Below are 57,671 nucleotides of genomic sequence, written 5' to 3'. Positions count from 1 at the left end.
ATTTCAAATAAGCCCTGCCGTTAAAAGAATATCCAGCATGATAACCAACAACTCCTGCTTCGTCCATTGGCAGCAGATGGATGCCAAATATATTATCTAAATCGTCAAGCACCCCGGATTCTACAATACTCTTTGCCCCGCCAGGCGGAACCTCCTCCGCATGCTGATGAATAATTTTGATTGTACCTGGAATTTCATCTTTTAATTGAATGAGGCAATCGGCTAAGACTAATAAGTAGGCAGTATGTCCATCATGACCACACGCATGCATAACGCCTTCATTTTTTGATTTAAAGGCTATATTCGTTTCTTCAACGATTGGAAGTGCATCAAAATCAGCTCGAAGACCGATGTTTTTTCCAGGCTTTCCACCTTTAATGGTCACGATAACTCCGTATCCATTACCTACATTAGATTGAACTTCTACGTCCTTTTCTTTATAAAAATCAATAATATATTGAGCTGTCTTTTCTTCTTTAAAAGAAAGCTCAGGATTTTCGTGTAGGTGCCTGCGAATTTTAATCATTTCCTCTTTACGGGATTCCAGAATTTCCATTAATTCACTTCTCATAATCTCTTCATTCCTTCATTTTTTTTTGAAAACGCCACTATATGTAGCGTTTTACATTTCCAACTGCTAATTATTCTGCAATAGGGTTCCGGTTACTACCAGCGGTGATTTTTTAGAAGCATTAGATGTTTTACCGGCATCTTTTGGACCCAAAAAGATAATAGATAATATTAAATTCCAAGTCCAAATAGCGCATATCCAATGAACGCGACAATTGTATGGGTAAGATCATGTATGAAGGTTAAGCTCATCACCGCCACACCTACTGTCGTAATCAAGATACTACAAATCATTAGTGATTTGGCCATACCTTTTGTAATTTTTACTCTCCAACACGAATCATCGCAAGCACGGCTACTAATAACCAAGTGATAACATACCTGATTGAAATGAATAAAATCCACGACCAACTTGTCTTTTTTTCAGGATAAGATCATATGTCAAGAATAAATGTTTTAGATAATTTAACCTTTAATTGATAATAGTTTTTTTAAAAGCATCTGAAATATCTCTAAGGTAAATTTTATTATTCCAGTGTTCTTCTTCCAAATAAATAAAAGTGAAGATGATTTATCCCTGCTCTCCATAATGAGTAAACTTTAGTTTCAAATGTGTTTTAAGTTTATCAATTACTCAGGGAAGTTTCACTAACCTGCCTTTTTATAAGCTTTCCCCTTATAAAGAAAAGCTACCGCTAGTTTAGTACATTTGTCCAAAATACCTTATAGGTCAAATTTCTCACCTGATACCAATCTTACTTCTAATGTCTTTTAAGAATGGTACACTAATTTCTTTTGCTTTATCTGATCATTCTTTTAAATTTTTATCCAGAGTTTTTGGAGAAGACATTAATTCATTATATTTCTCGCGCGATACTTCAATAAATCTATTCATTACATTAAACAATTCCTTTTTGGCTACCTCAGCCAATTCCTTGTAAATATTGCTCTTTCTTCTTTTCAGTTTCAGTATAAGATGTGAATATAATAGATGTATCGGGATCTTTTGGTGTTTCTGGTGTAATGAATCAGTTTTGATTTTATTTATGAGTTTTTGTAACTTTTTGGCTCTTCAATGGATGGAATTATATTATAATAACTTTTACTCATTTTCCGACCATCTAATCCAGGTAATACAGCAGTCTCTTCTTGTATTTTGTACTCTAGTAATAAGAATGTTCCCCCATAGTTATGATGGAAACTTTCAGCAATATCTCTAGCAATTTCTATATGCTGAACTTGGTCTTTCCCTTTATATTTAGAAATTTATCACCTCCAGAAACAAAAAAAGACCTTATGAGAATAAACTCATAAAGTCTTATAAAAAAGACGGAGCTTTTTGCTCCGCCTGGGATATCAGAATATTTTTTTCTCATTCAACTCGAGAGCTAATTCTTTAAAAAACTGAAGCGATTCTGGATTTCCCATGGAGTCTGCATTCACCACTTTATCAAACTCGAAACCTAGCAACACTTTGCGTATCGGTACTTCCATTTTCTTTCCGTTCAAGGTTTTAGGTATTTGATCAACGACATGGATCTGGTCTGGGATAAAACGAGGGGACACATGTCCTCGGATTTGTTCATTGATTTTCCCTGTCAATGCTGCATCCAGGATTTTACCAGGCTTAAGGACGACGAACAGCAGCAAGGAAGAACCGCGGCCAAGCACTTCTCTATCAATGACAAGGCTTTCCATAACTTCATCGATCGCTTCGACGACGCGGTAGATATCGCTAGTCCCCATCCGTACACCAGCACGGTTAATGGTTGAGTCGGAACGTCCATAAATGACGCAGCTGCCCTTGTCGTCGATTTTTATCCAATCTCCATGTTTCCATATTCCAGGATACGTATCGAAATAACTCTCGTAATATCTTGACCCGTCTTGATCATTCCAGAAGTAAAGCGGCATGGACGGCATCGGTTTAGTAATGACCAATTCACCGACTACATTAATCAATGATTGACCTTGTTCATCAAAGGCTTCTGCACGAACACCTAATGCCCTTCCTTGTATCTCCCCGATTCTTACAGGTAATGTTGGAACACCACCTACAAATCCGGCACAAACATCGGTTCCGCCACTAGATGAACTGAGCCATATATCTTTCTTGACATTCTCATACACCCATTTGTATCCGTCACCTGACAATGGAGCCCCAGTTGAAAAAAGAGCCTTCAATTTTGTTAAATCATATCTTCCCATTGGCTTGATTCCTAACTTCATGGAATTCGTAAGGAAAGGTGCACTTGTTCCAAAGAAAGTCATGCCTGTGTCTTCAGCCAATTCCCAAAGGGCATCCATATTCGGAAAGGCAGGGCTGCCGTCATAAAGAACAATCGTCCCTTCATTAAGCAAACCTCCCATTAGTAGATTCCACATCATCCAGCCTGTCGTCGTAAACCAGAATACCGTATCCTCGGAAGTCATGCCTTGATGCAATCTTGTTGATTTAAAATGCTCCAATAATATACCGCCATGCCCTTGTACAATTGGTTTTGGCATTCCGGTTGTACCTGATGAATAGAGAATCCAAAGCGGATGATCGAACGGAACACTTTCAAAAGATAATTCCGCCGTTTCTTTTAATAGGTCATCCCAAGGGATTGTATTTGCCAGATTCACTTCCACAACCTTTTTTTCTATGTAAGGAACCAACACGGTATGCTTAACAGTGCCCAATTCCTGTTTAAGCTGTGAAACAACGGATGTTTTATCATATACTTTTCCGTTGTACTGATACCCATCAACCGCCAGTAATAAAACCGGTTCAATCTGTTTGAAACGATCAATGACGCTTCTTGCACCAAAGTCAGGAGAACAACTGGACCAAATGGCACCTATACTTACTGTTGCCAAGAAAGCTATGACCGCTTCAGGTATATTTGGCATATAGGCAACAACACGGTCACCCGGTTTCACACCAAGTTCCCTTAATGAATGGGCGACAGAAGCCACTTTTTCTTTCAGCTCTTTCCAGCTAATCCCTTGCTGCCTGATATGTTCGGAACGAAAAAAAATCGCCGTTTTTTCTTCTTGAGCATTCAATAATGCATTTTCAGCATAATTAAGCCTTGCCCCTTCGAACCATTTCGCACCTGGCATTGCTTGCTCCGCTAAAACCCTGTCATATTTCCTGGCGGCTTTTACATCACAATAATCCCAAATTGAAGCCCAAAATTCCTCCAGTTCATCAACCGACCATTTCCATAATTCATGATAATCATGAAATGATAAACCTTTCTTTTCTTTTAACCATTTCACATATTGAGTCAATACCGTGTGCTCGATTTGTTCTTTTGTCGGTTCCCAAATGATTTGTCCGTCTGTAAGCGATTTCATTTAATCATCTCCCTTAGGTATCAAATGCATCATTGAATATTTCATAATAATTGGCAATTAAATAAATTGTAATGTATGAGAATTAAACCGTCAATTTACACTATACTCAAATAGGCTCATATCTATGAATGGGCAGATTAATGGAGAAACATGTACCTTTCCCTTGAACACTTGACACATGTATCGTTCCATCCATGCTTTTGATGACGCTATATGAAACCATTAGGCCTAATCCCGTTCCTTTATTTTTTGTCGTAAAATAAGGCTCACCTAGACGGTATATTTGTTCCTGTGTCATTCCAATTCCTTGATCTTGAATCATAATTTGGATGTTGGTTGCGTCGGGAATTAAATGTATGTATATTTCGCCATCATCTTGCATCGATTCTAAGCCATTCTTTAATATATTGAACAGGCACTGTTGAAATTTCTTCTTTTCCCCCATTATATAATATGCTTCTTCTTCAAATAAGGACAACTTCAATCCAGTTCCATTATCGTTAGCCAAGGGTTTTATACGGTTGACGACATGCTGAATTTCCTCGGATACCCTTAATCGTTCCTTGTTTTCAGGGCTTACGGCAGCAAATGTCAAATAATCATTAATGACATCCGTGGCCCGATCTAATTCATTCAGCGCAATATTTACATACTGGACCTTTGTATGTGAAGAAACGTCTTCGCTTAACATTTGTATATATCCCCTAGTAACTGTAAGGGGGTTTCTGACTTCATGAGATATGCTTGCAGCCAGATGACTAACGATTTCCAATTTTTCCGCTTTCACTAATTTCTCGAGAACCTGAAAATTAGTCAGGATGACTTCCCATAATAAAATTACAACAACGATTCCTATGACTTGGATGGTGAAATATTGTTTCCAAAGACTAATGCCAATAGTAAGTTCAAATATTTGTGTTGAAATAAACTGTGTGAGAATGTGAACAATAAAGATTAAGGATATGCCGATGAGGATTTTTTTACTGACAGACATTTTTAAATAGTATTTAGATATAAAAAACAGGGAAACTCCCATTAGCGGAAAAGAGATGCATGATACATAAAATCCATTTCCCCCCCCTGTTATATAACGGATAAAAAGAGTGATGACTATTAATATGATACCTAACCTATAGCCTCCATATAAACCGCCTAAAAGAAAAGGGATCCATCGAAGATCCCAAACAAAATCCTCTTCTATGACCACTGGGAATAGCATGCATAGAACAAGTGAAAGAATAGGAAAAATGGTTAAGAACGATCCTTTTAATGCATCTAAACGGTACACGTACTTTACTAGATAGCTCATTTGCAATAAAAAGAGCGGAAAAAGGATAATTAAAAAGTTAATCAGTAAATCTTTTGTTATCAAATTCATTTTCACACCGAACTTTCGATATTTTCCGAAGATTTAAAAAGGTATATAAATCATAACAAGATAGAGAATGATAAGCTAGTAAAAATTTCAGGTTGAAATTAAAAAGAGATAGCTAAAGCATGGAGGTACCAGAACAAATAAACGGTTGATTAAGAGTTAGTAAATAAACAGGAAAAAACTGAAACGACGAAGTCATTTCAGTGCAAATAAGAAATATCCGAATACTCACTTAATAAAGAGCGGATTTTGCGAGCATCGTAATTGTCGCATCATCCATCGGAGGATTATGAAGGCCTGCACGTACATCCCTATAGTAGCGTTGCAAGGGATTTTTCCGTTGTAAACTTTTGGCTCCGACTACTCGCATCGCTTTATCGACAATCGAAATCGATTTGTTGACTACCGATAGCTTGACAGCACCCAATTGTTTCGATAATTCATCACGATCTTCAGGGTGCTGCTCCCATTTCTCTGCGACAGAGTAAAGGAAATGGTGTGCTTCGCTCAATTCCAGTTCCATCTCTCCAATTGTCCGTTGAACATTCGGAAGGTCCCTGATTGGTCCTGGTAAGCTATTGGGAGAATAGGTTTTAGCAAATTCAACTGCATAATTTCTGGCTGCCACTGCAATTCCCAAGTAGCAAGCCGGTATATGTAAAAGCCACGCTTCAGGTTTCCTTTTTTCACCAGGATTACTTTTCATGACATAATACTTTTCAGGAAGGCTGACATCATTTAACACCAAATCATGGCTACCTGTCCCCTGCATGGACATCATATCCCAAGTTTCTTCTATGCTTACTCCCATTAAATCACGATGAACTAAAAATGTGCCTAGCCGCTCATCCTCGGGTACCCATGCCGTTACAAGAAAAATATTAAGGACGGGAGAGAGTGTAGTAAAAGTCTTTCTGCCATTCAAATTCCATTGTTCACCCTTTTTGATAGCGAGCGTTTCCGGACGGCCTCCGCGCGTCGGGCTTCCTGTTCCAGCCTCCGATGCTGCCGTGTTGATGAGAGCGCCTTTCGACACCTCATCAAACAATTCATTCATGACTCCTTTTTCCCATGGTCTTTTCTCAGTTAAGGATAGGACCGTTCCGACATGCCAGCCTATTCCTAAGGCTGTTGGGCCACAATACTGAGCTATTTTTTCTTGGCATAGGAGAAAATCATATAATGAACCGCCATTTCCCCCATCCGCTTTTGCTAACGTTAATTTAGGATATCCGAATTCCTTTAACTCCTGGATGTTTTCAAATGGAAAACCCTTTGAATCATCCAGTGCTTCAGATCGGCTGGAAAAGGGCTGAATCGCTTCCTCTAATTTTTGAATATATTCTTTTTGCTTTTGTGATTGAAAAAACGACATGAAGACCATCCCTCCTGTAGTAAAGAAATCCTGAACCATTCAGCCACAGAAACAGTAACCGCCAAAACACCACTTTATCATATCACCTTAGTTTAGTTAATGGTTTGAATCTGCCCGTTAAGAGTCAATGTCTTCATTTTTATATTCTTTGTTAGCATTCTTATAAGCTTTCTTCGCCTGGTCAATATCTTTGTTTTCGATAAAGTAAGCTATCGCAGCTTGCCCGATTCCATACGTGACTGCGCCGGCTACCGCACCTGAGACTGCTAGACCGGCCCCTGGTATGAAACGTACTGCAGCCCTGACGCCTTCCCTGACAAGAAGACCGATTCCAACATTGATCCCTAATGCTGTAATGAATTCACTTGCCGTTTTGGTATTGATGTCTTTATCCGCGATAAAACCAATTACCACAATCATCAACCCTTGAATGCCGGTCAATATGGGAAAATCGGCAAAAGGTATTGGCTCTGCACCTATTAATCCGGTGATTGCCGTAAACGTTCCCACAATCGTCCGCGCGAACTTCTTCTTAACGAATTGGCTCTGAATCGCTTTGGCCGTCTTTAGCTTCGCTTCGCTGGGTAAGGCCTCGATTAAGTAATCTGAAAGCAAATCGATGTTCCAACGCATATCATAATCAATATTTCCACCTTCATCAAAGTCAATATATGAGCAAATCGGGATGATGTTCAATAGTGGGATTTCACTTTCGTTAAATCGCTTGGACATCAAAGCAATGGCTTCATCAATATTCTTTTTTTTCTTAGGGTTGGCATCAAAAGGTGCTTGTTTATAATGTGGTGGATCTAGTTCATCCACTTGGGTGACCACACAGATGACGGGTACATCATAATGGTGGATCTCTTTTACGACCTTGCGCAGCTTGTTCAACTCTAGCAGATCTTCTTCAATCCGTGAATCCGTTTCTTTTGCTTTAATCAAGAAAAGAAAAACATCGGGCTGTTCTTCGGTTACCGCTTTTATCAATTCGTCCATTGGTGTTTCTTCTTCAAATTCTTCCGTAGGAGCTTCACTCTCACCCAACCCACGGGAATCCAGCAAACGAATTTTGGGCTCAGCATCACTCGGGTACCAAAGCCATTTTCCCTTACCCGTTCCAGATTTAACAGAACTGACATATTGCCTTTCCTGACCAAACATCGCATTGATCAGTGATGATTTTCCAGATCCGCGCCTTCCTACAAGGGCAATTCGCGGTTCCCTTGCATCAACTGTCATTGTTTTAAGCTTTAAGAGTTGGTCGAGCATTTTGTTCTTTTTCGATTGTGAAATGGGAAGCTTATCTACTTGGCCTTTAATGAAACTGAATATGCTTCCTATTTCATCGTGTTTTTCTCCCATTACGCATTCCCCCTTGTTAAGAAGTGTTTTTAAGTAACATTTACCCTTGATCGAGTCAATTTAAGCATGTAACTTGAATCTCCTTACAAACTTAAGGGCCCCATTTCTAATAATCCTTTAAGACTTTTCTTTTAAGAACATAACGACACTAGCCATGTATTTTTGGATTTCCTGGACTTGAAAAGCGGCCGAATCCGCAATCTGTTTGTAATGATGCTGCCCTTCATCGGTGATTCGTAAATATCGTTTTGTTCGTTTTTCACTTTCCCACCTGCCGACAAGAAGGCCGTTCTCTTCCATTTCATGAGATAAATCATATAAATAGCCGTTTGATGCTATCCAACCGAACTGATTTTTAAGCAGATCGCCAATTTCCCCCATGTAAATGGGCTTCTTAGTGAAAGCGGCTTTTAAAGTAACATAGCGTACAAGATCCTTTACCGATATTATTTTCGAGAAATATGACCTGTATTCTTCAGGAAGTTCATTGAGAACCGAGGGATTTTCACCAGATCCCCTTAAATCGTACATGAACCGGTCAATGACCTTTTTCACCTCGGAAAACCGTTCCAGGAAATTCTCTTGGTACCATATGTAAAGTTCTTTTCCTTTTTCAGTTATCTGATAATAATTCCTTCCCTTATTCGTATATAGTGATAAATGGTTGGATTCGACAAGCGTATTGGATATTTTACATAAATAGTCATAGCTATGCACTTTTCCAGTAAACGTATTTTTTAGGTCCTGATGAATCGCCCTTGGATAATTCGCTTTAATTCTCAAAGAATGAAGTAAAAAAATCGTTAAAAATTCCCGCTGGCTCAACCCGACCGATTCAGCCGTTGTAGACAGTTTTTCCCCTTTCTTCACTGTCAAAACCCCCTTTATATCCAGTTTTATGAACTCATCAAAAAACATTTCTTCCTTCTCCCTTATTATCCTGTGCTGCCACATAATAGTAAAGTTTTTAATGCCTAATTACCTAGTACTAATTTTACGTATTTGATCTATTGTATGGTGAAGTTATTCAGAATATTCTGTCGAGGTTCATTATGAAATTGTTAAAACAAAAAGAAACGGCCCACGATTATGAAGTGCACCCAAAAAGTTAGACACTTTATTTAATTAAGCAGCCTTGAGGGCATGAACCCGGTAATCTACCGGGCTCATGCCTTTTAATTTTACCTTGATTCGTTGAGAATTGTAGTAATGGATATATTCTTCTAGTTCTTGTTTGAAAAATTGCGATATTCCGGGCATAAATAGCCCATTCCCTGCTTGCGTTGGCCAGGCGTTCAATTGGTACGAAACAAGCCCTTGATACGTATAAACTTCTCTTGGCACAGTTATTAAAGGAATATGATCTCGCTTCATCCCAACTCGAAAATTAAAGAATTGCACCCGATTGTGAAAGATTAAAAGCTGTTTAAGGGTTGCCCACTTATTGAAACATTAACACTTCATAGGTGGCTAACGGAGAAGCTTAATAAGAACATTAAAAACTATGTTATAATTAACAATGTTGGGTAAAAATGCTAATATTTTAGGGGATGATTTTTTGAAAAAAGTATCCATGTTATTCATTTTATTCGGTATGTTATTTTTTGTAGTAGCATGTACATCAAATAAAACCAATAAGGAAATGGAAAGCTCTGATAATAATGTCACATCTAAAGATAGTCCAAATAATTTAATTTCCTACTATGAAACAATCAAATTAGAAAATGCCATTGAATCTTCTTTTAACAAAAATGTATTTAAGAAAAAAGGGCATCCAGATGGCTATGATTTAACCCTTTCTCGGGCAAAAAAAGAAGTCGTTCTTGTGATTAGGCCTTATTCCAAGAAAAATTTTAATTATTTAAAAGACGATCTTCAAAGTAATATTGAAGAAGTATTGCAATCAAAAAAGCATAGGGATTATAAAGTAAAAGTTCTTGCTTATTGGAATGATACCAATCAGACAGAAAGACAAAAACGAGAGGAAAAAATTATTCAGGAAGTAGCAAATGAAATGAAGAAGATTGATAAAATTGATGTTTTGACAGGAACTTCATATTCAGCCACTGACGGACGCATTGTACAATTGGACTTAATGTTCTATAGAAACGATAAAAAAGTGATTGAGCCCAATGAGGTTAACAATTTTCATAAAGAATTTCTTAAGTTAGCTCAAGAAAAAGGATTCAATGTTAAGGATATTCCAATACGTTTTAAATCAAATTTAAAACGAGATTGGGAAATGAAAGTTATGCCATCAATAGATCAAGGGTTGAAAGAAATAAAGGATCTCAAAGTTACATCTACAACTATAATAGATGGTCAGAATCCCATTATTATTAATACTTCCATAGACAATACAGATAAAAAAGCTAAAGAAATAGGAAAACGTATTGACGAACTCACAAATGAATTTTTTCAATATAAACAAATAAAAAAATCATTTCCTGGCCCTTATGAAATTCATGTTCTAAGTAAAGACGATAAGAAAATAAATTAAGCAATAAAAAAAGGATCTTCCAATTGAAGTGCACCCAAATTGTTAGACACTTTATTTAATTAAGCAGCCTTGAGGGCATGAACCCGGTAATACCGGGCTCATGCCTTTTAATTTTACCTTGATTCGTTGAGAATTGTAGAAATGGATATATTCTTCTAGTTCTTGTTTGAAATGTTCCATGTTTTCAAATTCTTGAAGAAAAGTAACCGAATTTTAATAGCCCAAAGAAGTTTCCAATGACCGCATTATCGAGATTTTCCCTTTGTACGAACGGTATTTCTTCATGCGAACCAATGACTTCACTCCTAGTTCATTCATCAATCGGAGAACTGTTTTATGATTGATGTGAGTACCTCGGTTACGTAACTCTAGGGGATGCGTCGATACCCATAACGTCCTTTATGCGTATGGAAATCCTCTTCGATAAGGGATTTAATTTGTGTATTTTTCCTCACGCCCGAAAGCGTTTATCACATAATAGTACGTACTCCGTGCCCTGTCGATGTTTTCTTGGTTTCTTTTTTCATGGATAGACACCCTTTTTCTTTGGTTTAAGAGCGTCTATACCTCCTTCCTTTAACTGATTTGCCCCATTCAAAAGTGTAAAATCGGTAGGAAGGTTATAGTGTACAGCCGTCGCGCTGATTGATGCCCCATTTTCGTTCATATAATAAGGGCAAGTGTATTTTGTATAGGATGAAGCAAGTTCTTCCATCCCATGTTCAAGATAGCAATCGGCCCATATTTTCAGAGGGGATAAACCTACATTTCTTTCTTCTGCAATGGATTTATAGGATTTTTCCCTTCCAAGTACTCTGTCCATCGTATATTTAGTCAAAAAAACTGCACCTCCAATTATTAGATGTTGTCTAACAATTGGGGTGCAGTTCATTTGGCCGTTTCATTTTTATTGTTCCGTTAAAATGATCGCATCTTCTTTTGTAATGACAAGGGTATGTTCATATTGAGCAGAAAGCTTTCCATCTGCCGTTCTCGCCGTCCAGCCGTCTTGATCCATTTTCATATGCCATGTTCCTGCATTCAACATAGGCTCGATCGTGATGACCATGCCTTCTTTTAGACGGGCGCCTTTACCTGGTTTACCATAATGTAAAACGGTTGGGTCTTCGTGCATGGTTTTACCGATACCGTGTCCTGTAAAATCGCGGACAACAGAAAACTTTTCACCTTCTGCATATGACTGAATGGCATGACCAATATCCCCAAGACGATTTCCTGCCCGTGCAGCCTCGATGCCTTTATATAGTGCAGCCTTGGTTACATCCATCAAACGCTGAACCTCTTCTTCAACTTTCCCGACTGCATATGTCCAAGCTGAATCGGCCAGACCGCCGTTAAGGTTTACCACCATATCAATCGTTACGATGTCTCCCTCTTTCAAGGCTTTCTTTTGCGGGAAGCCGTGACAAATTACATCATTCACAGATGCGCACGTTGCATATTTGTAGCCGTTATAGCCCTTTTGTTCAGGTGTCGCACCATGCTCTGCCAAGTATTTATCGACAAACTCTTCAATTTCCCAAGTCGTGATGCCCGGTTTTATCATTTTAGCGATTTCTCTATGTGTCGCAGCAAGAAGTTTACCTGCTTCATGCATCAAATGTATTTCTCGTTCACTTTTAATAGTTATCATTTATAAATCCTCTTTCGTTTTATATCTTTTCTGATTTAATCTCCTGTTTTATCATATGCCTTTTTTTATATAAAAAGCAACCAAAAACCCGGTAAAAATCACCGGGTTTAATAAATCCATGACCATTTCCGGAACTGTATTCACGGAAGTAAACTTTTGGAGTAAAAAACGATCCAAAATTTTAGAGGGGAGAAGTAAATCCATGTTCTTTAACCACCACTTGCCAATAGCTCAATCGTTTTTCGTTTTAATACGAATTTCTTAATGATGACTCGTTCAAATTCCAATGCAGAATTACCACGGACATCATAATCGGCCAGGATATTGCCTGCCTCGACTATAATTCGAATTCTATAGAGGCCCATGGGTATTAATTGGGTACAGATTCCCGTTTAAGGCAAATGAAACTCTGCCTGTTTCCTCTGATACTACCAATACAAGGGCATCACTTCGTTCTGTTAAACCTAAAGCAGCGCGATGGCGGGTTCCAAGTTTTTTCCCACCTGTTGATCTGCCAGAAAGTGGAAGGACATTTGCTGCGGATTCAATATGATTATGACTTACCAATACAGCACCATCATGTAGTGGATTTCCAGGAAAAAAAATTGATTCCAATAATGAATGGGTTAATTCTGCACCTATGGGAATACCGGGTTGAATCAAAGAATCAACTGAATCCTCCCGCTGAATCACAATTAATCCCCCATGTCTAAGATTTGACATATTTTGTACACAAATAGATAATTCCGGATATTTGTCCGTAAACGGAGACAAATAACAGTTTAAATAAAAAGTTGCAGCTTTCATATCAATGTATACAAACTTTTCTTTAATTTTTTCAAAATTTCCAAGAAGGCAATAATTTTCATCACCCATTGCTTCTAAGTTATCCTGTAATGCCGTTATTACTTGGCGAATATCCTCTTTTAATACTTGTTTCATTGGTGAAAAATCACAATTACCATTATTCACAGACAGGCGCCTCCCCTTTATTTTTCACTCTTTTTTTAAGTAAACCATACTTATTTTCGTATTTGGACCTATTTGAAGCTTGTTAAATCTATAATTTTCAATCTACTTAAAGTTTGTCTTCAAGATAATTAATTATTCATCTAATGAGATAGGCACTTTGTTTAACGAATGGGGTTTAACAATCAGTAATGATTTTTTTACATTTTTTTCTGTCATATGGACAAGGTAAGAGAATAAATATGTTAATGACCCGTTGGAAGATATCCTATAATTAATATGAGGTGGTATAAAATGCCTTACGTAACTGTATTTGACCAAGGAACTTTTGAAGTTGAAATGGGAAAAAAGTTAGTATTAGCGATGGAAGATAACGGTATAAATATTCTCCACAGATGTGGAGGGAAGGCAAAATGTACAACTTGCAGAGTGGAAATATTGGCAGGTGATTTTTTGGAAGTCACAAATAAAGAAAAAAAGGTCTTTGAGGAAAAAGGAATGGAGGATCATTTGCGTTTATCCTGTCAAATTTACGTGAATGGAGATATAACCATTCGACCGATCATGACTGTTGAAAACTCTGGAATTGCCGCTGGACCACGGCCTGCTGACTAAATAGGACCAATACTGTATTAAGCGATATAACATGATGTCATGACATATCAAAACGACTAAAAAAGTTTCCATAGTCGTTTTGATGTTTTTAATCATTTGCTATGTGAGTACTTTTTTTCCATGACCGCAAAGTAATTTTCTTCGTTATCAGCAAAATTAAATACTCTTCCAGAAGGCATCTTTACAAGTTCCCCCAGTTTGATATTCTTCTCCGAAAAGTCTTTATATAATTCATCAAGGTTCTCCGAGTAAAACATTAACGAGGGTGTATTAAGATTTAATTCAGGCTGCATTTTAGCAATGAATTCCTTGTTATGCAGGATGATACTAGTTTGTGCTTCCTTTGTTGGGGCAATTTCAATCCATCTCAAGCCTTGGCCGTTATCTTCTTCAGAAACTACGCTAAACCCCAATTTTTCTGTCCAAAATTTCAATGACTCATCCTGGTTATTTACATATAACATAATTTGACCGACATTATCAATCATTTGCTACTCTCCCTTTCTGATGGTTCCATTATTATTGATACTCTTTCCTTTTTAGCATATTTTGCGATGGAAACATATGACTACTTGAATCCTATAATAAATGTAAGATTTAAGCAATATCCACCAAACTTCTCTCCGCTTATTAAGAAGTAAAATAATGTTAAAAACAATCATTTTCTGTTTTTGAAACCTGTACACCTTAAGAAAAAAAAGGATAAATTGATTATGCTCCATTAGTCAAATATTTTACGAATTTTGCTTAGTTTTATCTCCTACATATTTCAAATGACCTTCCAGAAATTGCGCTTCAACAGTTAATGTAACATAACTTTATCTTTCTTTTTCGAATAAAGAATCGTCTCTTTTTTATGTCACTAGCACTCCATCAAGTGTAGAAGAAAAATGATATACAGAATCATACTCATACCATTAATAATCTTGAATCTGCCCAAGTAGTTACATTAAAAAAACTGATCAATCTTTATATACTGGAATTTTGCAGGACTTTTTGATTTTTCACAGAACTTCTATAGAGTATCTATCAAAGGAGGTAAATAATGTTTCTATCGAAAGAAGGATTGTTAAATATATTAGAAGACAACAGGAGATTGACAATGCGGGTACTTGAAGCCTTTCCTGAAGAAGAATTATTTCACTATACACCGGCCGAGAAGCTTCGCCCTTTCGCCGAGATGGTTAAAGAAATCATGAACATTGAAACTGGATATATGCGTGGAATTGCACTTAGTGTATGGGAGTTTCCAGATTCGTTTGCTGCACTTTCTACAAAAGAGGCACTAATATCTGCATGCGAAGCAGTAAGGCAAGATACTAGAAAACTGTGGGAGGAAATTACCGAGGAAACACTTGAAGCGGTTGAAAAGGATCCCTTTTTCGGACCCTCACAAAGCCACTTTGAGAGACTTCAATATGCCCTCGAAAATGAAATCCATCACAGAGGACAGGGATATATTTATCTCAGAACACTCGGGATTGAGCCACCGGAATTTTTCGTCCGGTAAAGAAAATTTAACAACACTTAATACAATAGGTGTATGAATCTTGTGGCAAAAAAATATAAAATAATAGGAGTGAAACAAATGTCAGTTAATGCATATCTTAATTTTAATGGGAATTGTAGAGAGGCAGTAGAGTTTTACGCAGAAGTTTTTGGAACGGCATCACCTAATATCATGACCTTTGGGGAAACACCGCCTAATCCGGAATTTACTCTTCCAGAAGAAGCAAAAGATTTAGTCATGCATACAAGGCTAAGTATTAATGGAAGCAATGTCATGTTTTCCGATGCTTTTCCTGGCATGCCTTTTGTCGAAGGAAATAATATCAGCTTGGCATTTGTTAGTAAGGATTTGGATGAAATTAAATCGATCTTTAATAAACTTAGTCAAGGCGGTAAGGTTGGGATGGAGCTTCAAGAAACATTTTGGAGTAAAATTTACGGTCAATTGACGGATAAATTCGGAATCCAATGGCAATTTAACTTCGAGAGCTGAGAAATGAAATTTGGATATAGGACTTTTCACAAATGAAAAGTTTCTATATCCTTTTGTATTTCCATCACCAAGGATTAAAGGGATTAGTTAAATGATCGGTTGGATACATACCCTAACCTTATATCATTTTCTTGGTTCATGATAAATGGTGTATAGTAAAACGGTAATTTCAAGGTTTTAATCTTTCGCATTTCCATGATCATAATAACAAATTTAATTATCCTGGCTATACATGAAAACAATAAAGGAGAAAAATCATGAAAAACAAAATTCAAAAAATCACAACTAACCTTTGGTTTGATTCACAAGCCGAAGAGGCGGCGAAGTTTTACACTTCCATCTTCGAAAATTCTAGGATCGGAAGAATCACTAGCTATGGAAATGAAGGAAATCAAATCCATGGAAAGACAATGGGTTCTGTGATGACCGTGGAATTTGAATTGGAAGGACAAACATTCGTAGCATTAAATGGCGGTCCGCAATTCAAATTCACAGAGGCAATATCATTTATCATCCATTGCGAGGATCAAAAAGAATTGGACTATTATTGGGGGAAACTCTCCGAAGCGGGAGATGAAAAGGCGCAAGTGTGCGGTTGGCTGAAAGATCAATTTGGCGTGTCATGGCAAATCATCCCAGAAAATCTAACCGAGATGGTAAACGACTCCAATCCTGAAAAATCGGAAAGAATGATGAAAGCGCTGCTCCAAATGAAGAAAATTGACATTAAAACTTTAAAGCAGGCGTATCATGGATAAGTTTCAATAAACACCTTTCTGGTAAGATGTTTATTTCAGAAGAGTGAACGATTTTGAAGTAGTTAACACCTAATTTCTCGGTACTTGTGAAATTGGGTTTTGATATTTACCAAAATAGAAAAGAAACAAAGGCTGATCTAGATGGTTTTTAAGGGAGAAATAAAATGATGGACAAAATATTTACAACAACACTTCAACGTGGCGATGAAATAATTGAAAGAAAAACCCGCTATGACTCTTTTGTTGTAGAACATACCTGTTTGCTGTTAAAAGCACAAAATCATCATGTCGTGCTTTTTCATGAAATCATGGATGCGTTCACGATGAAAGCGGGTCCTATAGAATTAAATATACCCACTGGAAGTTATACGATTGCTTATTATTGGAAAGACCGCCCTTATAATTTATACATTTGGAGAGATAATGAAGGTAATTATTTAGGTTCCTATTTTAATATTGTAAAAAATACATATATGGCTGATAAGTTGTTATCTTTTGAAGATTTGATCATTGATATCATGGTGCTTCCGGATGGGTCACATTTTATTTTGGACGAGGAAGAGTTACCTGTGCCCTTAGAGCAATTTGAAAGTGGTTCTGTTAAACAAGCCTTAAACTCTTTACTTGATTCCATTGATATCCTTCTTTCACAAACCATTTCAGAATCCGAGAAATCCTATAAACATAAAGACCTTCTACCATGGTTGAACAATACATGACAATGGTTTTTTATGAACTCCACAAAAGAGGTAGACCATGAACAAAAAGCCTGCTTCATTCAGTAGGCTTTTTGTTCCCCCTCACTCCCCATCGGCTTGTGCCGATATACTGTCAAGTTCATCGATATTCTTCGTTACCTTTGCACTGTATGAGTAGTCACCGTAGCAATATGGATATCGGAAATTCTCTTTGTCTCCGCCGCAATCATAGAGGGTGGGGTTTTTTTCGACCTGAAGCAGGGAGAACTTCTTCGCAAGCTCTTCAGTATGCTTGCCCCCTTTATTTGCAACGAAATCAATATAACCAATTCCCATGTTATAAGCTTGAATGATCGTAGCAAAATCCACGTCCTTTTCATTGCCATATTCATTGATCCTATTGAAATGTTTCACTCCATACTTAATGCTTTCCGTTGGATCTGTGATTGTATTCGGGTCAAGCCCCGCCGACTCAGATGCCTGCATTGGATCACCGCCCCGTCCTCGGCTTTCCTGCTGCATCAAGGCAATCAATGTCGAAGTATGCTCCTCAAGTCCGTATTTAGACAGCTCGTCGCGGAGAAGTGTACTATACTTTTTCACGTTCGCAAAAGAATCAAGCGAATTTACTGATGTGGAAACATTTTCGGAATATGGGCTTTTCATGATCTCCTTTATAAGCAAAAATGCAAAAATCAGGATGAAAATGACAAAAACATTCTTAGATCTCTTTCGTTTCTTCTTCACATTCTCTCTCCGTTATCACTAGGTTATATATTTATATCTTAACAAATAGTAAGAGTAATAACTATTTAGAATATCATTAAATGTTCAGGATAATGAAATTGGTATTCTATCTATAATCTCTGAACTTAGCCGCAAGAAATCCTAAAAGTACCTGAGTCACTTTAGTATATTTATTTGGACAATGAGACATCCTGATAGTTGGAGGTGTTATGTATGGATAAGAAGAATGATAAAGAAGAAATCCTTGACGACAAAAAGAAAAAATCCACGAACGACTTTGGAGCAGATCCAGATGAACAAGAGATGAATGGTCTGTATGGTATGTTGGAAACTGAATATGAAGATAAGCTTCACGATAAAGAAGAGTAACGATTGGTTTCTTTAATGTTTGTTAAGCGCCTTAATATGGCGTTTTTTTATGAGTTCCGTTACTATTCTAATGGTTCGTATTTCGTTTCTGATTTTTAAAATTTGAATTCATTTGGTCATAAAATAAAAGGATACGATTAAAAAGGGAGTGACCTAATACTGTCACTCCCTTTACACGTTTAGTATTGTGAAGATTGTCCGCCATCAATCGGAATGACAGCCCCGTTGATGAACTCCGATTCCCCTGATAATAGGAAGGCGACTAAACGGCCGACCTCTTCAGGTTTACCAAAGCGTTTCTTAGGATTCACACTGATGAAATCCGCCATTGCTTCTTCCCAATTTTCCCCGCCTATTTGCCTGAATGAACCTTCTACCATTGCCGTTAAGATAACTCCTGGTGCAATGGCATTTATGCTGATTCCATATTGACCATATTCTATGGCAGCTGTTTTCGTTAAGCCTGCAACAGCATGCTTACTCGCAACGTAAGCACTTTGGTTAAGCACAGCACGAATTCCACCTACGGAAGCCACGTTCACAACTGCCCCTGATCCTTGTTCTTTCATGATTGGCAGAATGTATTTCATACCATAGAACACACCATTGATATTGATGTCCGTCACTTTTTTGAAAACTTTGCTATCGTATTCAGCCATAGGGGCTTGTTTACCTTCGATACCCGCATTATTATAAAATGCATCGATTCTTCCATACTTGCTGACTGTGTGGTCTACATAGTTCTTTACTGCTTCTTCATCCGATACATCTGCAGTGACCAGAAGCACGTCCGATTTTGGTGCAATTTCCAAGATTAATTTTTTTGTCACTTCCAAAGATGCATCGTTTAAATCAACTAATGAAAGTTTAGCCCCTTCTTTAGCCAATTCCAATGCGGCTGCTTGTCCTAACCCTGATCCTGCCCCAGTAATGATTACAACTTTGTCATCGAATCGTTCGCTCATTTGTCAAAACTCCCTTTTTAAGTTATCTCGAAAATCCTTTGATTATAATTATCCTTTAAAGCTTAAGAATCCATCATCAACAGGGATGACTTGTCCATTAATGGCGTCCGCTTTTTCAGAGAACAAGAACGTTACAACTTCAGCAACTTTTTCTGGCTGAATCAATTTTTTCCTCATATGAAGTTGTGCCAAACTGTCCAGGAATTCTGGATCTTCACCAATGATCGGCGTTTCGATGAAACCTGGTGCAACGCCGACGACACGAATCCCATATTGCGCAAGTTCAATGGCACCGGATTTAGTCATGGCGATGACTGCAGCTTTTGCGGCATGGTAATTAAAGCTTCCAATTGAAACCAATGTCCCATATATAGAAGCGGTATTAACGATCGTTGCCCCAGTTACACCAAGCTCCACCATCTTCCTTGCTGCATAATACATGCCATAATATACGCCGTGTTGGTCAACATCAACGACTCTGTGGTATGATTCTGGATCCATTTCCAAAAATGGTTTTACTAGTCCAATTCCAGCGTTGTTGAATATGCCATTGATGGTGCCATGATTGGCAATTGCTGCTTCGACCATCGCTTCCACTTCTTCCGCTTTAGCTACGTCCACTTTCACAAAAGATGCCGTGCCTCCCTTTTGTTGAATAGATTCAGCCGTTTCCTTAGCGGCAACATCATTATAATCAGCCGCTACGACAATAGCTCCCTGTTCAGCTAATTTATATGCCGTTTCCTTACCAATTCCGCTGCCCGCTCCTGTAATTATTATGACTTTTCCTTTTAAACTCATCTATGGGTCCCCCTTTAATAAAGTTTTTTGCTTATCAGATTAAAATGGCCCCTCCGTCGATTACAAGTTCTTGACCCGTAATGTGGCTGGAAAGATCGGATACTAGATACATCATTAGATTTGCGATTTCCTGAGGCTCAGCATACCGGCCATCCGGAGTCGTTGCTTCCAACTGTTTTCTAGCCGTTTCTGCTGCCGCGGAATCACCTTGGCCAAATCCGCTTTCAATAGACCGCATCATAGCCGTGTTGACGACACCTGGGCAGACCGCATTCACCCTGACACAATGTGGAGCAACTTCGGCACCAGCTGTTTTCGTCATTCCAAGAACCGCATGTTTACTTGCGCCATACGCCACCATGTTTGGCGTTGCCAGTAAACCCGCTCCGGAAGCTGTATTCACGACTGCCCCGCTTTTTTGTTCAATCATATGGGGCAATACATGTTTTAAGCCCAAGAAAACGCCGCGTACATTTATTGACATTAATTGATCGAAAACCTCAGTAGGATAATCGATAAGAGGCATTATTTTGCCTTCCCACCCGGCATTATTCAAGAAAATATCGATTTTGCCATAGGAGCCTATCGTTTTTTGAACATAATTTTTAATGTCGTCTTCCTTTGTAACATCGGCCTTTACAAATTTCGCTTCGCCGCCGTTTTCTTTGATTTTATTTACCGTTAGCAGGCCAGCCTCTTCGGAAAGGTCTACAACAACCACTTTGGCTCCATTTTCTGAAAGTGTAATAGACGCTGCCCGGCCGATACCCCCGCCGCCGGTAACAATTGCTACTTTTTCTGTAAAATCGAATGCTTGCATAATATCCCCCCTTCTCCCTTTAATCTTGGTGATGATATTCTTGTTTGAATACGATTACATCATAACATTATTTTTGTCGATTGTCGACAATTTGGTTTTAGAGTCAAAGACTCTACATCACTCCACGACTCAAGGCTTCATGAATTTCATTTTTTGCTTTAACGAAATCATTTTCTAGAATGGCCTCAACGGACATTTTTAATCTGTAATGGAAGTTTTCCATCGTTTCCGTATTCCATTGACTTTGGGCAAAAACCATGAGAATATGACTGGCTTCTTCAAAAAATCTTGATAATGCTTTATTATTAGCGATTGAAAAAATATAGCGAAATATCTGTGTTGCCCTTTTTTGATACTCGATTACATTCCTATTTTCACACTCATCGGTTGCACTTTCCAAATGCCTTTGTAATGATTGCTTATTTTCTGCATGCCACTTCCCTTGGGAAAAATCAATGCCCATCTGGATCAACCCGATCGTAACATCATTATATTCAATGATTTCCTTTTGTGAAAATGGCTTGACGATCGTTCCCCGCCGCGGCATCCTCTCAACAATACCGTCGACCTGCAATAGATATAGGGCTTCCCGTACGGGTGCACGGCTAGTGTTCAATTCTTTGGAAATGTCTTCTTCGACGATTTTCTCTCCAGCTTCTATTTCACCTTCAATGATTTTTTTTAAAATGTGTTTAGCGATTTGTTGTGGTAAAGATTCTCCAAAATAAATGCCATCTGTCAAATTGGAAGAATTTCCAAACATCTTTCAGCACTCCTATACTTCTATAATTAATTTTAGTTCTTCTAGTATAACATAAGGATAGGAATTAACTTCCTTTATAAATCACATCCATTAAGGAAAGCACATATAAAGAGCCCGTTTAAAGAAAGGGCTCCATGAGGTACTTTTTTATTCGACTAGCCTCGGTTTCGCTGGATCGCAGTTTGGCTTTTCTGTGTTTGTCGATTCTGCCAGTTTCGTTAAATAATAACATTCTTCACGCCACATATGATCTGCCATTAATGGGGAAAACGTTCCAAGAGCCTGCGCACTAAGCTCAAGTTCCTCCAATTCAAGCAGAAAGTGCTGAAAGAGTTTCATTTCCAATTTGACGTCCGCATTCATTTTTTCCAATGCCGGGAATGTTGACAGATTTGTTCGTAAATATCCAGCCAATTCAACTGCTTTTAAATAATAATCATTAAAATGTTTTTTATATTGGTCACTTTTCTCTTTTAATCTTTTTTCAACATCGTCCATGTTGGATGATATTGCCCCTGCATGTCCTGCTGCATCTAACAGCCAAACCAAATGATGATGGAGTTCATGAAAAACCGGCGGCATTTGATTTGCATTGAAGTATTTCAATAATCTTAAATATTCTTCCAATTCGTTCACCATATGATTAATGAAAGTAGGTGAAAGATGTATTTTAATTTTCCCTACCAGATGTTCTTTTAAAAGGCTTAGCTTAAACTCCCGAAGTCTTAAAACCTCCTCTTCTGCCATGACAGTAAGTTGAGAAATCTCTTCAGAATTGGCTTTACCAAGGAGAGTATCAAATACTTGAATGAATTCTGAAGCAATTTCAATGTTTTCCACTTCAACCGGAGCTAAAGATTCATGGATGAATCTGGAATGGTCTCCTAAGATTTGCAGCCAAAATCGGTGCTCGAACCTTGCTGTTTTCTCCAAAAACTCGTTCATTTGCTCTCCCCCATATTTTAAAAGTATCGAAACTTCACTTATAATTTGTATTCCATGAACTACATACTTATTAATATAAATTGAATGAGGGCGAAATTTAAGTGGCATACACCAAGAAAATTAATGTTCTTCAATCCCAATTGATTCAAAAATCCCGTCTACTAAAGAAGGTGAGTTAGTCAAACGAGTGAAAAACCCCCCTTTTTTTTGCCTTCAGTTACCAAAAAGTGTTGTTATTCAAAATATTTTGAACCGTCTTTGCTTTATTTTAATTGGTTTTGAATCTAGATATACGCTGTTTATTGTAAAAACAAATGTAATTTTTATATTGAATTAATGGGTTTTATCGTGGTAAAATTTTCAAAATCATGGTTATTAGGAGGAAGGATTATTGTCAAATGAAATAAAGAATTACTTTGACTATCCAATGGTGAAAATTCCAGGGGGAGAAATAGAATTAAGAGACGATAGAATAAAAAGCAAATGGAAAGCTGATATAAGACCGTTTCTTCTTGCCCGGTATCCTGTAACTATAGATCTCTATAATGCTACTTCAAATAAACCACCTAATCCTATTGACGGAGTTCTAAAACCTGTTGTCGGTATTTCTTGGAATGATGCAATTTCTTTTTGCAATCTACTTTCACATAAAGCTGGACTTAGAGAGTGTTATTCTATAAGTAAAAATGGTGAAAACATAAATTGTGATTGGGAATCAGACGGTTATCGACTCCCTTCAGAAGCAGAGTGGCAATATGCATGTAAAGCGGGGACTACTGGATATAGATATGGAGAGATTGATAAGATTGCCTGGTATAACGGAAATTCAGGGGGCAAAATCCATGAAGTGGGAAGAAAGGAACCGAATTCATGGGGACTGCATGATATGTTAGGGAATGTTTGGGAGTGGTGTTGGGATTTATATGATGAACAAGTATACGGCGCTTATCGAATTTTCCGAGGAGGAAGCTGGGCTGAAGATGCCAGGGGTTGTGGAGCTTCATGTCGTCGTCGTAGCCATCCGACATTTTGCATAGACGACCTTGGATTTCGTCTTGCCCGGTCTTTATAACTTCTACAAAAACTGCTTTCACCGATATACAAAAAACGCTCCGTGAATTTTAAAGGCTCCTTAAACCTGTCTAATCTTTGTTATCCATTAATATGACAGCAGAAACCATCCTTATTTTGCCTCCAAAAGAAATCATGAACTTTGAATGTTCAATCGTTTAATGAAGGATTGACACACCCGAATGGTTGCAGATCTTCAAACAAATCGGAATGACATATCTATAAATCTTGAAGTCAAGTAGGGTTTATTTGAAAAGAACTTCCAGTTTTCAACATGAAAAACCCTGCCTCATCACTCTGAAAGTAAATGGCAGGGTTATGCAATCCAATTGTAAATCTCCAGAATATTCGTTGCAGTTTATACCTTCTCTGTTACTCCTGCGAATCGATTCAAGAATGAGAGTATTTTTCGATAGACGGCAATTTCATTTTCTTTTTTGGAAAATCCATGGCCTTCATCTTCTAGAAGCATATACTCGACATCTCTTCCTCTGTCTTTCAAAGCTCGAACGATTTGATCTGATTCCTCTTTTACGACACGGGGATCGTTTGCCCCTTGAATGACAAGCATTGGCTTTGTCATGGATTCTAAATAGGTGATAGGTGAATACTCGATTAATTTTTCCTTATCTTTTTCCGGATTTCCTACCCATTGATCCATAACCGGCTTCCAGTCTTCTGGAACGGAATTGATAAATGAGAAAAGGTTAGATGGTCCAAAAATATCGACAACTGCCTTAAAGTAATCCGCATGGCGTCCGTGTAGCAGAAGTGCCATATACCCTCCGAAGCTGCCACCCATCAATAAAATGTTACCTTTTTGTGCATGCCCTTGTTCAATCAGCCAATCAAGACCGGTTACATTATCAAGGCGTGGTCCATTTCCCCAATCACCTTCTACCATTTTCATGAATTCCAAACCATAGCCAGTAGAACCGCGGAAGTTTGGCGCAAAAATACTGTAACCATGATTCAGAAAAAATTGAAAGGAAGCCCTGAAGAATTTCCGTTCGGCCGCCTGAGGTCCTCCATGAGGCCAAAAAATGATTTCACCATTATCATTTTCCTTGCTTGCCCTAAAAAATAACGATTCGATCTCCAGGCCATCATAGGAAGGGTATGTAATGATGTCCGGTTCAACTAATTCGTTAGAATCGACGCCAGGGACAGTATATTTGGTTAATGATACCCAATTTTCACCGGATTTTTTATAAATATTATGTGGCTTGGTTGCGCTCATGCCCAATAAATAAAGCGTGCCTGATGCAGCAACCTCAAGTTTTCCGATGACGCTGCACGGGACATTGATATTTCTCCAATTTTCATTTTGCAGATTGAATTCATATAATTGATCCTCTGCACCCTTTTGACTGGTTATATATAATAATTGGTTCTCTTTACTATATTTCATGGCACTAAAACTCTCATTATACAATTCTTTAACTTTACTGAATCGGTTTGTTTCAAGGTTGTATGAAGCCAAATAAGTAAAGTCCGAATCATAATCAGTCAATAAATATATCATCGAATCTGAAACAAAAGCACCATCATTCACTGTGTGTTGTTTCTCAGTAGGCGGCGTAAGCAGGATATTTTCGTTCCCCCTTTTTGCATAGAGAAGGGTATTTGTATTAGCAAAGTCTTTATAGTAAAGTAGGGCTTCTTCATCAGGGCTAAAGCCAAACAGATAGGTCGCTGCATCCTTCCCCTCCAGGACCAGTGTTTCCTGTCCTGATTCTAAATCTAAACAATAGGAATTTAGATAGGAAGGGTTTCCTCTTGATGTTGTGTAAAAGAGCTTTTTACTGTCATTGGATAAAATCGGCATGAAATTACGTGTGTTTTCATGATGGACGATTTCCTTCATTGTCCCGCCTTTTAAGGGAATTCCATAAAACTGGGTATTTTCATTGCCGTCTTGATCGAAACCAGCAATTATAAACCGGCTCTGTTTATCAAATACCAGCTCTTGACAGCTTTGATCAATGGATGTAAGCGGATAAGGAAAGCAGTTTGGCAGATCCATTCCCCATAAATTATACTTGCCACTCAAATTCGTACTGAACACCAGTTGTTTCTCATCCGGACTAACTGCAAAATCAGCAATGGAAAAAGTTCGTAAATATTGCTCAACATCAGGTTTGGGAAAAGTGATCATCATTTGCAACCCCTTATATTATAATATAATGAAAAGTCTGTAATTAATTATACCATATTTTACCTTATTGATATATGTAATTCGAAAACCTAAGGTAGTAGCCAATTCAAGTTATTTTGTTGAAAAAAAAACACAGCTGTGATCATTGCTAATTCTAACGCTTGAAAAATCTTGTTTTAAATCCGAAAAAGCCTAAGAGCTCGGTGCTCTTAGGCTTTTCTAAAATTAATCGATATATCTTCTTGCTCCGGCATATTCCTCTCCGTATCCCGATGTTTTTATTTCATCTATCCTTACATGTGTAGAGCTGTTTGGAGAATGAATCATTTTCCCGTCACCAATATACATTCCAACATGATGCACCTTACCTTTTCCTTTATCATAGGCAAAAAATAGTAAATCGCCTTGTTGAAGATTTTCCTGTTCCACCTTTTTACCATGAAGCGCCTGAATGGAAGAGTCCCTTGGGATCGTTATTCCGTTAGCATGGTACATGGTATAGGTAAAGCCAGAGCAGTCAAATCCAAAACCGGACATTCCAGCCCATAGGTAAGGAAGTCCTAAAAAATCTTTTCCTGATTCTACAATGTCCTTACCGGTTGGAACTGGAATTTGACTTTCGTCTTGATAAACGGACACGTCATTCGTTTCTATCCATTTTGTTCCATTACTTGGTGTCATCACCTTCACTTTATCTTTTTTCACCTGTAATAGCGGAAGGCGTGTATCGAAGCTGACCTCCATGAATTTTGACCGATGTTTCGAATCCGAATAAAGCCAAGTCTTTGGAGCAGTTACAAGGGCAAACCCTCTATTAAACTGCTTCTCTAAGGATTTTCCTGATTTCAATTGCCCTTTTGGCATCCATCCAGGATAACCTGCATCATTACGGGGTGTCAGCTGATTGGCAACAGCAACTTTCACCCATTCACCCCGCTCTTCAAGAATGGTCACTTTAGAACCATATAATGCTTGGGTTTCCAGGTTACCCACAAGCCACAGTTTGTCTTCATAATTCATGGAGCGTATCCATGCATTCAAATCGACGGGATTCGATGCAGAAGGGGCATCGATGTCCCTTAATAATCCCGGCTCCGTCCAAAGAGTGGCCACAGCTACATCTACATAGGCAATTCTCTCCTTCTCTCTTGAACTAGCTTCATTGGGACTGAATACTAAAATACCGATAGTAAATAAAGATATCACTACAACTGTTAACCTTTTCAAAATAATCACCCTTTCGAAATAGTTTTTATTGAGTAAATGAGGATTTCCTCTTGACTCCTAGTCCAGGTTTCTCGGAAATGAGAAGTTGATCTTTCGCAAATTGAATGCCCTCAAAAGGTTCATCCTTAATCCATAATGGTGCATCTAAATCAATCTTCGTTATATTTGGATGGGCGGTTGCTAGATGACCCGCGGCTGCTACGCTCACGGATGATTCCATCATACTGCCGATCATGCATTCCACCCCGGCTGCTTCTGCCAAATCCGCGATTTGAAGTGCGCGTCGGATGCCTCCTGTTTTCATTAATTTAATATTAAGGAAATCAACAGCATGTTCATTCAGGAGCCTCATGGCATCACGAGGGGAAAACAAACTTTCATCGGCCATGATGGGCACTTGGACGCACCTCTTTATTTCTTTTAAACCTTCGATATCATGGGCTTGCACAGGTTGCTCCACCAAATCAACGTTCAGCTTCCTTTCCTCGAATTCATGAATGATTGAAATTGCTTGTTTTGTTGTCCACCCTTGATTTGCGTCAATCCTGATAATAACTTGATCGCCAACAGCAGCACGAATGCAGGCAACCCGCTCTACGTCACTCTTCCAGTCTTTCCCCAGCTTTATCTTCATTGTTGAGAATCCGCAATCGATGAGGGACAATGCCGCCTTTGCCATTACTTCGGGTTCATCAACGCTGATTGTCATATCATTTTTCAGGACATTTGATTTACCACCCAGATATTGATATAAAGGGAGCCGCCATCGTTTGCTGACTGCGTCATATAAGGCGATTTCAACAGCAGCTTTTGCACTTGTGTTTCCTACACAGGATAATTGGATTAGCTGAGACAATGCGTTGATATTCTCGATGTCGCGGCCAATTAGATGTGGCGTGATCACTTCTTCAATGATGGTCATGATTCCATTTGCAGAATCACCTGTTATGGCAACTGTAGGGGCTGCAGCCCCCAAACCTTCCGTTCCATCTTCCAACTTCACCGAAACCATGATATTTTCAATTTCCATTGCTGTACGTAATGCAGTTTTGAATGGCTTGACAAGCGGCAAGGTTTCCACTGATACTTGTAAACTTTCAATCTTCATATTAACAACCCTTCCTTAAAAGCTTGAGAGTATATATGATGTTAGAATTCCAAAATAGGTACCCAGAAGACTGCCGAGTACAGCCATCAAAATCCCGACCGGTATTAGTGCACGGTTGAATGCACCTGCCAATATAGGGGCTGATGCCACACCCCCTATATTGGCCAATGAGGCAACTCCCATTGTAAATAGATCCAACTTAAAGATTTTGGCCAAAATGACCATGATCAATCCATGAAAGAATAGAATCATAAATCCGGATAAAATATACACAGGTGCTTGAAACAGCTGTGAAAAATCGGCATGGGAAGCAATTAAACCAATGACTATATAAAGCATGACTTTTGAAATTTCCATGGAACCGGCAATACGTCCAACCTTTGTGACTGCCAGAATTAAACCGACGGTCGAAGCGATGATGATCGTCCAAGTCGTTCCATTCACAGCGGCACCCAGTACTGGCAGGCTTTCCCCAATTTTGGTTGCCCCTGCTGATACAATTAAAGCAAGTGCCAAGAAACCAATCAATTCCACGAATCCAAATTCCGTCTTGGCGGTTTCCCCTGCTTCAAGCTCGGATGTCATTTGATCAATGAAAGATGTATCCGCTTTCGTCCAAATATTGAATTTTCCTGCAAGAGGCACCAGCCAAAACAAGAACATGACCCAAATGGAATAATTGATTGTATCCATGATTAACGCATAGCCAAAAATATTTTCAGGTACATCGAGTATGCCTTGCAAGATCACCATATTGGCAGATCCCCCAGTCCAGCTTGCGCTTAAAGCAGAAAATGCCTTCCATGTTCCTTCCGCATAAAAACCATTCATTAAAACGTAAGTAAGAGTGAACCCGCCGATGATACTGAATGAAGCGGCAAAAAAAGTTAAAAGCATCTTTGGTCCAAGTCTGATTATTTTTCGCATATCGCATTGCAAAAGCATGAGCATCAACATGGCGGGCAGCAGGAGGCCACGTATGGTGCTATATGCACTTTCGACTGATTCACTATCTGAAAATACCCCAAATGTTTTCATCAGAGCAGCTCCAATATAAATAAGGACAATACCAGGAACATACTTGAAGAACTTTCCTCCTATCTTTTTTTCCGCTACCGCAATCACGGCAGTAAATGCCAATAAAAAACAGACAAACATCACACCATCTTGAATCATTTCCCATACCTCCTTATATTTAAGGAATTCTGTTAAACTAAAATGTCATTTTCATCTTCGGTAAAAAGACAATAAGCAGAAGAAATCAAATTCGACAGTGAAGCCTAACGAAGCCCTACATAAAAAAATCCAGCTGCCAAAGAGCGCCTACACACTCTTTAACAGCTGGATTTCAATTGCGAATAACAAATGAAGCAGCTATAACTTATAAAGTTGATGATATTTAATGCTCGCATTTCTTAGAGCGACGGCCAGTGCTTTCTGAGATGACCCAAAGTAACGTTTCTCAATTTCTTTCTCCAATTCATCGGGTCGAAGAATGGATTTGCCCACTAACATGGATTGAATGAACCTTGATGTAAGCGATATCGTTGTCGAGCATTCCACATCCACTATTTCATGTGTATCACTATCAATGACGAACCCGATAAAAAAGCAGTTGAATTGCTGTGTAATAGGGTTATTAGAAGCTGCCTTCGATTCGCCGACTATATATACTGTATTCTGATGAAACATACTTTTGTGCCTCCTGCCATTACAGACATCGTAACAGGTATAAATAGGGTGTCTATCTATATTATTACAATATGAAATGGTTACATATATTCTATTATATGCAATATGCATTTGACAATATATTTCGTATATTAAGTTAATTCTCGATTCCTCCGGCCAGAGAATAGATAAGTTCTATAACTAATACGCCAATCAAACTGAAGAATCACGAAGAATAACCAGGTATTGTTAAAGAACTCGTTTCAGGGGTCATTTTTTGACCTACCACCGCACTTTATTGGACCTTCATTCGGACGACAATGGTTCGGGATCAAACACATCATTTCAGCCCTTCGTATGGTTCATACTTCGCATACATATCTTTTCTGCGATTACGATCATTGAAAGTGGTTGCTGCACCACTTTTTCGATTCTCATAAAGTTCGTCCATATCGACCGTACCGGTAATAATGGTATGTTCATTCATTTCAGCCTCAACTACTATACCATTTGCTGGCCAAGCACTGTCACAGGGGCTAAGTATACTGGCACGACCGTATCCGTCCGGCAGGGGTGCCCCTGGTTCACCAACTGTGGGGCAATGAACAAAATATACCTGATTCTCGATTGCACGTGCATGTGCACAATGGCGAACTCGCCAAAAACCAGCCTCTGTAAACGTGTATGATGGACAAAAAATGATGTCGGCCCCGTTCACTGATAATATTCTTGAAATTTCAGGTATCTCCGCTTCATAACATATTGCTATTCCAATCTTAACCGGACCAATGGAATAAACCTCCAGATCATCGCCTTCAGAGGTACACCAATTTGCTTCAGCAGGAAAGATATGAGTTTTTTTATGCTCAACGTATGATCCGTTTCTATCAAAAATGTATGCAATATTGAAGTATTCATTATCGCGGCGTTCCAGATGCGTGCCCGCAATAATGATCTGCTTTCTTTTTCTTGAAATTGACCTGAAAAGTTCTTTATATTGATTGGTATATTCATCAATCCTCATAACGGATGAAGCTTCCTGTATTCCAAAGGTCGCTGATAACCCGATAGTTAACAATTCAGGAAAAATGATATAATCCGAGTCTTCGGGAACTTGGTTGATCAATTCTTCCACCTGTTTCTGAAATTCATTGAAAGTTGACACATTTTCAACACGGAATTGGCAAGCCGTTATGTTAATTTTCACAAAATCCCTCCCAAATCATGCCCTACCAGTTCATCCTGTCAGTAATCCCCATGGAAAACTTGATTAAACGCAATCAGGATATCTTATTCAAATCATTCATTTCATTCTCTTGCATAGCGATATGTTTAGTCAGTGCACTTACAATGAATGTTACTAGTATATTAATTAACAAAGCTATGACACCTGTACTGATATCATTAATTACATGCGGTATACCCGGCAGGAATGTCGCAACCTTAACATCTGCAATTGTCGCATATAAAACGATTAGGACGCCTGCCAAGATTCCTGTCATCGCACCATACTTATTAATTATATTATTTTTTGGTAAACTGCAAAACAAGGCAGGTGCCAGTTGGGTTATTAAACTATATGACATGATATTCAAGATGGCCAAAGCCTCGCCGCCTGTTACCGTAACAATTAAAGCGATTATTGAGATACCAATAATAATTAATCTTGAGACGATTAATTGATGTGTTTCACTCGCAGAAGGTACCAGAACTTTGAAAAAGCTATTTGTCAGACCTACCGATGCAGCCATTAGCATGACTGAAGCCGGTACAAGGGCAGTCAATAAACCTGCAGCTCCGATAAACCCTATCACCCATGGATCGAATGTTTGAATCGCCAGCCTTAACAGTGATAGATCTCCATCTGCTCCTTGTAAGCCCGGGATTTCCATGATAGCTGCATATCCTATGAAAAAGACGAAAAGCAGTAACAGTGTGTATAAGGGTAAAGCAATGGCATTTTTGCGAAGGGTTCTTTCACCATTCGACGATAAAACAACCATGAAAGTTTGTGGCAGTAAATAAAATCCCAGTGCATTCAGCAAAACGGTGGACACAAACCAGGACTGACTCAATCCGTGATCCGCCAAAACTAACATTTCCGGTTTTGCCGCTTGGACTGTCTCGAACATTGGCTGTATGCCCCCGAAGTAATGAAATGGGATGTAAATCCCCAAAAAGATAACGACAACCAAAATCATGAAATCTTTTAGTATGGCTGTCCATGCTGACCCATGAATGCCTGAAATCATTACATAAGTAGTTACGACTACAGCACCGATCACACTTGCAGCAACTGGTGAAATCGCTCCATAAGATGCTTCTGAAACAATGATGCCTAATCCTTTGAGCTGTATGACTATGTACGGAACGAGAGCTAGGCTTCCCAATACGGCCACGATCATCCCCATTGATCGGCTCTTGTATTTAGATGCAAAATATTCCGGCTGAGAGATAATGGAATGACGTTTGGAGTATCTCCATATTTTAGGAACAAGCCAATACGATAGGACGTAGGCTAAGAATATATAGGCGGGAACATAATAAGCAGCCGCACCTTTTGAGTAAGCCCACCCACTTCCGCCTAGAAATGTGAAAGTTGTATAAATTTCACCTGCTATCAGCAGAAAAATGAAGAATGTACCGAAGCCCCTGCCCCCTACGGCAAATTGCTCCATATCCATATCCTTCCCTTTTCTTGCTTTGATCCCTAAATAAAGTGCGAGCACCAAGAAGATGGAAATGATGAGTAATGAGATATTCATTCAGGATCACTCCCTTTATTATCAGGATCGAACTTATAGACAATCATTAAAATTACTGAAGCCATCACCATCCAAAATGCAACCCAAAATAACAAAAAAGGCATTCCCAATATGTACGGTTCTATTTTATTTGCATAGGGCAATAAACCCAAGAACCCTATGAATGGAACAAAAAGCAATAGCTTAATAGCATTCAAATTATACCCTCCCCTTGTTAGGTTCTTAACATGGAATCACCATCAGTCAAGTCGACTTACATACAAAACTGATGGTTTGATAGCATAAACGTTAGTTACGGATATTTCCTTCTTTCAACAAAACATATATTCGCCTTAATTGGACTGGATGGCAAGGACCGTTTCCAATATTACATTGACGCCTTTTTCACAATCTTCCCAAGTAGTAAGTTCCTCTTCACAATGGCTTTTTCCGTTGATGCTTGGGACGAAAACCATGGCAGTAGGTATATAACTGGCTATAAACTGTGCATCATGTCCTGCACCGCTTACCATTCTTTTATATGGTAGTCCTAATGAATTGCTCGATTGCTCGAGCAAATTGCAAATGGATTTGTCGAACCACACGGTATCCCTATCCCACAATTTTTTCGCTTGGATGTCGCAGCCGCCTTCTGAACCTCTAGTTGTAAGGCCTTTTATGACTTCCTCCACCTTTTCGATGACTTTGGAATCCTTATGTCTCGCTTCAAGCGAAAAAACCACTTTATTAGGGATGACCGTATGGATATTCGGAAACACATTCACCCTTCCCATCGTAAAAACCAAATCGTCATCAAGCATGCCTAGCTTCTGACGGGCCTCCATAATCAAGCTATTCGCGGTAAAGAAAGCATCTTTTCTCATATTCATCGGGGTGGTTCCTGCATGATCGGATTCTCCTGTAATTTCGATCTCATAGCAAACCATACCAAGGACACATTCAACGACACCGATCGTTAGTGATTCCCGTTCAAGAATGGGCCCTTGTTCAATATGCAACTCTAGAAATGCAGTCGCTTCTTTTAAACGAGACTCTTGATCCCCTGCATATCCAATGGCACTCAAGGCACTTTCGAAAGTGGTTCCTTCACTATCCGTTTTTTGCAGCATGACGGATTTTTCGAATTTACCCGAAAGAACTCCCGAAGACATCATGGAAGGTTCGAATCTGGCTCCCTCTTCGTTCGTAAAATTGACGATCATTACCGGAATTTTAGGCTGGATATTGTTTTCGACCAGAGTACGCACGACTTCCAAGCCGGCAGCTACACCCAAGATACCATCAAACCGCCCGCCCTTTTTTACGGTATCCATATGTGACCCCATTACAATAGGTGGTTTGTTTTCAAGTCCCGCTAAAGTCGCGTAAATATTCCCCATGTCATCAACCTTAATGGTCATCCCCAATTCTTTACAACAAGAGCAAAAGTAATCACGGACTAATCGATCTTCCTCGGACAGGGATAACCGTGTGACTCCGTTGTTTTCTGTCCGTCCAAAATCCGCAAATTTCTCGAGCGTATGACTCAGTCTCTCACCATTAATTAATAATTTTTGCTTTTTCATTATGAATATCCCCCTTTTAGATAACCTGCTAAATTCTACATAGGCTTAAGCAACAAATTGAAGTTTAAGGTCTTTGTCGTTTAATAGTTCCTATAGATTATATTTCCACCAATGTTTCCCTATGATAGAGAATCTCTCCGTTTAGAATCGTTGATTCAACTTTTAAATCCTTGATATTTTGAGGATCTACTTTCAATATACTATCATTCAATACTACTAGATCGGCCAGCTTCCCTACCTCTATGCTGCCTTTGACATCCTCATCGAAACTCGCAAAGGCGCCATTCCATGTGTATAGTTTAATGGCTTCCATTACGCTAATCGATTGAACCGTACCTATTTTCATACCGGACCTGCTTCTTCTATTAACTGCAACATGTATGCCTAATAAAGGGTCGTGATCAGTAACGGGAGCATCAGATCCACCTGCGGCCAAGATGCCATTATCAATATAATCACGGGCGGCGTACATGCGGTTGACCCTATTACCGTAGTGTTCGATATATATATCACCGAATTCATAAGGAAATGGGGGGTTGGGGATTGGGATGATTCCAAGTTCTTTCATCCTCTGTTGTAAATCTGGCGCAGATATTCCAGCATGCTCAATCCTATGTCTATGATCTTTTCTTGGAGTTTCATTCAAAGCCTTTTCCACACAATTTAAATACATTTCTATCGCCCTGTCACCTTGGGCGTGTACTGTGATCTGATAGCCTTTTTTATGTGCCTGACCTAATACTTGATAGATTTCTTCTTCTTTATAATAAAGAATGCCAAAATTGCCAGGATCACTCGAATAGGGCTCACGGGTAGCGATCGTCGGACCGGTGCTGCTGCCATCCGTAAACAATTTAGCCGGTCCAATTTTAAATCTTTCGTCCCCAGTTCCGGTTACGATTCCAGAAGATACCACTTTGTTTACAAATTCATGCGAATTATTCAATGAACCTACCATCGCATAGATGCGGACACGTATATCATTACTTTTAATGGCTTGCTGCATTAAACGGAAACTTTCAGGACCATAAGCACCAGCTTCATGAATGCTAGTTATGCCTGCGGCAATGAAATGCTCCGACGCAATTTTCACTGCTTTCAACAGTTCACTTTCTGAATAGCTTGCAATGTCGGCCATTATCATATTTGCTGTTTCAATTAGTTTGCCTGTATTCCTCCCTGCCTTATCCTTTTCAATAATCCCGCCTTTTGGATTCTCTGAGTTTTCATCAATTCGGGCAAGTTCTAACGCCCGGCTGTTCACAACACTTATATGGCTGCATGTACGGGTTACCATAATGGGATGGTCTGTTGAAATGGCATCCAACTCTGCAATTGTTGGATACCGTTTTTCTTTCATAGCGGTTTCATTGAAGCCCCAGGCGCGGATCCATTCACCTTTAGGGATTGTCGAAGCTTTCTTCTTCAGATCGATTAACAAATCTTTTACAGATTCTATATGTTCAGCTTTACAACTTACTGCCAACTGGTTGACACCGTACAATATAAGGTGGATATGAGAATCTATAAACCCAGGCAGTAATGACTTTCCCTGCAAGTCAATCACATTTGTTTCTTCTCCGATAAAAACCTTCATTTCCTGATTCGTTCCGACTGCCGAGATGCGATTTCCTTTAACTGCCAAGGCTTCTGCGATTGAATTTTTTTGATCAACTGTTATGACCTCGCCGTTTATGAATACGATATCAGCCTTCAAACACTCACCACTTCCTTTTCTTTTGTTGTCCATATCCTGACTTATTGAAATATTCTGTTTTTAGTAGATTCATTATATCTACACCAGTTTGTGAATTCATTAGACAAATAGTCAAAAATTTTATCGTTTTTTTACACCTTTCATATGATTATGTCTTATCTTTGTATGATTCATTGATAAAAGTCTCCTATTTATCTAGCCTTAGAAATGGATGAATACAAATATTCCTTAGGAGACTTATACGAAACAAAAAAAAGATAGGTACAGCAGTTGATATGCTTACCTATCCCTTTCATTCCGTTTTTCAGTTGTATGACAATCATTTCAATCTCCCTATAATTCCAATGGTCAAATACTGTTTATTTGCATTAAAATCCCAAGGCCAATACCGAAGGGATAATTCACTTTTACCCACTTTTTCAATAAAAGATTTTATCCCAATCAATGCTGCCCCATACCCCACGTTTGAAGCTAAGACAAATATGGCACCAAGCCCTTCATTAATGGTATCCATATACTCAGGTTCGATTTTTAAGATATCAGTCCATGTAATATAGAATCCATTTTCCTTGATACATTTAGAAATAGAGTGATTCAACGTTCGTACTATCTCATCCCTTAGATCTAAAAGTCCATTCTTTATCTCTTCTGCGTCTTTATTTTGATATTGGTTTGAGTAATCAGAAAGCAGTTCCTTGGCCCAATTATAAAAAAGTTGAGTATAAATGGCGGAAGTTGCTATAACATCAAAACCATTATAATGATTGGCAAAAATACTTTCAGAAAGCTGACCTAACCGATTCTCGGCATCCTTTACATACTGAATAATTTCCTCTGCCTTTTCACCACGATCCAGCATGGAAGATAGGTGGTGATCAAAATCCATTTTATCGAGGCCTGTAACATCGATTTCAACAAGCTGAATTTTTTTTCGAGTATGTTCAGGCAAATTCTCTATACCCTTTTCCATACTTTCCATATCAATATCGAATAAATATATGGAATTGCATTTAGCTGCTAGATAATCGATATCCAAATCATCGCAATTCCCTGCACCAACGATAGCCATTTTATCAACAATCTCTTTTTTCGAAAAAACGGCATCGAATAACCCTGTAACTTGTGAACGATGCTGTTTCCACCTCATCTTTCTGAATTCATCTCGGTTATGATTCATTTCTCTTTGAAAGGTTTCCAAATAAATCTCTCCCTTTAGGGTACTATCCATATAAATATTGTAACAAAGTATCCCGATATGTGAATCCCAAATAATTTTAGATTTCACAGCTAAAAAAGAGGCACTCCTTAAATTCAATTGAATATAAGCAGAGATAACGGGAGGGTGTTCCTTGAGCAAAACAAGAAAGATTTCACTGACTTTATTATCTATTTTCTTACTCAATATGGCCGTGTCGTAATACTTGTGTTTTCAATCACAAAGAGTATGAAAGCAGATCCTGATGAAAAAAAGGTTAGAATTCAAGCTGAACGGTATTTAGTGAAAAACAATATATGATGTCCTATATGATAATATGGGCAATTGGAACTATTTTTAATGTGCAACTAAAGTGAAACATAAAAAATATGGTACTCAATTTTTAGTTTACTTTAATGATGAAACAGGGGAAATGGAAGATACCTTCTTATCTGAAAAATAGCAAGATGATGCTGAAAAAGAGATAAGGCCTTATATTGAAAATGAACTGGGGGACATTTTGATATCCAAGGATGGGAGATATTGCAGAAAGTGATGATTGGGAAGAGATTCAACAAGGAATAGGCAATTCGAATCAATTAGTCTTGGTCTTTGATGAGGGGATCGGGAATGAATTGAAGATTGATCCGAATAAACCAGCAAGCTATAAAGATTATGACGTTGTCCCAACCATTCGGATCACCCTTTCACGTAAGAAACAGTATGCAGATGAAGACCGCTTTACTGAAATTATCGCTGCACTAAAAAAAGATGCATGGATTAAACACGGAAATATGATTGTAGAATATAGCATTAGCAATGGTGTTCCTCTGGAAGATGAGGAATGGAGTCAATCATTTTAAAGGCACTCATATTTTTTAACAAAGCGATATGAGCAGTAATCATAGCCTGCCGCTACTTTACCTTTTTTGTTTTCCGGCAGCAAACCCTTATGATCCAATATGAATTCGGGGCTACAGTTCCCACTTTCTCCAACAAATTTTCCTATCTTTTGGTCGGAAATATCTTTGATTTTTCCGCTCGTCGTTTTTTCATGATATTTGCAACTAGTACAAAAAACATACTGAGGATGAACAATCCAAGATACATAGATTATGCCGACATGCTGGACTATAGATTATTATATTTCGTTTCTCACAGTTAACCTCAGTTTGGCAAACAGCTCTTGGTTTTTGGTCAGAAACAATACTATTCAATATGAAAACGAAAAACCCTTCCATGATTTGTATTGCGGCTGCTCCATTTACTGAATAATTTACCTAATAAAAATATTCAATATTTTCGACAGAGTCCTTAACGGGAGATTTTAATCGGGCGAGTTCCCCCTCTCATCAGAAGTATTAACAGAGTGTAGATTTTACAGGTATTCAACCCACTTTTTCAAATTAATTCATATACCCTACACGGTAATGGTTTTATACACTTCACCACTCAAAAATAGGAATTTCAACCCAGAGATTTCACCCTTTTCTTAATCGTATAAATATTCAAAAAAATGTCGAGTTGAGTCATCAAGCCTTTTACCCTTATACTAGGGAAGAAAAATCGAAGGAGGAGAATTATACATGAAGAAAGAAATTTCAATAATTGGTGTTCCAATGGATCTTGGTCAAACTAGAAGAGGAGTGGATATGGGACCTAGTGCCATTAGATATGCAGGATTGAGTGAAAGACTTGAAAACATTGGCTATACTGTCCGTGATGAAGGTGATATTATAGTAGAGATAAAAGAAAGAGCACAAAGTGATAGCGACACAAATTTAAAGAATCTACAAGATGTTGCAGAAGGTAATGAAAAATTAAGTCAAAAAGTGGATGAAGTCATCCAATCAAATAGGTTTCCTTTAGTATTGGGGGGAGATCACAGTATAGCAATCGGCACATTATCCGGTTTAGCGAAGCATTCTGAAAATTTAGGGGTAATTTGGTATGATGCGCATGGCGATTTAAACACAGCCGAAACTTCCCCATCAGGAAATATCCATGGTATGTCCCTTGCAGTAAGTTTAGGCCTTGGCCACCCTGCACTGACTAACATTGGCGGCTATTCCCCAAAAGTCAAACCAGAGAATATTGTCATTATTGGCGCCCGTTCTTTAGATCAAGGTGAGAAAGAACTAATCAGGGAAAAAGGTATTAAAGTCTATACTATGCATGAGATTGATAGAATGGGTATGACAAAAGTGATGGAAGAATCGATTGCCTATCTGAAAGAACGTACGGATCTTGTACATTTATCCCTTGACCTTGATGGTCTTGATCCAGATGATGCACCAGGGGTCGGAACGCCTGTAATGGGAGGCATTAGTTACCGTGAGAGCCATCTTGCCATGGAAATGCTAGCTGAAGCTAATATCATTACATCTGCAGAGTTTGTAGAGATAAATCCAATATTGGACGAGCATAATAAAACGGCTGAAGTTGCTGTAGCATTAATGGGCTCATTACTTGGAGAAAAACTGCTTTATGGAGCGGAAGACCACCTTATCACTTCAGGTTTACTGGTAGATGTAAAATAGATCGAACTCTATTGAGATGACAGTTATTGATAGAAATAGAGAGAGAGTTCACTAATGGATGCTTCATTGGAAATATCTCATCAGGGTGCTTCTCTCCCCATTTGCGGATGATCGACATGTTCAATTCACACCCTGGTTTCCTGACGCTTGGCTTCCTTTTCTTTATTAAGCGGCGCTATCGAAATTTATTCTGCATAGATGCCTATGTTCATTGTCACATCTTTCGTAAATGCAGAAGTAATCTCTTTTCCGAGGGAATTCGACATCTCCTAAGATTCAAAATCGAAGCTTTTAGACTTGTGATTGAACACAAATTCCTAATAACGTCCCAACATAAATGAAACCGTTTGCACCCATCAGGTAAAGGAGTCTTTCAATGAAAACAGCAGATAATCAACCAAATGAATTAAAACGGAGCATGAAAGCTAGACATTTATTTATGATTTCAATAGGGGGATGTATTGGTACCGGCTTTTTCCTTGGTTCAGGCTATACCATTCATGAAGCAGGGGCCATCGGTGCTATCCTCTCTTACATAGTTGGCGGCTTCATCATGTATTTAACGATGCTTTGTCTAGGTGAACTATCGGTTGCCATGCCTGTTTCGGGATCGTTTCAGACATATGCGACAAAATTCATCGGTCCTGGAACCGGCTTTGCCATTGGATGGCTTTACTGGTTAGGTTGGGCCGTTACAGTTGCCTTAGAGTTTCTGGCGGCAGGACAGCTTATGCAAAGATGGTTTCCTGGATCACCCGTTTGGATGTGGTGTGCAATCTTTGCTTTTCTCATATTTTTACTAAACGCCTTATCAGCAAAGGCATTTGGAGAATCGGAATTTGTTTTTTCCAGCATAAAAGTATTGGCCATCATTTTGTTCATCATAGTTGGCAGTGCTGCTATGTTTGGCATCATTGATATGAAAGGTGGACAAGAAGCTCCATTTTTCTCCAACTTTTTAAGTGAAGGTCTCTTTCCCAATGGGATATCGGCCCTGCTTATCACAATGATTACAGTGAACTTTTCATTCCAGGGCACAGAATTAATCGGAATTGCCGCTGGAGAAAGTGAAAACCCAGAAAAGGTCATACCTAAATCCATCAAACAAACCGTTTGGCGAACCCTTTTCTTCTTTGTTCTTTCTGTCTCTGTACTCTCAGCGATGATTCCAAGGGAAAAAGCCGGAATCGTTGAAAGTCCATTCGTTGTTGTTCTAGATAGTATCGGAGTTCCGTATGCCGCTGACATCATGAACTTCATCATTCTTACAGCACTATTGTCAGTTGCGAACTCCGGCCTTTATGCTGCGACTCGTATGCTCTACTCGCTCTCTAGGGAAGGAATGGCAAGTCCGAAGCTCGGTATGGTAAATAAGAGAGGGATTCCGCTTAATGCCTTACTTATCACCCTGGCAGTTGCCGGTTTGTCTTTACTTTCAAGTGTAGTAGCGGCAAAAACAGTGTTTGTCTTTCTTCTCTCCCTTGCAGGATTAGGAGCACAAATTGGGTGGATCGCCATAGCGGCTTGCCTTCTTGCTTTTAGAAGATCATATACCCGCCAAGGCGGAAAGGTAGAAAATCTGAAATTCAAAGTACCGCTATACCCAGTCATCCCCATTCTTGCTTTAATAGCAAACTGCATAGTCATGATCAGTCTAGCGTTTGTTCCTGAGCAGCGAATGGCCCTTTATTGCGGGGGAACATTCTTCATTGGTTGTTATGCGGTTTATCACTTTAAGGTAAAGCAAAACAAGAAAGCAGAAACTCCTAAGCAGGAAGTTCAATTAAATGCCGGTAAAAAGATGGTCATTTAATCTTATCCGGATGGCTGTGGAAAAGAGTATAGTGATGGAAAGCGATCTTGATTCCGATAAAATCAGTATAAAGAAAAAATACCCTGGATGGTTTCATACCCAGGGTATTTTTTATACTTAACCACAATTAATTGGAAGTTACATTTCAGTTTGCCTCCTGGATAATTAAGCTCTATTTAAGCTATAGAAATATAGGTAAAGTAAATCTCATGACATTTGACAAGTATCACAAAAAAAAATCATCTTAATCGATGATTTTATTTTTGTGCATATTCTTTTAATCTAGGCAAGATTGGCACTAAAATTTCCTTGGCTATGTAATCAGTATCTAATCCAATGAAGCGTTCACTTTCCAATTCGACCGACCTAGCCTTATCCGGGTCATTACAAAAAATAAACGATAAGATTCCGTTATCTTCCCTCATATCTACATATTTAAATGTAATGTCATGTTTCGTAAGCAAACTTTCAAACGCAATGCACAATTCATCTATATTTAATTGACTAATAGATGTGAATTTCATATTGATCATCCCCTCTGCTAAAGGATAGCAAAATAAAGCATGAATTACAAAGTGAAAATCAAGGCTCCGACTATTGTTTCATAATTCATCCGATATTTTTGCCAAAGGGAACCTGGCAAACCAAAAACCCCTGATCAGAAGAATGAAATAAATGCAAACCCATTACTTGAATGAACCCTTTTGATGCTGAAGGCTTGGGTGAAAATTTCTAAATTACATGTAACCAATCGATTTCTTCCACTTTCCCATCCTTACCTGATTTAATTTTTTATCTTCCAACAGATTAGTCAGTATTCCCCATAGCCATAGCCGCATTATGTATCAACATTTTGTGGAGCTCCGTATGAATATTCCAAGGCATGTCTCATATCTTTATACAAACACCTTGTTAGGAGTGGTCCAACATGAAGTCTTTTTATAAGGGAACGCTCATTTTGATTGTCGCAGCGTTTTTTGGTGAATGTATTGAATTTTTAGTAAACATGATCCTAGCCAGGGAATTACAGGAAGAGGGCATGGGGCTTTATATGTCCATATTGCCAATTTTCTTTTTAATATATGTGATTGCCAGCCTTGAATTACATATTTCCATTTCAAAATTCGTTGCTGAAAATAAACAGACATTGCATTATAATCTAGTCATCCATGCTCTTAAAATGGCTGCAGTCATCGTGTTGGTCATGTGCGTAGTCATGCCTTTCATACTTTCATTCTCATCCATAATGGACAGATATCATCCTTATATTAAATGGCTGCTCATCACTTTAATCCCAATAGTTGCATTCTCGTCGATTGCAAGAGGGTATTTCATGGGTGTCCAGCAAATGGGGAAGATTGCCTTTTCCAACTTTTTGAAGGATATCATTCAATTTGGTTTGCTTTTCCTCATCTTTAACTTATTTCATTTTAACCAAGAAAAATCATTGTTGATGGCCTTTTTTGTATTGATTGGCAGTGAGTTCCTCGTTTTTCTATACTTGATAAACCTTTTGATCCTTCAAATGCGAATCATGAAACGCGGTACAAACTCGCGAACAACCGGTAAACATGCACGACAAAAGTTATTGGCGGTTTCGCTGCCCACTATGGGATTAAGGATCTTTCATGCCATAACAAATGCCATGCAACCTTTTTTAATCCATACTGCCCTTCTCTCAGCAGGATTCGGTGCGGTTGTGGCTACAGAGCATTTTGGGATGCTCACTGGGGTAGCGATGACCATCGGCTTCTTTCCGGCCTTTATCGCGCATTCCTTAATGATCATGCTCATACCGAATGTTTCGAATGCGCACAAGAAGCAGGATAAGGAAAAATTGAGGGTTTTATTGCAAAAATCGATGTCTTTTACCGTATTGTATGGGGTTCCAGCTGTGTTCTTCATTTATTTCTTTGCGGAACCCTTGACCTCTCTCTTTTTTTCCTCAACATCTGCCTCATACTATTTAAAATTATTATGTCCCTATTTCCTTTTTCATTTTTTTGTCATTCCAATGCAAGCCTATCTCATCGGCCTGGGCTTAGTGAAAGATGCTTTCATCCATACAGTCTGGTCCCATATCGTTGCATTTTTAATGATGTATATCCTAGGGTCCCAAGCTTCACTTAATATGGGAGGCATCATTTTAGGAATGAATACGGGCGCTGTATTATTAACTTTCATGCACTACTTGACCATTTGCAAAAAAATTGGAATAAGTATCTTTTTGATGAAATCCAGGTCCATATCAATAAAATGACTAAAATCAGGTCCATCCACTCTAACTCCACTAAGTTTAATTTTGAGGAAACACAGCAAATAATTGGAATAATAGTTAAGAATAAGCAAGTTCCATCCAGCAAAAATCCTTGCTTTTATTGGTTTATAAAGATTCTGATAAAAATATTGAGCCTTTCCCTGTACATATCACCGTGGTTACTGTATATTTCAACATACTTGGGTAATAATCAAGTAAAATGGTTTAATATAACCATACAATAGTAATGGAGTGATTTCATGAGTAAAGCTAAGGCTAAGAGTGGTACGGGTAAAGGTACGGGAACAGGTACGGGCAAGAAGGGCTGGAATCGTTGGAAAACTGGTGCCAACAAGAAAAAAAGCGCAAAACCATATGTAAGTAAAGGCGTCAAACATTCCAATGAATCAAAATCTTCCGGCCAGTCTACAGGTGACAAGACCGAAAAATAATAGCTTGTTTTAAATCCATACAAAAAAATTTAGGTTTATTCCATATTCTCATACAGGGTGTAATAGAGATCTGTATGAGAGAAATGGGTCTAATAGATAATAACGGCGATATCCAGATTAATTCTATGAGTACGGCTATAATTATGCATACCATCAAAAAAGACACTTCCTTACCCGGCAGTGTCTTTCATCTTTTTATTAGGCTGTTTTCACATACTTTGTTGCTATTTACCAGGTAGTGAGTTGTGGTTGATTTCCCCTCCAGATGCTCGCTTTCCGCGGGGCGGGCGGTGAGCCTCCTCGGCGTAAACGCCTGTGGGGTCTCACCTGTCCCGCTGCTCCCGCAGGAGTCTCGCACTTCCGCTCCAATCAACCTTAAATAGTTTCGTTTTAAAAACAACAAGCTTTACCAAAAGAGCCTTTTATTATGATCTTATTATCTAAATTGGCTTTTGGGTTTGATAGCATTGATTTTTTTCTGGGAAAATTCTGTCCGGAAGCCGTTAGTGGCTTTTTTAACAGAGTCTGTAACTGAATGTATCGCTTCACCAACATCTTGAGCAGAATCCAATAATGGTTCAACCGTTTTTATTTTAGTTTTTACATCGTCGGTGATTTCATTTGCAGTTTGCAATAGTTGTTTCGATTCGCCGGACAAATCGTGGATGGCATTTCTCACCTCAACCAATGTTTGATTGGCTTCTCCTATCGTGACCATTCCCTTTTGAAGAGTACTAATTAAAAATACGACCAACCAAATGAAGGCTAAAGCGATCGCAACCACACTATATTGAATTATCAAGATAAAGCTCCCCCTCTATATTAAATAGTAGAAACGATTACTTTAAATAGGTTAGTGAATCCCGGGGTGCCTGTTTTTTAGTGATAAATGATGATACTATTTGATTATTATTTGAACCCCCTCAGCTTCAGTTCGAGTGGATAAATCCTTAGGGCGGCCTTCCAAACTGGCTTCTTTCATGGAATTGGTTACATTATGAATCATTTCCCCAACATCTTGAGCTGATTCTAGCAATGGATCGACATTTTCCATCTTCCCTTTTACATCCGCTGTAATTTGATTGGCAGAGTGGATCAATTGTTTGGACTCTTGCGTCAATCCATGTACCGCATTTCTTACCTCTTCCAGTGTCTTATTTGTTTCTTCGAGCGTTCCCATTCCTTTACGCAGCGTCTGGTTGACATTATATATCAAATACACGACGGCTCCGGAGACACTGGCCACACTTAATTTAATAAACATTTTCATATATCCACTCCTTTCATTTAAATTTATGCACTGACCCTTCCATTAATTCCCTGAAGCCTTTCACGTGTCCGGTCAGTTTTATAGAGCCATTCACCTTAACCTAAAAGAAGTTTAAAGGATAGTATAAAGGATAATTGTAAGGGAGAGACCATATTTAGGAGGAGATTTGTTCATGTCACATTAGAATTATTCATCTGTTATCCAAACTTTAAATGATTGTATGACCGCGTGTAATCATTGTTACGACGCATGCTTAAAAGAAGATCAAGTAAACATGATGGTGGAGTGCATTCGCTTGGATCGGGAATGTGCGGATTTTTGCTCTTATTTAGAACAGGCGATAGGAAGAGGTACACCGTTTATTTCAGAGTTGGCTGAAGTTTGTGCCAAGATCTGTGAAAACTGCGGGAACGAATGTAAAAATCACGATCATGAACATTGTCAAAAATGTGCTGAGGCATGCTTTAGATGCGCAGAAGAATGCATAAAATTAGCCGCTTTATGAAAGGAATAGCACTAAGCTATTCCTTTTATTTTACTTCCCCCTTATCTACCCATTACTTTGTTAAATCTATTTAAGAATGATGATATAATTTATATATTCTAGCGAGGTATATGTTGAAATTTTTTAAAGATGAAATTTATAAAAATACCAAAGACATATATTGAAAACCGCCATTTTTAGGCACACTAGTATTAAAAACAGGAGGATATTATGACACCTCGGAATGTTCCGGCTAAAGCTGATTTAGAAGTGAAAGATACCCCCGCTTCACCTGATAAGGAAAGTGAATTAGCCAAACTCAATCGATTGTTAGGTGCAGTCATGCGATATTTATCAGATGATGAGCAAGAAGAAATTGATATAGAGTATCTTCTCGAAAACACCGAAGGGCTGCGGGATTGGTGGAGCGCATATAGGGAGCTTGATCGAAAACGGGTCGAAGAAGAAATAAAAAATTCCCTGACAGCTCTATCCCTTGAAGAACTTGAAAACATCCGTGAACAAATCCGCACAAAGGAATAATAAAAAAAATCCCTGCACTGGGATTTAACCAGATCAGGGATTTTTTTATTTTCTTCTAATACAAATACATTTTTTTGAAATTAAAAAACGTTCCGTTCATGCGGCACCAGAAATCATTTGATTCAAAGACCACTCAATGAACTTAGTTCTAGTTGAACGATCATGGAATCAACTAATGCATGCAATGGATTTAAAACTGTGTTTCCTGTCTGAAACTCATAACGTTGAGCTGCTTCAACCATTGATAATTGCGCCACCGACAGCGGTCTTTTCCCACTATTAAAGTGGTGCAGGAACTTAACGATTTCCTGGTTATATTTTTCACCCAATCCCTGCATAATGAATTCAAACGTATTGTCGATGATGATTACTTCAAAATCCACACCCTCATATTTTTCAGCATGTGCATTTAAACGTTTGACAGTTCCTTCGACAGTTGCAGGGTTCGTGAATAATATGACTTGTGGTTGCCGCAATTGGCAAATTTGTTCAAAATATGGTTCATCGATTTTAATGATAGGCATGGGTAAGGAGAGTTGTTCTTCGTTTAAAAAGGCGATGTAATTCGTACAGGTTATCAGGATGGCATCCACTTTACATTCGGCAATCCATTCGACTTGTTCTTTAACCATTTTTTGAGCATCCGAATACTTAAACTTTACATCCGATGCCACCCTATGCATCAAGCCTGGATCTACAAAATGAAGCCATTCAATATCAAATTTCGAGAAGGCTTTTTCTATATATTCAATATTTGTATAGTGTGCATGCAAACAGCCTATCTTTTTTCTCATGAATTTCCCGCTTTCAGTCAGTTTTCTGGTTATTCTAATACAAAAAGACGTTACTTTGCCCACTACCTGCAAAAACGATATTTTCCTTTTCCTAAGCCAGCCACCTCATGCTTAATCCAAGATAAAGAATCCCTCAAAAAATATATCTTTAAAGACAGCATGTCGGTTGGGTATGAAGCTGACACCCGGGCATATATTTATCAAGGCAATAGTAAGGGGTATCATCAGGAAAATGGAACGGTAGCTTTACACTTCAAGTAATGCTAGTATTACTTGTAGATTGTCAAGTCGTAAAATTAGATGAAAATCATAATTTTGGAGAGTGTTTATTATTCTATATTTAATCGCGATTCTTTTCCCGCCCTTAGCCGTATTATTAGCGGGTAAACCCATTCAGGCTTTGTTTAATTTAGTCCTCACACTAATTTTTTACGTCCCTGGTTTAATTCATGCCATCCTAGTGGTGCATGATAAAAAAGCTGATAAACGTATGAAGCAGCAAGCATCACTTATTGCTAAAGCGAAACGGAATGACTGAGTATATATTCACAAACTACAACCCGAATACCTACACCAAAGGTGTTCTTTATTTGGTTGCTCAATATTGGAAAAATTTCAGTTTAATTGAATCTGTGTGACTTCCTATGCCCTCTGTGGTAACAAGCATCACATATATGAAAACGGGAGTCATCCGGCAACTTTTTTCCACAGCGCTTGCATTTTTTTTGATAATTCAACATTTCGTCTTTTAACTGATCATGAACGCCCTCACTGATTTCTTCACGGATACGCTCCCAGTAAACAGTTTCAGTCCTCTTACCCATCCGATATAAAAATAATAGATGAAGGCCTATCGCTTTATAAGAAAGCTCCAATTCCTCCAGATTTTTAGTCTTGATGATCGGTTCAGGAAGTTCACTGCTCTCGGCAATCGCTTCGACCGTTTCCAGCCACTGCTTGATCAGACTTGGTTCTTTCGCTGAAAAAGGGATATGCAAGAATCCATATAAATCCATTAAGGAAAAACGCGCTTCGATTTCAGTATCCCGTATAAGCTCGTAAAGCTCCCTTTCTTCCGATAGTGATGCCTTTTTCGTGCCTTTAGGAGGCTCGAACCTCTCCCACATTTCGAAAAATGTTCCTAGATTCCTGTAATACTTTTGAAAACGTTCAAACACAGCCGAGGTTGGGGCAATAGTGAAGGTCTGAACTGGCTCATCTACTTGTTCCAGCAACTTATTCATGATTTTAATCTCTGCTGTAAATGCCACCTTGCCAGTATCGTAAATCCCTTTTCTCCCTGCTCGACCTGCGATTTGTTTGATTTCTTGAGAAGTCAATCTTCTTCTTCGAGTCCCGTCGAATTTTTCATTTTCAAGAAAGACGATGCGTCGGATTGGCAAGTTCAATCCCATTCCTATCGCATCTGTGGCTACAACCACTGATGTTTCACCGCGATTGAATAACTCTATTTGCCGTTTTCTGTTTTCAGGAGGCATACTGCCGTATATCATGCTGACATTATGTCCACTCTCTTTTAGACGGGATGCGGTTTCCAGTACGTGCCTTCTTGAAAAACAAATGAGCGCATCCCCTTTTTTGGTATACTTCAATCCAAATTCCTTTTGTTCTACCTCCAGCGGTATTTCACGTCTGTATTCGTGGAGTTCTAAATCTGCTTCATTCAGTAGGTTCAAAAGCATCATTTTGATATTCTTGCTTCCGATAATGTGTACTTCTTTCGCATTTGCTTGTGTGATTGCCCTAAACCACGAAAAGCCTCGATCTTTATCGGCAATCATCTGGGCTTCATCTATAACGATTACTTCATGGTAGTCTTTTTCATGAAACATTTCAACTGTGCTGGAAACATGATTAGCACCCGCAACTGCCTTTTCTTCTTCACCGGTTTTTAATGAACAAGGAACACCATCCGCATTTAATTTATCAAACACTTCGAGGGCTAGTAGTCTAAGGGGCGCCAGATACAAACCGCTTTCCGCTTCTTTCATTTTTTGTAGGGCCTTATGTGTCTTCCCGGTATTGGTCTCTCCGATATGCAAAACATACCTAACTTTTTTCCCTAATGATGGAGTATAGGCCTTTCCGATAATGTCATCAATCATCCTTTGCTCTTCAGCCAGCTTCTTTGCCTGCTCTGCCAATACTTCAGCTTTTCTTCTTTCTCTGTTCGCCTCGTCCTTTTCAAATATTTGTTCGTGCAATGTTTCATTAAAAGGAATTCCTTCAAGGCTCAGTAAATCAGAAAGGTATTCTTCCTGAAGTTCATCAAAACAGGCCTGAGACAAATCAGCCAATTCATCCCTTAATATACCTTGAAGGTCTTCAACCGTCAGCCTTTCCCCATATGACTCCAAAAAATCATGATGCAGTGCAACAGGTAATTGGTTCAAGTACTTTTCTGGGGCTAATTTCAAAATGAAATCCGAAACTAGCCTTTCATACCGGTAGAAGTAATTTTCATACTCAAAATGGTTCCTTCCCCAATCGAGTAACGAGTGAATATCGCCTGTCAGCTCTTCAAAAAAATCAGAGACCATAAGGTATTCGGCTGCTTGAAATCCCCCCTCTTCAACCAATCGTTCTTCAAGCAAGTATGGATCGACATATTGAAATTTAGGCTTATTATTAAGATCCGCTGCCAAATTTCCAGCAATATAATTCCTGACATGTAAATATAAAAGCAGTGAGCTTTTTTCAAAAAAAGTATTGGCCTCTTCTTGAAGTCTAACGCGTATTTTCCATCGTTGCTTAGCCAGCCGCTGTTCTTCTTGTCGCTTAGTGAAGTTATCCCTTGCATTTTTATATCTCTTCTCCCAATCATCTGGATTTTCAGCAAAGGATTTTTTTATCCACGATAAGGCATCAAAAGGACGATACTTCTTTAATTCGTTCCGGAACATGCTATTTATCAGCTTATGATCTGAACCTTCTGTTACAAATCCCCTTTCGCTTAGAAACACCTTTTTTTCCTTCCTGGGCACATCGTTTGATGCTTTATTTAACCAAACATTGATCCAAATTTGCTCAATAAAAGAAACCCTGTCTGATATATATGTTGCAAACGAAGGCATCGTCTCTTGATTCTCTAAAAAGTAATCCATATCCTGGATTATTTTTTCCTTTGTATTGTCTATAGCAATAGGATATATACTTTCTAATTTTCCCATAATGATCCCCTTTTGAATTATCCTGTATGTACTTTATTCTTACCTTTTATCCTCTCCAAAACATTTTTTTAAATGAGCCAGATACATTCGTTTTATCTAGGTAATTCATGTGGTTCTTTAATCATGACAAGGAACAGAAATGCCAAGCTGCTTTAACCTCATGCGAGCCAAGGTAAATATGAAAATTGATACTAATTTTGTACCTGAAACGGTACTCTTGCCATTTCACGTACAGTATAATACAGGTTAGATAGACTGATTATTGACTTAAAGGAAAATATTGGTTATTAAATGATGCCCATACCGGCATACAGAAACGAATAGCCGATTAGCCATTTGGAAATCAGGCAAAAGAAATTTAATGATATTAAAAAAAGCCGAAAATAAAATAAGGGTCAATTTTTAACTGACTGACAATCATACTGAATTAAGAAAAATAGAAACAGCCCATTAAACGGTCAGCTTACCGATTACATTATCCATCAATAAAACGAATCCAACCCCTTAATTGAGTTTAGTGGAAATCCTGGTAACTGTCACGGTATTCAGATTCCGCTTTTGTGTCTTTCTAGTTCAATATGAGAAATAACATCCGGAAACCTAAAAAGACTAAAGATAAAAGAGGAGCCTGAAAATGATTCAGCAAGATATCAATTATTATAAAAATTTTGACTCTATGGCTAAAGAAGTATTAGCACTATTAGCCCAAACCATTGATGTCAATACATTCTTTCTTTCGATATTGAATCCCACACAGAGTTTTATGATCAAATCCTTCAATAGAAATGCTAAGTTAATTTGTGAAGGCGACATCCTTCCTTATAATATGGCTTATTGCAAATTAGTTGTTGAGAATGGCTTGGAACCACTCGTTATCCCGAATTTAAAGAAACATGATTTGACTAGTGGCCACCCCGTAACGAAGTTTATCACGAATGGGTGTTTTATGGGAACGCCCCTTATAAATGAGGGTGAAATCATTGGTACATTATGTGCATTCGACATTAAACCTTATGATTTTAAGGAGTATGATATGATACTCATCAAATCTTTGGCAGCTTTGATTAGTCAAACCATCATTCTTGAAGATGGGATAATCAGAGATCCTTTGTCAGGTCTTTATAATAGGCACTTCATTTATAATTATTTTGATTTTCATGACGATAAAACAAACGATGAAATGGCCATTCTTTACATCGATCTTGATCATTTTAAATTTTTCAATGATTCCTTTGGTCATGATGCTGGAGACGACGTTATAAAAAAAGCGGCTGAATGTCTTTTGCAAACCGTCCCCCACGGGAGTCATGTGGCACGTATAGGTGGAGATGAATTTATTGTATTATTACATCCATCGCATTGTGAGGATTTAATGAAAAGCACACAGCAAAACGCAGAATTAATATTGAACCAATTATCCACAATGCCCATTCCCATTAAAGGAAATGATTATTTTGTATCAGTTAGCATAGGGATAAGCTTTTATCCGCATAATGGTACGGAAATGGAGTCACTTTTGAAAAAAGCTGATCGTACGATGTATACAGCTAAAGAGTTAGGTCGAAAGAATATTCAATACTTTCACCCGCTGTGATTTTCCTGAAAAATAAAAAACCAGTTCTCCTTAGAGACTGGCTTTGACTTTTACCTTAAAAAAATCCAACGTTTAGCTTTAAGCCTTTGCAACAGCTTGAGCAGATCAGCATTTTCCTTATGTATCCGTTTCTCGGATGGTGAAGCCGAGGGGGCCGGGATGTTAACTCTCTCGGGTTTTTTGTTCATATCCTGAAAGACCCTTCCTATTCCTTTATTTTGAATAGTATATGCGGGCTTTCCATTAAATATCATAAGGCAAAGGAAAACCTCTGCCTTGATTCTTATTAAACACTTTTTAACCGGCTGAAGCGTGCAGCTTTTTCTTTTTGTTTCAGGATAATGCGTTCGTTTTGTTTCATCACCTTTTTGGTATGGGGACTCAAACCTACGTCGGGTATTTTCACCTGTGGTTTGATTACGGCAACTGACACTTCACTGCCGGCTTTATCATAAATGCTCATTTATCTTCACCACCCGGGTTTTGTTTTATGACCATATCGAACATCATGATTAATAATGCTATTAATAAACAATCGACTTCTGAAACGAAGCTTTCTGATTTAACGTCAAGGATATAGGATTCCATCAATATACTTACTGGCTGCAGAGCCATTTTTTCTTCATCATTATAATACGTATCTTCTCTTTCCAATGTAGCACGAATGGTACTGCCATTCAAGTTCGGATGCCCATTTATCACCAATTGCTTGTCCTGTTCCGTTTTGAAAGGAAGGATTTTCACGTTCATCCCTTCTTTTGCGGCATAAGCTTGAAGGAGAATGCTCAAATAAGCCAAGTATTCCTTATTCGTTTGATAATACTCAGGAATCCCTTCTTTTTTAAGGAGATGAAACATATTCTTGACCTTTTCCCTATTATCCGTTAAAAGTTTATCACTTTCCGCAACCGCTTTTGTTGCATAGGACAGTTCATTATCGCCAATTTTGGATATATACATGCTCAAGAACACAAACATATCTATCAGGATAAATACAATAGCCATAATCAAGAAGTTTTTCCATTCGTTAAATATACTCATCGGATAGAAATTCCAATAAATCAATGCTCCTAATATAAAAATGACATACCAGGTTTTTCGAATCGCTTCAATCCTCTTACTTACCCTATCTTTATATTTCCAAGAAAGAATGACATATGCTAATAAAGCAATAAATACTACCCATACAAAGACTCTGAAAAACATTAACAATCGTTTTATCCCCCTACCATTCATACGGCTGTTATTCACATATCCGCTCTCTATATTATTCATTATATATACCCCTTTTCCCTGCCTGGGGCGGGTGAAACTTAAACACTGGTCATGAGTTTTTCAAAACACTCCTCCCAAAAGGATAATCCACTATATGAATCATCGATTTCACCAAGCAGCAACACCTGTTCTCAGGAGGGTAAATCTATATCATTTTTCTTGTGGGATATCGCAGTAAATAACCATACAAATTCTGTGATATGATAAGTTTACGAAAGGTCTGAAAAATATGGGAGGAACATAATTCATGCTGAAAATTATAAAGATCATCATTTCTTCTATTATATTAGTGTTACTTGTCCTTAACCTCTATCCTCCGCTGGGGAGGCGGGCAAACAAAGAGAAAGTGCGAAGTTTCACTACTAAAGAGAATTTTGCCAATGGGAAATTCCACAATCAGATCCCTGCTAGTCAATCGATGAGTCTTAAACATACCGGTTCCATTTTACGGGATTACATAAAAGGCAATCCAAAAAGAAGGCCAGACCATCCTATCGGAATTGGAACAAAAGACCCTGTATCTGTGGATTCCAATAAAGTCACCTGGTTTGGTCATTCTGCATTCATGTTGGAGATAGACGGGAAAACCATTTTGGTGGATCCGATGTTTGGCAAAGCACCCACTCCGTTTCCTTGGTTTGGGAACAAGCGGTTTAGCGGGGAATTGCCTGTTGATTTGGATTCACTGCCTCCTATCGATGCCGTCCTGCTCTCACATGACCATTACGATCATCTGGATTATTTCTCAATAAAGAAAATAAAAGATAAGGTCGGTCAGTTCATTGTTCCACTGGGTGTCGGTGGACACCTTGAAAGATGGGGCGTTAAACAAGAACTGATCCAGGAACATAATTGGTGGGATGAAGTTTCATTCAAGGATTTGAAATTTGTTTGTACACCTGCAAGGCATTTTTCTGGAAGGAGTTTAACCGATGGCAATACGACATTGTGGTGTTCTTGGGTAATTAATGGAAAACGTGAAAAGGTATTTTTCAGCGGTGATAGTGGATATGGTAGCCATTTTAAAGATATCGGCGAAAAATACGGTCCTTTTGATTTAACTTTAATGGAATGCGGCCAATATGATGAGCGCTGGTCAACCATCCATATGATGCCTGAGGAAACTGTTCAAGCACACATCGATGTACAAGGAAAACTGATGATTCCCATTCATTGGGCTGGGTTCACATTGTCTTTTCATGATTGGACAGATCCGATAGAACGGGTAACAAAAGCTGCCAATGATCTTGCCGTCCAAGTCTGCACACCTCAACTGGGCGAGCAAGTATTGATCGGTTCAGCAAATTTTCCGCAAACAATATGGTGGAAATGAAAATGGACCATTCAGTTTGTAGAAAAAAGGGGTTCGGAAAAAGTATCTTTTATCAAATGATGTTCCCGAACCAACTGACTCAAAGCAATACCTACAACTCTTCAGGTATGATTTCTATCTAAGTTTTGTAACAAAGTTGATTGGAACGGCTCTGCGAGACTCCTGCTTAGAAAAGCGAGTCTAGGGAGACCGCCCGCGAAAGTGCCTGGAGCGGAAATCAACATTCAAATTGTACAAGCCATAAAAAAACACCCCGTAAATGTTAGTTTGGTTAACATTTACGGGGCAGTTCAAGTTTGCCTACAGTCTAAATGGTCCATTCCTATTAGGATGGACCATTTTCATTCATTTCACACTTTGTTCCTCTTTATATTCAAGATTCACTTTTATCGTATGCTCTTTCTCCTCTTCAAAATAATTCGTCCCTATTACACCTAAAATGATTAGTACTGACCCCATAATATCGTAGATTGTAATATTTTCATCAAGAATGAGAGCTCCCGCTGCAATCGTGACAACCGTGGAAAGATTTGCAAATACACTCATTTGAGATGCTTTGATTTTTGATAAAATCGTATTGGATAATAACGAGGTGACCAATGAAGCCAATATTCCCAAATACAAAATGGAACTGATGAATTCCATGCTTGACCATGGTGTAAAGAATTCCGGCATTGTTGCTTGTTTTAAATGGGTAACGAGCGCGGCAACGTTAAAAATGACAAAGCCTGTTCCCATCATGAAAAAGGACATTTCACCTGGTGTATAGTCCTTGGCAAGCGAACGGGTCATCGTTGTATAACATGCAGTAGCAATACAGGAGAGCAGAATCAACACCATCCCAAGCATGTCGGAAAAATTGATCGTGCTCCCTTTCATCACCAAAATAAAAATGACCCCACCTACCGACAAGACAATCGAAAGTTTTTGATATAAAGATGTTTTCTCCTTAAGGAAATATCCAGCTATCATTAATGTCAGAATTGGGGTGACGGCAGACAGAATTCCAGCATCAGTGGATTGCGAATACTTAAGTCCGAAAGTTTGAAAGGTAAAGAAAAGAGTGGGGAATAGCAAGGATAGTGGAACCAGATTTTTAGCTGACTCCCAGGAATAGTTCAACTTAATGACTTTAAAGGCGACAAGGAATAAAATGATCACGAAAGAAACCGTGAATCGGAACGCCAAAGTATCAAGCGGATTCGATTCTGCAATCGCCATTTTCGTGAATAAGAAAGATAGGCCGACAATACATGAATGAAATAGGGCTAACATGCATACAAATGTTCGGGATTTCATGGATGCAACTCCTCAACTAGATTACTATATTTCCTTTTAGGTATAGTACCCTTTGTATCTGACTTGCAATCCAAGTTAGAGTTAAAAAATCAGTTCTTTTTTTTGTATTAGAAAATTTTTAAAAAACAACAAGGCGGTGTTAACATGTTAAAGAATATGCTTCTTTTGTTGTTTCAATTTGTATAAACTCAGGAGAATATAAAATGGATGCCCGTTTATCATGTGGAACAATACTCCAATTACAATAATGTATGGTTGAATTAAATCTGAATGCATCATGTCGTAAGAAAGTAATAATTATTAATCGACAATGACAGTGTTTTTTTCATAGGTTTCTTCTACTTCAATGCTATTGTAGGCAATCGGTTCTTCAAAAGTGGTCTGAGCTTTCTGTTTTCTTTTCAAATACATACTAATTGCATAAGTAACTGTGAAGTTGATTAATAAAGCAATTAAGCCAATATTAATATTCAAGAAATTTATCTGTGCTAAATGCATACATATGGCGAACAGATCCCCTGCAATGAGGCCTGCTGCAATACCAGCAGGTCTTATGGATCGGAAAAAGAAAATCGATAATAATCCAGGCAGGAATTGCCCAAATCCATAATATGCTGTGTTAATCAAATTCAGCATCAAGCTTGGCGCTAACAATGTTAACCCCATCGAACACAACAGATAGAGAAGAACAATAATTTGGACCCATTTTCTCTGAGATTTTTCCGGAACATTACTTAATAAATTCCTGGAAACTAAACCTCCAACTGCCAAACTAGTTACAGCAAGTACTAAAATACCTGAAAGAGCTGCCCAAGAAGGACTCCAGATCAGCACAAATAACCCCATAACAATATCCTTTTAATGAAGAGGCATTTTCCATGGTGATGCTCCAGTTTACTTTAGTTAGTAAGAACTCTTTAAAGTATGATGATTTAGAGTTTCATATATGATAAAATTCAACGAGAAAGAGAGGTATACATAAATGTTAGTTACTACAATAGTATTCCTTATGGCAGGCCTAGCCGAAATTGGTGGCGGCTACCTAATTTGGCTTTGGTTAAGAGAGGGTAAATCCATTTATCTAGGGTTAGCCGGAGGGTTTGGGCTGGTATTATACGGTATCATTGCAACTTTCCAAACGTTCCCTACCTTTGGACGGGTATACGCTGCATATGGCGGGGTTTTCATTGTTTTATCGGTTTTATGGGGATGGGGCATCGATAAGAAAACTCCTGATCTATATGATTGGATTGGAGCTGCAATCTGTTTAGTCGGGGTTTCAGTCATTATATGGGGACCTAGACAGTAAAAAAATGAAAGGGCCTTAGCCCTTTAATTCCTCACTAAAACCTTCACTAGGTGTTTGGCCGTTTTACTAATATCCAAGTATCTTTACCAGCCTTTCCCCTTCAATAATTCCCCACCCAACCCTATAGGCAATAGATCGCCTATTTGTAGAATTCATCTCATGCCTTAAAGCAAGCTTATTAGCTGCTTTCGATTGGGGTACGTTAGAACAATTTCTTTTCCTGCCTGCTTACAGTCATATTGCTGAAATTATCGTTATGAACCAAATTCCCACTGCTGAAATGATGCTATCCCCCAACACTGCCGACACCTGCATAAAAAACGCCCTTGGTATGTCAACACTAAACTAGACAACTTTTTTAAGGTGTTCAAGTTTGTAATCAATCGGACTTACATAACCCAGTG

The 57,671-nt window shown here is 38.5% G+C and carries 58 protein-coding genes and 2 pseudogenes (1 of these 60 running past the window's edge); 19 read left to right on the top strand and 41 right to left on the bottom strand.

Going from position 1 to position 57,671, the window contains the following annotated elements:
* The 8 genes and pseudogenes from N9I19_RS08060 to N9I19_RS08025 form a co-directional block, all read right to left on the bottom strand.
* Window positions 1–571, bottom strand: partial view of an amidohydrolase gene (locus N9I19_RS08060; protein WP_317777441.1) — the beginning only. Its footprint begins 617 nt before the window's first position; the window shows 571 of its 1,188 coding nt (coding positions 1–571); the start codon lies at window positions 569–571; the stop codon falls past the left edge of the window.
* A 1,043-nt stretch (window positions 572–1,614) separates the two neighbouring features.
* A complete protein-coding gene (locus N9I19_RS08055; protein WP_317777467.1) occupies window positions 1,615–1,782 on the bottom strand; it encodes a hypothetical protein in 168 nt (55 codons plus the stop codon).
* A gap of 144 nt (window positions 1,783–1,926) precedes the next feature.
* A complete protein-coding gene (locus N9I19_RS08050) occupies window positions 1,927–3,915 on the bottom strand; it encodes an acetoacetate--CoA ligase (protein ID WP_317777440.1) in 1,989 nt (662 codons plus the stop codon).
* Window positions 3,916–4,021: 106 nt separating this feature from the next.
* A complete protein-coding gene (locus tag N9I19_RS08045; RefSeq protein WP_317777439.1) occupies window positions 4,022–5,293 on the bottom strand; it encodes a HAMP domain-containing sensor histidine kinase in 1,272 nt (423 codons plus the stop codon).
* Window positions 5,294–5,522: 229 nt separating this feature from the next.
* Window positions 5,523–6,665: an acyl-CoA dehydrogenase family protein gene (locus tag N9I19_RS08040; RefSeq protein WP_317777438.1), complete on the bottom strand. Its 1,143-nt coding sequence runs from the start codon at window positions 6,663–6,665 to the stop codon at window positions 5,523–5,525.
* A 117-nt stretch (window positions 6,666–6,782) separates the two neighbouring features.
* Window positions 6,783–8,030: a GTPase gene (locus N9I19_RS08035; RefSeq protein ID WP_317777437.1), complete on the bottom strand. Its 1,248-nt coding sequence runs from the start codon at window positions 8,028–8,030 to the stop codon at window positions 6,783–6,785.
* Between the two features lie 117 nt (window positions 8,031–8,147).
* Window positions 8,148–8,900, bottom strand: a complete 753-nt coding sequence (locus tag N9I19_RS08030) for a PadR family transcriptional regulator (protein ID WP_061463184.1) — start codon at window positions 8,898–8,900, stop codon at window positions 8,148–8,150.
* A 255-nt stretch (window positions 8,901–9,155) separates the two neighbouring features.
* A pseudogene (locus tag N9I19_RS08025) lies at window positions 9,156–9,269 on the bottom strand (IS3 family transposase); the annotation flags it as partial.
* A 319-nt stretch (window positions 9,270–9,588) separates the two neighbouring features.
* On the opposite strand from N9I19_RS08025, the gene N9I19_RS08015 reads away from it, so the two are divergent.
* Entirely contained in the window at window positions 9,589–10,530 is a 942-nt protein-coding gene (locus tag N9I19_RS08015) for a hypothetical protein (protein WP_317777436.1), read from the top strand.
* 51 nt (window positions 10,531–10,581) lie between these two features.
* Here the strand turns inward: N9I19_RS08015 and N9I19_RS25450 are convergent, their stop codons facing one another.
* The 6 genes and pseudogenes from N9I19_RS25450 to cdaS all read right to left on the bottom strand — a co-directional run bounded on the left by N9I19_RS25450 (window position 10,582) and on the right by cdaS (window position 13,156).
* Entirely contained in the window at window positions 10,582–10,710 is a 129-nt protein-coding gene (locus N9I19_RS25450) for an IS3 family transposase (RefSeq protein ID WP_486352017.1), read from the bottom strand.
* Window positions 10,711–10,782: 72 nt separating this feature from the next.
* Window positions 10,783–10,967: pseudogene (locus tag N9I19_RS25445) on the bottom strand (IS3 family transposase); the annotation flags it as partial.
* Between the two features lie 86 nt (window positions 10,968–11,053).
* Window positions 11,054–11,368: a hypothetical protein gene (locus tag N9I19_RS08005; protein WP_317777435.1), complete on the bottom strand. Its 315-nt coding sequence runs from the start codon at window positions 11,366–11,368 to the stop codon at window positions 11,054–11,056.
* 69 nt (window positions 11,369–11,437) lie between these two features.
* Window positions 11,438–12,184, bottom strand: coding sequence for a type I methionyl aminopeptidase (gene map, locus N9I19_RS08000; RefSeq protein WP_284470778.1), 747 nt, complete (start codon window positions 12,182–12,184; stop codon window positions 11,438–11,440).
* 209 nt (window positions 12,185–12,393) lie between these two features.
* Complete coding sequence (locus N9I19_RS07995) at window positions 12,394–12,549, bottom strand: hypothetical protein (RefSeq protein ID WP_317777434.1); 156 nt, start codon at window positions 12,547–12,549, stop codon at window positions 12,394–12,396.
* Window positions 12,536–13,156, bottom strand: a complete 621-nt coding sequence (gene cdaS, locus N9I19_RS07990) for a sporulation-specific diadenylate cyclase CdaS (RefSeq protein ID WP_317777433.1) — start codon at window positions 13,154–13,156, stop codon at window positions 12,536–12,538. Before cdaS ends, N9I19_RS07995 begins: the two co-directional genes overlap by 14 nt.
* Window positions 13,157–13,447: 291 nt before the next feature.
* Between cdaS and N9I19_RS07985 the strand changes: the two genes are divergently transcribed.
* Window positions 13,448–13,768: a 2Fe-2S iron-sulfur cluster-binding protein gene (locus N9I19_RS07985; protein ID WP_089362198.1), complete on the top strand. Its 321-nt coding sequence runs from the start codon at window positions 13,448–13,450 to the stop codon at window positions 13,766–13,768.
* 92 nt (window positions 13,769–13,860) lie between these two features.
* On the opposite strand, the gene N9I19_RS07980 is transcribed toward N9I19_RS07985, so the two are convergent.
* Complete coding sequence (locus N9I19_RS07980; protein WP_317777432.1) at window positions 13,861–14,256, bottom strand: VOC family protein; 396 nt, start codon at window positions 14,254–14,256, stop codon at window positions 13,861–13,863.
* Between the two features lie 557 nt (window positions 14,257–14,813).
* On the opposite strand from N9I19_RS07980, the gene N9I19_RS07975 reads away from it, so the two are divergent.
* The 4 genes from N9I19_RS07975 (at window position 14,814) to N9I19_RS07960 (ending at window position 17,247) form a co-directional block, all read left to right on the top strand.
* Window positions 14,814–15,278, top strand: a complete 465-nt coding sequence (locus N9I19_RS07975) for a DinB family protein (protein WP_317777431.1) — start codon at window positions 14,814–14,816, stop codon at window positions 15,276–15,278.
* Window positions 15,279–15,356: 78 nt separating this feature from the next.
* On the top strand, window positions 15,357–15,770 hold the full coding sequence (locus N9I19_RS07970) for a VOC family protein (protein ID WP_284470782.1): 414 nt from the start codon (window positions 15,357–15,359) through the stop codon (window positions 15,768–15,770).
* Between the two features lie 257 nt (window positions 15,771–16,027).
* Window positions 16,028–16,528 carry a VOC family protein gene (locus N9I19_RS07965; RefSeq protein ID WP_317777430.1) on the top strand — a complete coding sequence of 167 codons (501 nt, stop codon included), beginning with the start codon at window positions 16,028–16,030 and terminating at the stop codon, window positions 16,526–16,528.
* Between the two features lie 167 nt (window positions 16,529–16,695).
* Entirely contained in the window at window positions 16,696–17,247 is a 552-nt protein-coding gene (locus N9I19_RS07960) for a DUF402 domain-containing protein (protein ID WP_317777466.1), read from the top strand.
* A gap of 81 nt (window positions 17,248–17,328) precedes the next feature.
* Here the strand turns inward: N9I19_RS07960 and N9I19_RS07955 are convergent, their stop codons facing one another.
* On the bottom strand, window positions 17,329–17,973 hold the full coding sequence (locus tag N9I19_RS07955) for a lysozyme family protein (RefSeq protein WP_061463172.1): 645 nt from the start codon (window positions 17,971–17,973) through the stop codon (window positions 17,329–17,331).
* Window positions 17,974–18,186: 213 nt separating this feature from the next.
* Between N9I19_RS07955 and N9I19_RS07950 the strand changes: the two genes are divergently transcribed.
* Window positions 18,187–18,342 carry a DUF4021 domain-containing protein gene (locus tag N9I19_RS07950; RefSeq protein ID WP_317777429.1) on the top strand — a complete coding sequence of 52 codons (156 nt, stop codon included), beginning with the start codon at window positions 18,187–18,189 and terminating at the stop codon, window positions 18,340–18,342.
* A gap of 179 nt (window positions 18,343–18,521) precedes the next feature.
* Here the strand turns inward: N9I19_RS07950 and N9I19_RS07945 are convergent, their stop codons facing one another.
* The 5 genes from N9I19_RS07945 to N9I19_RS07925 form a co-directional block, all read right to left on the bottom strand.
* On the bottom strand, window positions 18,522–19,307 hold the full coding sequence (locus tag N9I19_RS07945) for a glucose 1-dehydrogenase (RefSeq protein WP_317777428.1): 786 nt from the start codon (window positions 19,305–19,307) through the stop codon (window positions 18,522–18,524).
* A gap of 48 nt (window positions 19,308–19,355) precedes the next feature.
* Entirely contained in the window at window positions 19,356–20,108 is a 753-nt protein-coding gene (locus tag N9I19_RS07940) for an SDR family NAD(P)-dependent oxidoreductase (RefSeq protein WP_317777427.1), read from the bottom strand.
* 34 nt (window positions 20,109–20,142) lie between these two features.
* Entirely contained in the window at window positions 20,143–20,928 is a 786-nt protein-coding gene (locus tag N9I19_RS07935) for an SDR family NAD(P)-dependent oxidoreductase (protein WP_317777426.1), read from the bottom strand.
* Window positions 20,929–21,040: 112 nt separating this feature from the next.
* Window positions 21,041–21,691, bottom strand: coding sequence for a GntR family transcriptional regulator (locus N9I19_RS07930; protein WP_096339559.1), 651 nt, complete (start codon window positions 21,689–21,691; stop codon window positions 21,041–21,043).
* A gap of 147 nt (window positions 21,692–21,838) precedes the next feature.
* Window positions 21,839–22,636 carry a DUF2935 domain-containing protein gene (locus N9I19_RS07925; RefSeq protein WP_317777425.1) on the bottom strand — a complete coding sequence of 266 codons (798 nt, stop codon included), beginning with the start codon at window positions 22,634–22,636 and terminating at the stop codon, window positions 21,839–21,841.
* Between the two features lie 427 nt (window positions 22,637–23,063).
* Between N9I19_RS07925 and N9I19_RS07920 the strand changes: the two genes are divergently transcribed.
* Window positions 23,064–23,708 (top strand): formylglycine-generating enzyme family protein, encoded by a 645-nt coding sequence (locus N9I19_RS07920; protein ID WP_317777465.1) that lies wholly within the window; start codon window positions 23,064–23,066, stop codon window positions 23,706–23,708.
* Window positions 23,709–24,065: 357 nt separating this feature from the next.
* On the opposite strand, the gene N9I19_RS07915 is transcribed toward N9I19_RS07920, so the two are convergent.
* From N9I19_RS07915 to N9I19_RS07865, 11 genes are all read right to left on the bottom strand, one after another.
* Window positions 24,066–25,865: a S9 family peptidase gene (locus N9I19_RS07915; RefSeq protein ID WP_317777464.1), complete on the bottom strand. Its 1,800-nt coding sequence runs from the start codon at window positions 25,863–25,865 to the stop codon at window positions 24,066–24,068.
* Window positions 25,866–26,090: 225 nt separating this feature from the next.
* Window positions 26,091–27,098 (bottom strand): C40 family peptidase, encoded by a 1,008-nt coding sequence (locus N9I19_RS07910; RefSeq protein ID WP_411730417.1) that lies wholly within the window; start codon window positions 27,096–27,098, stop codon window positions 26,091–26,093.
* A 19-nt stretch (window positions 27,099–27,117) separates the two neighbouring features.
* A complete protein-coding gene (locus tag N9I19_RS07905; RefSeq protein ID WP_317777424.1) occupies window positions 27,118–28,200 on the bottom strand; it encodes a dipeptide epimerase in 1,083 nt (360 codons plus the stop codon).
* 15 nt (window positions 28,201–28,215) lie between these two features.
* Window positions 28,216–29,376: a DUF819 family protein gene (locus tag N9I19_RS07900; RefSeq protein ID WP_317777423.1), complete on the bottom strand. Its 1,161-nt coding sequence runs from the start codon at window positions 29,374–29,376 to the stop codon at window positions 28,216–28,218.
* 198 nt (window positions 29,377–29,574) lie between these two features.
* The gene (locus N9I19_RS07895; protein WP_061463166.1) at window positions 29,575–29,892 is read right to left on the bottom strand and encodes a DUF3870 domain-containing protein; all 318 of its coding nucleotides are present in this window, start codon (window positions 29,890–29,892) and stop codon (window positions 29,575–29,577) included.
* Window positions 29,893–30,211: 319 nt separating this feature from the next.
* Window positions 30,212–31,078, bottom strand: coding sequence for a nitrilase-related carbon-nitrogen hydrolase (locus N9I19_RS07890; protein ID WP_317777422.1), 867 nt, complete (start codon window positions 31,076–31,078; stop codon window positions 30,212–30,214).
* A gap of 73 nt (window positions 31,079–31,151) precedes the next feature.
* Window positions 31,152–32,636 carry a sodium:solute symporter family protein gene (locus tag N9I19_RS07885; protein WP_284470794.1) on the bottom strand — a complete coding sequence of 495 codons (1,485 nt, stop codon included), beginning with the start codon at window positions 32,634–32,636 and terminating at the stop codon, window positions 31,152–31,154.
* A complete protein-coding gene (locus tag N9I19_RS07880; protein WP_089362181.1) occupies window positions 32,633–32,833 on the bottom strand; it encodes a DUF3311 domain-containing protein in 201 nt (66 codons plus the stop codon). The genes N9I19_RS07885 and N9I19_RS07880 overlap by 4 nt, the downstream gene beginning before the upstream one ends.
* Before the next feature lie 135 nt (window positions 32,834–32,968).
* A complete protein-coding gene (locus tag N9I19_RS07875) occupies window positions 32,969–34,201 on the bottom strand; it encodes a Zn-dependent hydrolase (RefSeq protein WP_317777421.1) in 1,233 nt (410 codons plus the stop codon).
* A 97-nt stretch (window positions 34,202–34,298) separates the two neighbouring features.
* The gene (locus N9I19_RS07870) at window positions 34,299–35,918 is read right to left on the bottom strand and encodes an amidohydrolase (protein WP_317777420.1); all 1,620 of its coding nucleotides are present in this window, start codon (window positions 35,916–35,918) and stop codon (window positions 34,299–34,301) included.
* Between the two features lie 319 nt (window positions 35,919–36,237).
* Window positions 36,238–37,116 (bottom strand): hypothetical protein, encoded by an 879-nt coding sequence (locus tag N9I19_RS07865; RefSeq protein WP_089362178.1) that lies wholly within the window; start codon window positions 37,114–37,116, stop codon window positions 36,238–36,240.
* Between the two features lie 530 nt (window positions 37,117–37,646).
* On the opposite strand from N9I19_RS07865, the gene N9I19_RS07860 reads away from it, so the two are divergent.
* The 3 genes from N9I19_RS07860 (at window position 37,647) to N9I19_RS07850 (ending at window position 41,466) form a co-directional block, all read left to right on the top strand.
* Complete coding sequence (locus N9I19_RS07860; protein WP_317777419.1) at window positions 37,647–37,976, top strand: hypothetical protein; 330 nt, start codon at window positions 37,647–37,649, stop codon at window positions 37,974–37,976.
* Window positions 37,977–38,699: 723 nt separating this feature from the next.
* Window positions 38,700–39,653 carry an arginase gene (gene rocF, locus N9I19_RS07855; protein ID WP_089362174.1) on the top strand — a complete coding sequence of 318 codons (954 nt, stop codon included), beginning with the start codon at window positions 38,700–38,702 and terminating at the stop codon, window positions 39,651–39,653.
* A gap of 376 nt (window positions 39,654–40,029) precedes the next feature.
* The gene (locus N9I19_RS07850) at window positions 40,030–41,466 is read left to right on the top strand and encodes an amino acid permease (RefSeq protein WP_125162809.1); all 1,437 of its coding nucleotides are present in this window, start codon (window positions 40,030–40,032) and stop codon (window positions 41,464–41,466) included.
* 257 nt (window positions 41,467–41,723) lie between these two features.
* Here the strand turns inward: N9I19_RS07850 and N9I19_RS07845 are convergent, their stop codons facing one another.
* On the bottom strand, window positions 41,724–41,990 hold the full coding sequence (locus N9I19_RS07845; protein ID WP_089362172.1) for a hypothetical protein: 267 nt from the start codon (window positions 41,988–41,990) through the stop codon (window positions 41,724–41,726).
* Window positions 41,991–42,394: 404 nt separating this feature from the next.
* Here N9I19_RS07845 and N9I19_RS07840 point away from each other — a divergent pair, with 404 nt between their 5' ends.
* Both N9I19_RS07840 and N9I19_RS07835 read left to right on the top strand, forming a co-directional pair.
* Window positions 42,395–43,726: an oligosaccharide flippase family protein gene (locus N9I19_RS07840; RefSeq protein WP_061463152.1), complete on the top strand. Its 1,332-nt coding sequence runs from the start codon at window positions 42,395–42,397 to the stop codon at window positions 43,724–43,726.
* A gap of 257 nt (window positions 43,727–43,983) precedes the next feature.
* On the top strand, window positions 43,984–44,175 hold the full coding sequence (locus N9I19_RS07835; RefSeq protein WP_061463151.1) for a DUF3934 family protein: 192 nt from the start codon (window positions 43,984–43,986) through the stop codon (window positions 44,173–44,175).
* Window positions 44,176–44,611: 436 nt separating this feature from the next.
* Here the strand turns inward: N9I19_RS07835 and N9I19_RS07830 are convergent, their stop codons facing one another.
* Together N9I19_RS07830 and N9I19_RS07825 are read right to left on the bottom strand one after the other, a co-directional pair.
* Window positions 44,612–44,977, bottom strand: a complete 366-nt coding sequence (locus tag N9I19_RS07830; RefSeq protein WP_317777418.1) for a DUF948 domain-containing protein — start codon at window positions 44,975–44,977, stop codon at window positions 44,612–44,614.
* A 96-nt stretch (window positions 44,978–45,073) separates the two neighbouring features.
* Window positions 45,074–45,445 carry a DUF948 domain-containing protein gene (locus N9I19_RS07825; protein WP_061463149.1) on the bottom strand — a complete coding sequence of 124 codons (372 nt, stop codon included), beginning with the start codon at window positions 45,443–45,445 and terminating at the stop codon, window positions 45,074–45,076.
* A 199-nt stretch (window positions 45,446–45,644) separates the two neighbouring features.
* Between N9I19_RS07825 and N9I19_RS07820 the strand changes: the two genes are divergently transcribed.
* Both N9I19_RS07820 and N9I19_RS07815 read left to right on the top strand, forming a co-directional pair.
* Window positions 45,645–45,950: a four-helix bundle copper-binding protein gene (locus N9I19_RS07820; protein ID WP_486352018.1), complete on the top strand. Its 306-nt coding sequence runs from the start codon at window positions 45,645–45,647 to the stop codon at window positions 45,948–45,950.
* A gap of 210 nt (window positions 45,951–46,160) precedes the next feature.
* Complete coding sequence (locus tag N9I19_RS07815; RefSeq protein WP_089362168.1) at window positions 46,161–46,472, top strand: hypothetical protein; 312 nt, start codon at window positions 46,161–46,163, stop codon at window positions 46,470–46,472.
* Window positions 46,473–46,594: 122 nt separating this feature from the next.
* On the opposite strand, the gene N9I19_RS07810 is transcribed toward N9I19_RS07815, so the two are convergent.
* Window positions 46,595–47,266, bottom strand: coding sequence for a hypothetical protein (locus N9I19_RS07810; protein WP_317777416.1), 672 nt, complete (start codon window positions 47,264–47,266; stop codon window positions 46,595–46,597).
* 331 nt (window positions 47,267–47,597) lie between these two features.
* On the opposite strand from N9I19_RS07810, the gene N9I19_RS07805 reads away from it, so the two are divergent.
* Window positions 47,598–47,804: a YqaE/Pmp3 family membrane protein gene (locus N9I19_RS07805; protein WP_317777462.1), complete on the top strand. Its 207-nt coding sequence runs from the start codon at window positions 47,598–47,600 to the stop codon at window positions 47,802–47,804.
* An 82-nt stretch (window positions 47,805–47,886) separates the two neighbouring features.
* Here N9I19_RS07805 and N9I19_RS07800 read toward each other — a convergent pair whose 3' ends face one another.
* Window positions 47,887–50,457: a DEAD/DEAH box helicase gene (locus N9I19_RS07800; protein WP_317777415.1), complete on the bottom strand. Its 2,571-nt coding sequence runs from the start codon at window positions 50,455–50,457 to the stop codon at window positions 47,887–47,889.
* A gap of 634 nt (window positions 50,458–51,091) precedes the next feature.
* Here N9I19_RS07800 and N9I19_RS07795 point away from each other — a divergent pair.
* Window positions 51,092–52,051 (top strand): sensor domain-containing diguanylate cyclase, encoded by a 960-nt coding sequence (locus N9I19_RS07795; RefSeq protein ID WP_317777414.1) that lies wholly within the window; start codon window positions 51,092–51,094, stop codon window positions 52,049–52,051.
* A 286-nt stretch (window positions 52,052–52,337) separates the two neighbouring features.
* On the opposite strand, the gene N9I19_RS07790 is transcribed toward N9I19_RS07795, so the two are convergent.
* Both N9I19_RS07790 and N9I19_RS07785 read right to left on the bottom strand, forming a co-directional pair.
* On the bottom strand, window positions 52,338–52,514 hold the full coding sequence (locus N9I19_RS07790; protein WP_155727305.1) for a hypothetical protein: 177 nt from the start codon (window positions 52,512–52,514) through the stop codon (window positions 52,338–52,340).
* Window positions 52,511–53,326, bottom strand: coding sequence for a type II toxin-antitoxin system SpoIISA family toxin (locus N9I19_RS07785; RefSeq protein WP_317777413.1), 816 nt, complete (start codon window positions 53,324–53,326; stop codon window positions 52,511–52,513). The genes N9I19_RS07790 and N9I19_RS07785 overlap by 4 nt, the downstream gene beginning before the upstream one ends.
* Before the next feature lie 247 nt (window positions 53,327–53,573).
* Between N9I19_RS07785 and N9I19_RS07780 the strand changes: the two genes are divergently transcribed.
* Window positions 53,574–54,659 carry an MBL fold metallo-hydrolase gene (locus N9I19_RS07780; protein WP_317777412.1) on the top strand — a complete coding sequence of 362 codons (1,086 nt, stop codon included), beginning with the start codon at window positions 53,574–53,576 and terminating at the stop codon, window positions 54,657–54,659.
* A gap of 345 nt (window positions 54,660–55,004) precedes the next feature.
* Here N9I19_RS07780 and N9I19_RS07775 read toward each other — a convergent pair whose 3' ends face one another.
* Both N9I19_RS07775 and N9I19_RS07770 read right to left on the bottom strand, forming a co-directional pair.
* Window positions 55,005–55,958 carry a DMT family transporter gene (locus N9I19_RS07775; RefSeq protein ID WP_317777411.1) on the bottom strand — a complete coding sequence of 318 codons (954 nt, stop codon included), beginning with the start codon at window positions 55,956–55,958 and terminating at the stop codon, window positions 55,005–55,007.
* A 300-nt stretch (window positions 55,959–56,258) separates the two neighbouring features.
* Window positions 56,259–56,804, bottom strand: a complete 546-nt coding sequence (locus N9I19_RS07770) for a hypothetical protein (RefSeq protein WP_317777410.1) — start codon at window positions 56,802–56,804, stop codon at window positions 56,259–56,261.
* A 136-nt stretch (window positions 56,805–56,940) separates the two neighbouring features.
* Here N9I19_RS07770 and N9I19_RS07765 point away from each other — a divergent pair, with 136 nt between their 5' ends.
* Window positions 56,941–57,267 carry a YnfA family protein gene (locus N9I19_RS07765; RefSeq protein WP_061463139.1) on the top strand — a complete coding sequence of 109 codons (327 nt, stop codon included), beginning with the start codon at window positions 56,941–56,943 and terminating at the stop codon, window positions 57,265–57,267.
* The last annotated feature ends 404 nt before the right edge of the window (window positions 57,268–57,671 follow it).

Source organism: Peribacillus sp. CSMR9, assembly GCF_033141925.1.
In the GTDB taxonomy this organism is placed as follows: domain Bacteria; phylum Bacillota; class Bacilli; order Bacillales; family DSM-1321; genus Peribacillus; species Peribacillus simplex_A.
Note: the sequence above shows the minus strand (reverse complement) of the source record. Positions and strands in the feature narration are given on the sequence as shown.

Excerpts from the sequence above, each read along its gene's own strand:
- N9I19_RS07985 (WP_089362198.1), top strand. The coding sequence starts at position 13,448 with ATGCCTTACGTAACTGTATTTGACCAAGGAACTTTTGAAGTTGAAATG.
- N9I19_RS07970 (WP_284470782.1), top strand. The coding sequence starts at position 15,357 with ATGTCAGTTAATGCATATCTTAATTTTAATGGGAATTGTAGAGAGGCA.
- N9I19_RS07945 (WP_317777428.1), bottom strand. The coding sequence starts at position 19,307 with ATGAGCGAACGATTCGATGACAAAGTTGTAATCATTACTGGGGCAGGA.
- N9I19_RS07850 (WP_125162809.1), top strand. The coding sequence starts at position 40,030 with ATGAAAACAGCAGATAATCAACCAAATGAATTAAAACGGAGCATGAAA.
- N9I19_RS07785 (WP_317777413.1), bottom strand. The coding sequence starts at position 53,326 with ATGAATAATATAGAGAGCGGATATGTGAATAACAGCCGTATGAATGGT.
- N9I19_RS08045 (WP_317777439.1), bottom strand. The coding sequence starts at position 5,293 with ATGAATTTGATAACAAAAGATTTACTGATTAACTTTTTAATTATCCTT.
- N9I19_RS07780 (WP_317777412.1), top strand. The coding sequence starts at position 53,574 with ATGCTGAAAATTATAAAGATCATCATTTCTTCTATTATATTAGTGTTA.
- N9I19_RS07935 (WP_317777426.1), bottom strand. The coding sequence starts at position 20,928 with ATGCAAGCATTCGATTTTACAGAAAAAGTAGCAATTGTTACCGGCGGC.
- N9I19_RS07995 (WP_317777434.1), bottom strand. The coding sequence starts at position 12,549 with ATGGGCCTCTATAGAATTCGAATTATAGTCGAGGCAGGCAATATCCTG.
- N9I19_RS07765 (WP_061463139.1), top strand. The coding sequence starts at position 56,941 with ATGTTAGTTACTACAATAGTATTCCTTATGGCAGGCCTAGCCGAAATT.
- N9I19_RS07885 (WP_284470794.1), bottom strand. The coding sequence starts at position 32,636 with ATGAATATCTCATTACTCATCATTTCCATCTTCTTGGTGCTCGCACTT.
- N9I19_RS07930 (WP_096339559.1), bottom strand. The coding sequence starts at position 21,691 with ATGTTTGGAAATTCTTCCAATTTGACAGATGGCATTTATTTTGGAGAA.
- N9I19_RS07905 (WP_317777424.1), bottom strand. The coding sequence starts at position 28,200 with ATGAAGATTGAAAGTTTACAAGTATCAGTGGAAACCTTGCCGCTTGTC.
- N9I19_RS07920 (WP_317777465.1), top strand. The coding sequence starts at position 23,064 with ATGGTGAAAATTCCAGGGGGAGAAATAGAATTAAGAGACGATAGAATA.
- N9I19_RS25450 (WP_486352017.1), bottom strand. The coding sequence starts at position 10,710 with ATGGAACATTTCAAACAAGAACTAGAAGAATATATCCATTTCTACAAT.
- N9I19_RS07915 (WP_317777464.1), bottom strand. The coding sequence starts at position 25,865 with ATGATCACTTTTCCCAAACCTGATGTTGAGCAATATTTACGAACTTTT.
- N9I19_RS07845 (WP_089362172.1), bottom strand. The coding sequence starts at position 41,990 with ATGAAATTCACATCTATTAGTCAATTAAATATAGATGAATTGTGCATT.
- N9I19_RS07815 (WP_089362168.1), top strand. The coding sequence starts at position 46,161 with ATGACACCTCGGAATGTTCCGGCTAAAGCTGATTTAGAAGTGAAAGAT.
- N9I19_RS08050 (WP_317777440.1), bottom strand. The coding sequence starts at position 3,915 with ATGAAATCGCTTACAGACGGACAAATCATTTGGGAACCGACAAAAGAA.
- N9I19_RS07810 (WP_317777416.1), bottom strand. The coding sequence starts at position 47,266 with ATGAGAAAAAAGATAGGCTGTTTGCATGCACACTATACAAATATTGAA.
- N9I19_RS07875 (WP_317777421.1), bottom strand. The coding sequence starts at position 34,201 with ATGAAAAAGCAAAAATTATTAATTAATGGTGAGAGACTGAGTCATACG.
- N9I19_RS07790 (WP_155727305.1), bottom strand. The coding sequence starts at position 52,514 with ATGAGCATTTATGATAAAGCCGGCAGTGAAGTGTCAGTTGCCGTAATC.
- N9I19_RS07975 (WP_317777431.1), top strand. The coding sequence starts at position 14,814 with ATGTTTCTATCGAAAGAAGGATTGTTAAATATATTAGAAGACAACAGG.
- N9I19_RS07800 (WP_317777415.1), bottom strand. The coding sequence starts at position 50,457 with ATGGGAAAATTAGAAAGTATATATCCTATTGCTATAGACAATACAAAG.
- N9I19_RS07925 (WP_317777425.1), bottom strand. The coding sequence starts at position 22,636 with ATGAACGAGTTTTTGGAGAAAACAGCAAGGTTCGAGCACCGATTTTGG.
- N9I19_RS08035 (WP_317777437.1), bottom strand. The coding sequence starts at position 8,030 with ATGGGAGAAAAACACGATGAAATAGGAAGCATATTCAGTTTCATTAAA.
- N9I19_RS07770 (WP_317777410.1), bottom strand. The coding sequence starts at position 56,804 with ATGGGGTTATTTGTGCTGATCTGGAGTCCTTCTTGGGCAGCTCTTTCA.
- N9I19_RS07950 (WP_317777429.1), top strand. The coding sequence starts at position 18,187 with ATGGATAAGAAGAATGATAAAGAAGAAATCCTTGACGACAAAAAGAAA.
- rocF (WP_089362174.1), top strand. The coding sequence starts at position 38,700 with ATGAAGAAAGAAATTTCAATAATTGGTGTTCCAATGGATCTTGGTCAA.
- N9I19_RS07965 (WP_317777430.1), top strand. The coding sequence starts at position 16,028 with ATGAAAAACAAAATTCAAAAAATCACAACTAACCTTTGGTTTGATTCA.
- N9I19_RS07940 (WP_317777427.1), bottom strand. The coding sequence starts at position 20,108 with ATGAGTTTAAAAGGAAAAGTCATAATAATTACAGGAGCGGGCAGCGGA.
- N9I19_RS07900 (WP_317777423.1), bottom strand. The coding sequence starts at position 29,376 with ATGATTCAAGATGGTGTGATGTTTGTCTGTTTTTTATTGGCATTTACT.
- N9I19_RS07960 (WP_317777466.1), top strand. The coding sequence starts at position 16,696 with ATGGACAAAATATTTACAACAACACTTCAACGTGGCGATGAAATAATT.
- N9I19_RS07795 (WP_317777414.1), top strand. The coding sequence starts at position 51,092 with ATGATTCAGCAAGATATCAATTATTATAAAAATTTTGACTCTATGGCT.
- N9I19_RS07860 (WP_317777419.1), top strand. The coding sequence starts at position 37,647 with ATGGGAGATATTGCAGAAAGTGATGATTGGGAAGAGATTCAACAAGGA.
- N9I19_RS07775 (WP_317777411.1), bottom strand. The coding sequence starts at position 55,958 with ATGAAATCCCGAACATTTGTATGCATGTTAGCCCTATTTCATTCATGT.
- N9I19_RS07825 (WP_061463149.1), bottom strand. The coding sequence starts at position 45,445 with ATGAAAATGTTTATTAAATTAAGTGTGGCCAGTGTCTCCGGAGCCGTC.
- map (WP_284470778.1), bottom strand. The coding sequence starts at position 12,184 with ATGATAACTATTAAAAGTGAACGAGAAATACATTTGATGCATGAAGCA.
- N9I19_RS07835 (WP_061463151.1), top strand. The coding sequence starts at position 43,984 with ATGAGTAAAGCTAAGGCTAAGAGTGGTACGGGTAAAGGTACGGGAACA.
- N9I19_RS08040 (WP_317777438.1), bottom strand. The coding sequence starts at position 6,665 with ATGTCGTTTTTTCAATCACAAAAGCAAAAAGAATATATTCAAAAATTA.
- N9I19_RS07840 (WP_061463152.1), top strand. The coding sequence starts at position 42,395 with ATGAAGTCTTTTTATAAGGGAACGCTCATTTTGATTGTCGCAGCGTTT.
- N9I19_RS07895 (WP_061463166.1), bottom strand. The coding sequence starts at position 29,892 with ATGTTTCATCAGAATACAGTATATATAGTCGGCGAATCGAAGGCAGCT.
- N9I19_RS07980 (WP_317777432.1), bottom strand. The coding sequence starts at position 14,256 with ATGATTGATAATGTCGGTCAAATTATGTTATATGTAAATAACCAGGAT.